The organism is Lonepinella koalarum, from assembly GCF_004565475.1.
GTDB classification, from domain to species: domain Bacteria; phylum Pseudomonadota; class Gammaproteobacteria; order Enterobacterales; family Pasteurellaceae; genus Lonepinella; species Lonepinella koalarum.
This window is the reverse complement of the sequence record NZ_SRHX01000005.1, coordinates 115343-173013: the sequence shown is the minus strand read 5'-3', so window position 1 is coordinate 173013 and position 57671 is coordinate 115343. Positions and strand designations below refer to the sequence as shown.

Genomic DNA, 57671 nt, shown 5'->3' with positions numbered 1-57671 from the left:
TAATTAATTGTATTTGCCATTTATTTAAATCATCTTTTAAGAATATTGAAAAATCCAACTCTTCATCGTTAGATAAATCTGCAAATAAATGACGATTAATTTGTTGTAATTGCTTACGTGTTTGATTGATCACAAATTTAATAAAGCGATTTTCGGCATTATCTACACTTAAATATTTCTGATTAACTGCATAACGATGATTATATTCACCAGCTTTTAAATGCTCCATACATTTTTCTACGATGCGTGGAGATATTTTGCTTTTAATTCGTTCTGCTTTCAGTTGTTTCGGATTATCACGTAAGCGATTATGAGGCTGTTGAATAATGAGTTTTAAATTACGGTGAAGTTGTTCTCGCAGCTCACGAAAATGAGCTAACCAAAAAATCGGGAAATTGCCCCGTTTTTTACTTTCTGATGTGTCTTGTTCGGTTTTACCTAGAAAATTAAAACGTAATAAAGGGAATTCACTATCTATAGTGCGATAAATTTCGGGTAAATCTGCTTTTAAATCAATTTTAGTCGGTAATATTTCAAATTTTAGCTCAATTTTCTTAACACATTCATTTTCAAGCTGATATTCAATTGGCAAAATAAACCAACCAAGTTCATTTTTCGTTTGAATATTGCCAAAAAACAGATTTTTCTTTAAATGAAATTTTTCATTGATAATTTTGTGATAATGGCAAGAACGAGCAAAAACAACCTTTTTCTTAAATATTAAACATAATGCATATTCGCTATTTTCAAAAAAGATCGGCTGTGTAGCGGTAAATTGATTATTTTTAATTTCACAATCGGTTGGAATATTAACAGCAAAGTTTTCCACACCATTTAAATAGATGGTTGATTTAGGCAAGTCAATACCACGTTTATACGCCATATCTCGTAAAACGTTTAAACGTTTTTCATTTGAGCTTGTCTCAATGCTCAGCTCAAAATCATCACATTGAATTTCAACACAGGTTGTCATATTTATTGCCAAAAAGAAGTAAAGCCAACACGTTCAAGTTTATTAATCATATAGCCTAATTTTAATTCAGTGCGGCATTTTATTCTATTTTCTTTTGTTTCACGCCATAAATCAGGTCGGTTGTTTTCTTCTCCCCAAATTTCGCCCAAATGTGCGGTCAAAATTTCACTTAATTCTGCAAGAATACTTTTTTCATCATCACTTTTACTTGCCAGTTTATCCATATCCCCTTCAATACGTGGCAAGACTTTCATCATTAAAAAATCGTCCCATACCGCTTGCAAGGTTTCATCATTTTCAGGATTAAAACTATGCACCTCAAGCAATAATTCATTTAAAGCTCGGTAGGCTAATTTAAACGGTGTATGCCCTAAAACTTCATTAACTGCGGTTAAAAATGTAATACTTTTTTGAATATTTTCTTGGTTTTGATCTACACAATGTTGAGCGTGCGAATAAATTGGGTAAGTCAGTGCTTTATTTTGTGTGCTTTGTGTAAAATAATCACCGAAATCATTTGGATAAAACTCGCTAAAATCAAAACTTAACGCACGATCAAGCACTTTACGAGAAAATCCGTGCGTAGTTTCGTCCATATTCACTGTTCCTGCCACAATTAAATTAAACGGCAATGGAATACCATTTTGGCTAAAATAACGATAGAGTGCAGAATCTTTTTCTAAGCCAAGATCGTTCGCTAATTTTTCAAATTGAGTAAATAGATCTTGATGTAAGATTGCATCACAAGCATAAACAAAATTATTTCCTTGTGTTTTCCATTCTCTCGTTTCTAAGATCGCCAAATAATCCGCAAAATATTGTTCAACAGGTGCTAAATTCATTTCATCTAAACAGAGCCAAAACGGACGAATCTTTTGCAAGGTTTCTAAACTAAATTCCGCATTTAAATCGGCTTGATATTTAGCAATTTCCTGCCAAGCCTGCACCATAAATTTCAGAAATGGTGTAATGATATATTCATCTTTGCCCGATAATCTTGAGCTATACCCCAATAAATCAGACGGCTCGTGCCAATCTGGGCGCACTGGAACAAGTAAATAATTGTTATTTTCTCCGCGACTGCTTAATTTCGCCTGTTCACGCACAAAACGTGTTTTACCCGTGCCTGAAATGCCCGCTAGGATTAGGAAGGGTTTGGGGATTCTTGTTGCTGAAATGTGAATTGTATTCATTGTTTCGTCAGGGAAAAGATCATTATTTTTAGGTGTGAAACTGATTTGATCTAATTGCAAAATATCCTGTTTCATTCGTTGATAAATCTCTAATAAGAAATAAAGATCTTGTTTAAGTTCTTCATCACTAGGTATATTTTCTGCAGGATAATATTTAGATGCAATTGTTGTATCTTCGTACGATTTGCCTAAATCTGTTTTAGACTGTAAATCAATAGAATGAGTATTCCAAGATTTTAATTCAGGGTATTTGGAAAGTAATAAGTTTTTTCTGCGTTGGCCTTCATCAAGATAATTTTTCTTTGGTTTATAATTTTCTTTTAATGCCGTACTACCTTGAATTAAACAAAGATAAATTCCACTTGAATCCGCTTTAAATAAATAGACCGGATAAATTCCAGATTGTGTCGTCGCCGTAATTTGCGTATTTAAAATGGATAGCCAAGGAACATCAGCCCAGTTCCCATTACCGATACTTGCATTCACTTTATAAAGCAATGAGACATCATATTCTTTAACTAACCTTTCAATTTCAGGCTTTAACTCTCTTTGAAAAACAGTATGCATTGGATTGTTTTTAAATTCTTTCTGCTTCTGTTTATTTAGATTAGTTAAAATATTTTCAAAACAATTTTTAATGCTCATAACCTTCACTCCCTAAGTCATTTACGAGTTTTTTTCATTTCATCATACAACTCAATCAACTTCGGAATATCACCATCATTTGAATCAGTATTTAAATCAAAACATTTTGCAGTAGCAACAAACATAATATCAAAATTATATTTATCTATTTTCTTTTCTGTGCCATCAGCTTGTTTATGGTAACGTTCAGGATAAGTCGTTCGTTCATAGCGAACAATATTGGTTGCAATATCTGTAATATTTTTATCTATATTGATTATTTCCAATAGGGAAAGTAATTGCATTGCCCTTTGGCATTTTTCACTATCTTCGGCATTATGGCTATAAAATCGTAATGCTTCGTGTCGAATTAATGGCGTGGTAAAATAGTGGTTACCTGAATTGATAATCTCTTGTAGCCCCAATTTATAGCTATCTTGATCTTTCACCATTGTGATGATTTTATTAGTATCTAATAATACTTTCATCTTAACCACCTAATGATAAAAGCAATTCATTCAATTTTTTCTTCTGGCTGTTAAAACGCTCATCAGAAATATCATCAACTCGAATTTTATTTAAATTAACATTAAATGCTTCATCTAATAAATCAATCAAGGCTTCGTTACTTGGGTTTTCAATTTCTTTATTTACAACACAATCGCCTTTGCGTACTAATTGATAGGCTTTGCCTGTGTATAATTGTGATAAAACTAAAGATGAATGCGTAGTGATAATAAACGTTGTTTTTGGAAAAGACCTTTTCAGCATTTCTAAAATCTTTGTTTGCCAACTAATATGAAGATGGCTTTCAATCTCATCAATTAATACAATCCCTTCCGTATTCTCAATGTCATTGCTGTTATTAAAATAGGCATAGCCTGAAATAATTTCTTGTACTATTTTAAGTAGTGATGAAAATCCGCTACTTAATTCATTTAGTTTCCGTCTTTCGCCATCAACGACGATTGAAACCGCTGTGCCCCCGTGAATAATTAGGCTACTTTTTTCCGCGCTAATTCGTTCATCAATTTTATGCAGAATATTTAGTACTGCTAAAATTTCAATTTCACGATTATCTGCATCCGCTTCATATTGATTTGATGATTGCGCGCGTTGAATAAACCATTCATCAATAGAGATGTTTTCTTCATTATTAGAAAAGTTAGAATCTAATCTGTTTCTTTCATATTCAAAATATTGATTTTTTCTAGCCTCATATGTACCTAAAGGTCGAATATATTCTGAACGGAATTTATCTATTTTCCCCCGCTTGTAAACTGGTATGTAAATGACAGGGGTTGAATGTAGTTTATTAAAATGGTTAATAATAACAAAATCTGAATCAGATATATAAATCTCGCTATTATCAAATAATATTTTTTTTAAAATATCATTATTAAATCCATATTTAGACTCAAAGTTAATGTTTGTTAAAAGCAACGCTGTATATAATGCTTCTAAACTTTTTGTTTTTCCCGCACCATTATTACCAATTAACACAAACATTTCACTATCTTTAGGGAAGGTAAAATCAATATTGTGGATCCCTTGTATCCCCGATATTTTAATATTTTCAAATGGAAGCATAATTCATCCTATTATTTGATTATTCTAGGGCGGACTCCAGCGTCCACCCCAAATTCAACGCTATATTACAACGCTTCAATCTCTTTCCGTTGCAATTCCAGCTTCTCAATCCCTTCCCGATACCCCTGCATTTTCTCACGCTCTTTCGCAATCACCTGCTCAGGCGCTTTAGCCACAAACGCTTCGTTAGAAAGTTTAGCTTCAATGCGTGCGACTTCACCATTGAGTTTTTCAATCTCTTTGGCAAGTCTTGCAAGTTCGGCTTCTTTGTTGATAAAGCCTGCCATCGGCACGAGCAATTCGGTTTTACCGACTAGTTTTGCTACCGATAATGGGGCTTTTTCACCGTCTGCTAACACTTTTACATCGTCCAACTTAGCTAAGGCTTTCAAAGTGCGGTCATTTTTTTGCAAGGTTTTGCAATTTTCAGCAATCACATTTCTGAGCAATAAATCCAACCCTTTACTCGGTGCGATGTTGCTTTCGGCACGGATATTACGCACAGCGACGATGATTTCTTTTAAGAACTCAATCTCTTTTTCGGCTTGTGTATCAAGTTTAGCATCATCTACTTTCGGGAACGGTTGCAACATAATGGTTTCACCTTTCACTGCCGCAAAGCCTTTCACTTTTTGCCAAATTTCTTCGGTGATAAATGGCATAATTGGGTGAGCTAAGCGGAGTAATTGCTCAAGCACATTCACCAAGGTTTGGCTTGCCCCACGTTTTTGAGCGTCTGTGCCGTTAGCAAACACAGGTTTGGTGAGTTCCAAATACCAGTCGCAGAACTGATTCCAAGTGAAATCGTAAATGGCGTTGGCTGCCAAGTCAAAGCGGTATTGACTTAATGCGGTGCGGAATTCGTTTACGGTGCGGTTGAAGGTGGAAATAATCCAGCGATCCGCCACGCTTAATTCGGTTTCACCAGCGGATAAATCGAGTTTATCGTTGGTGAGAACAAAACGGCTGCCGTTCCACAATTTATTGCAGAAATTGCGGTAGCCTTCAAGGCGTTTCATATCCCAGTTGATGTCGCGTCCGTTGCTCGCCAAGGCTGCCAGTGTGAAACGCAATGCGTCCGTGCCGTGTGGGGCGATGCCGTCTGCGAACTCTTTTTTGGTCGCTTTGGCGATTTTTTCCGCCAGTTGTGGCTGCATCATATTGCCTGTACGTTTTTCAAGCAAATCTTCCAGCGAAATGCCGTCAATCATATCAATCGGGTCAAGCACGTTGCCTTTAGATTTGGACATTTTTTGCCCTTGTTCATCACGAATCAAGCCCGTAACGTACACGGTTTTGAACGGCACTTGCGGTTTGCCATTTTCGTCTTTGATAAAGTGCATCGTGAACATAATCATTCGTGCAACCCAGAAGAAAATGATGTCAAAGCCCGTAATCAACACGTCTGTTGGGTGATACATACGCAACTCTTTAGTTTGTTCTGGCCAGCCAAGGGTTGAGAACGTCCACAAGCCCGATGAGAACCACGTATCTAATACGTCCTCATCTTGTTTTAAGGCAAGATCCGCAGGCAAATTATGTTTCGCCCGCACTTCTTCTTCGTTGCGAGCCACATACACATTGCCCGCTTCGTCATACCACGCAGGAATACGGTGTCCCCACCAAAGTTGGCGAGAAATACACCAGTCCTGAATATCACGCATCCACGAGAAGTACAGGTTTTCATACTGTTTTGGCACAAATTGAATTTCGCCGTCTTCCACGGCTTTGGTTGCCACTTCCGCCAGCGGTTTCACACTCACATACCACTGATCGGTCAGCATCGGCTCAATCGGCACGCCACCACGGTCGCCATAAGGCACTTTGAGATCGTGCGGTTTGATCTCTTCTAAAAGACCGAGTGCTTCAAAATCAGCGACCACTTTTTTGCGTGCAACAAAACGCTCTAAGCCTTGATAATCCGCCGGAATAAGTGCGGTGTAATTTTCCAAAATTTTGCCGTCTGAACCGACAATTTCCGCGATCTCTCGAATATCGGCATTCAAGGTCATCACATTGACCATCGGCAAATTATGGCGTTTGCCCACTTCGTAGTCGTTGAAATCGTGGGCGGGCGTAATCTTCACGCAACCTGTCCCGAACTCACGATCCACATAATCGTCCGCCACAATCGGAATTTCACGGTTCGCTAACGGCAAAATCACCGACTTACCGATAAGCGATTGATAACGCTCATCTTCAGGGTGAACCGCCACCGCCGTATCGCCGAGTACGGTTTCAGGGCGAGTAGTCGCCACCACCAAATAGTCCTTGCCTTCAGCGGTTTTCGCCCCATTTGCTAACGGATAGCGGAAATGCCACAGCGAACCTTTGCTCTCTTTGTTTTCCACTTCCAAATCAGAAATGGCGGTGTGTAATTTCGGATCCCAGTTTACAAGGCGTTTGCCACGATAAATCAAGCCTTCTTCGTGTAGCCGAACAAAGACTTCTTTCACCGCATTAGAAAGACCATCGTCCATGGTAAAACGCTCACGATCCCAGTCGCTCGAGTTGCCTAAACGGCGCATTTGCTGGCTAATTGTACCGCCTGAATAGGCTTTCCAGTCCCAAATTTTGTTGATAAAGGCTTCACGCCCGTAATCGTGGCGAGTTTTGCCCTCTTCCGCCGCAATCTTGCGTTCCACCACCATTTGAGTCGCAATGCCTGCGTGGTCAGTCCCTGTCTGCCACAGCGTATTATTGCCTTCCATACGGTTAAAACGGATCAGCGTATCCATTAAGGTTTGCTGGAAAGCGTGCCCCATATGGAGTGAACCCGTTACATTCGGTGGTGGAATAGCGATACAGTAGCCTTTTTGGCTCTCATCTTCGCTTGGTTTAAAATACCCTTGCTCTTCCCAGTGGCGATACAAGGCTTGTTCTACCGCAGACGGCTCAAAGCGGTCTGCCATTTGAAGGTTTTGTGTCATTTGGTTTTCTCTTTAATTAAATTCTTCTATTACTCATTATTTTGAAATTCATTCCAAAAATCATTATCTATTTTCTTGATACTAAAACTTTTTTCTGTTTGAACACCTAACTCATATTCATAAATATATTTTGCCAGTTGCTTTCCATCAATTAATATAATTCTAGATTTTTGAATTTTCTGTGCGAATTCTTTGGCATCATTTGAAAATTGAGCGGTCGTAATAAAAACACCTTTAGTTGCATTTCCTTCAATACCGGATAATGCCCCGATAAAACTTTGAATATCTTGTCGGCTAATTGTTTTATCTCTTTGATAACGTTTTGCTTGAACGTATATTTGCTCAAAACCTAGTACATCACCTTTAATTCGAGCATCAATGCCACCGTCACGACTAATTTGAGTTACTTCACCATCACCATACCCCATTTTTTGAAGTAATTGAGTAACGATATGTTCAAATGCAATAGGCGATTTAGACAAGACAACATCTAAAATATCATCATAAATTTGATTTCGTAATATTTTATACGAATTTTCCAACTGTTCTAATGGAGCAATTTGCGCCATTTCCAATGAAATCTCAATAGGATGTTCTGGCTTATCTAATTCTTCTACATTTTTAATTTTTTTCTTATAATTATCACTAATATATTTGGCTATCTCATCATTTGATTTATTTAAAAACGATATTCCCTTTTTGCTAACAATATAAGCTCTCTTATTATTTGTTTTTATAAAATCAATTAGTCCTGATTTGCTTAAATCATTTAATTTCCATAGAACAGTATTTTCAAAAATTTTTGCATTACTTACTTCATAGCGTTGAGATAGGAAATTCTCATCTAGTTTAAAATATAATGCAAGTTCATTTACTATGTCGTTAAGAAATAGATGAGTATTTCTATTTAGTACATTTAGAATAGGATTAAGTAACTCTTTTGTTTTTTGGTAACTCATATTAAATTCCTAGCTTATTGATTTCAAAATTTTTTCTAGATTATTTTAACTCTTTTAACGTTAACAATAACAATCTGCACAGGATCTTGATTAAATCCACGCAAAGTAGATTTGCCAGCACCATTCGTGCCACAGTAAAAAATTGCTAGATTATTTTGCATATTCAATCACAACTTCTTTACCGTCAGGATAATGTCGCACAATCTCACCCTTTTCATTTTCAAAAGTCAGGATTTCGTGCTTTTTCTTCTCGTCCTTCCACGCTTTCCATAAAATCAGCATCTCGTTGTGTTTTTTGAGTAGTTCTTCTTTGTTCATTTTACTCCACCATCTCCATCTGCCACCCCATTTGTCGATATTGTTTATACCGTTCTCGGGCAATGACTTTCTGTTGTTCGTCCACAGGCACAAAATCAATCACTTGATTAAACGCAGACACATAATCAGGAATAGTTTGTTGTAAATTAATCAATACATCTCGCCGTTGGGCGTTGCGTTTGCCACGCCATGAAATTTCGATCGGGGTAGCGAAATTGGTCACTTCGCCTGATAAATTGTGCGGTACAAATTGTTCGGGATCTCTTGCCCATAGTGCTTCGTCTAAATCTAAGGCTTGTTGTTCGGTTTCGCACGCAATCAACACTTTCAAGCCCGCACGCCATAATTGAGCGGATAAATCGCACGCCAATAATTCCGCTCCCGACAAGTCCTGTTGGGAAAGGCTGGATTTGATTAAATAAAATTTGGCGATTTTCGGCATTTTCAGGTTAATTTTGTCGTTGAATTAAGCGGTTAATTCTAACGAAAAAATACTTATAAATAAAGGTTTTTGCTTGTGCTAGAAAGAAAATCACAATAGACTATCGCACATTTAAAATTAAGACTGATGTTAATTTATGCTGGTATCCGATTTTTATTTTGATTTACCCGATGAGCTGATTGCTCGTTATCCGAAACCTGACCGTACTTCAAGCCGTTTATTGCAATTAAATGGTCAAAACGGTGAAATTTTTCACCGCACTTTTGCCGATGTGTTGGATTTAGTCAATGCGGGCGATTTGTTGGTATTTAACAATACTCGTGTCATTCCTGCCCGTATGTTTGGGCGGAAAGTCAGTGGGGGCAAGGTTGAAGTGCTAGTTGAGCGTGTGTTGAGCGAAAGCACATTTTTAGCCCATATTCGTTCTAGTAAAGCCCCAAAAAACGGGGCGATTTTAGTGCTGGGTGAAGATAAACTCGGCGAAAATAACGGCATTGCGGTTACGATGCTTGGTCGTCAAGGGGCGTTGTTTGAATTAGAAATTGCCGATAAAAACACCGCAGTTTTAGATGTATTGAATAAAATTGGACATATTCCGTTACCGCCTTATATTGATCGTCCCGATGAAGAAGCGGATCAAGAGCGTTATCAAACGGTATATAATAAAATCCCTGGGGCAGTGGCAGCTCCGACCGCTGGTTTGCATTTTGATGATGAATTGTTGGCAAAATTAAAAGCCAAAGGGGTGAATTTTGCTTTTGTTACCTTGCATGTTGGAGCAGGAACATTCCAACCTGTACGCGTGGAAAAAATCGAAGATCACCAGATGCACGCAGAATATGTGGAAGTGTCGCAAGATGTGGTCGATGCGGTATTAGCCACAAAATCGGCAGGTAAGCGTGTAATTGCGGTGGGGACAACCTCGGTGCGTTCGCTGGAAAGTGCGGCGTTATTTGCGGAAGAAAAAGGCAGTTCGCAGATTATTGAGCCATATTTTTCTGATACTTCAATTTTTATTTACCCAGGGAAAAAATTTCGGGTAGTGGATTGTTTGATTACCAATTTTCATTTGCCAGAAAGTACGTTGATTATGTTGGTATCGGCGTTTGCAGGGTATGAGAATGTGATGGCTGCGTATAAAAGTGCGGTGGAAAATCGGTATCGGTTTTTTAGTTATGGGGATGCGATGTTTATCAGTAAAAAAGTTGACGTTTAAATACTAAATAACATTTTTTAGATCGGGTTTCGCCCGATGGGCGACCGTACTTTTCTTTGCTCGTGCAAAGAAAAGTAGGCAAAAGAAAGCACGCCCCGACTTCACCGCTTTTCTGAGCTTATTTGGTATTTTCTTAACGCTAAATTTTGAACTCGCTTCGCTCAGACAGGCAAAATTTAGCTAAAAATACCAAAACGCTCAGGCGACTCAGACGGGGACCCCAAGTTTTGACCGAGCATAAATAAGAGTGCGGTTAAAAAATGAAAAGATTTTAAAATTTACAAATGAAATAAAATAATGTTTTGACAAAATGGGGTCCCCATGTTTGCCGCCTGAAAACGCTTTAATTTGTAGGAAAATGGCGTCTGTCTGAGCGTAGCGAGTTCAGCCATTTTCCGTTAAGCAAATTAAAGCATTTTCAGGAAACAAGGCAAAGCTGGGGTGTGTTTCTTTTGTTACTTTTCTTTTGCACAAGCAAAGAAAAGTAAAGAACGTGGCGAAACCCGATTGTAATAAAAAACACAAATTTATAAAAAACAATTTTAAACAAAAAAACACCATCGAACTGTTTATTCGAAAAGGAAAACTATGAAATTTAATTTAAAAAAAACTAACGGAACTGCCCGCCGTGGCGAAATGATCTTCACCCGTCCACAAGGCGACTTTACCGTCCAAACCCCCGCCTTTATGCCAGTGGGAACTTACGGTACCGTCAAAGGCATGACCCCCGAAGAAGTACGTGCCACGGGGGCGGAAATTTTACTCGGTAATACCTTTCATCTATGGCTACGTCCAGGGCAGGAAGTGATGCGTAAACATGGTGATTTACACGATTTTATGCAATGGCATAGACCGATCTTGACCGATTCTGGCGGTTTTCAGGTGTTCAGCTTAGGTAAATTACGCAAAATCAAAGAAGAAGGCGTACATTTCCAAAATCCGATCAGCGGTGAAAAGATCTTTTTATCCCCTGAAAAATCTATGGAAATTCAATACGATCTCGGGTCGGATATTGTGATGATTTTTGATGAATGTACACCTTATCCAGCGACCTTTGATTATGCTAAAAACTCCATGGAAATGTCGTTACGTTGGGCGAAACGCAGCCGTCAGCGGTTTGATGAGTTGGAAAATCAAAATGCGTTATTTGGTATTGTGCAAGGTGGTACTTTTGAAGAATTACGCAAAATTTCCATTGAAGGTTTAGTGAATATTGGCTTTGACGGTTATGCGGTAGGCGGTCTGGCGGTGGGTGAACCGAAACAAGAAATGCACCGCATTTTGGAATTTGTAAATCCATTATTGCCACAAGATAAACCGCGTTATTTAATGGGCGTAGGAAAACCTGAAGATTTAGTCGAGGGCGTTCGCCGTGGGATTGATATGTTTGATTGCGTGATGCCGACTCGTAACGCACGTAATGGACATTTGTTTGTATCAGACGGCATTGTGAAAATTCGTAATGCGAAATATCGTGATGATACTAGCACGCTAGATCCTGAATGTGATTGTTACACCTGTAAACATTACACCAAATCTTATTTATATCATTTGGATAAGTGCGGTGAAATTTTGGGGGCAAGACTGAATACCATCCATAATTTGCGTTATTATCAACGCTTGATGGAACAGATTCGTACTGCTATTGAACAAGATCGTTTTGAGGATTTTGTGATAGAATTTTATGCCAAAATTGGCAAACCTGTACCACCATTGCAACAAAAAGAGGAAAAGCATGATTAATTTGGAACCGCAACAATTTGTCAGCTGGGATCAACCTATTGAGATGTTATATGCTTGCCATGGGCGAGTAAAAAATTTCTGTCGTCAATTAAGCCTATTACCTGATTATTTGGCTAAAAATGGGGTCAATCAAGCGGTCAAAAATGATGTTCAGCAAATTTTAAATTATTTCAATATTGCCGCACCTTTGCATCATGATGATGAAGAAAAAGATTTCTTTCCTGTGGTGGCAAAATATGATGCAAAAACGCAACAAACCATTGATGAGTTAGAACGTCAGCATTTTATTCTACATGATAACTGGCATAAACTTTCTACCCAACTTAGTGAATTAATTCAAGATCAACGAGATAATATTGATGCGGAACTTATCACTAATTTCATTGCCGGCTATGATGTGCATATTGCATTGGAAGAACCATTATTTGCCTTAGGCAAAGACTGTATTTCTGATGCTGAATTGGAAAGTATGGGAAAAGTGATGGCGGCACGCCGTCAGCTGTAAATGGATTATCAATTAGATTTACGTCAATATGCTTGCCCTTTACCTTTATTAATGGCGAAAAAAGCCCTTAATAATTTACCTCACAACAGTATATTGACGATTCAACTAAACGAACAAAGTGCGGTGCAAGATTTTGAACTTTTATGCCAGCAACAGGGCTATCAATTTATTTCTTGGCAAAAGTTCACCGCACTTGATACGCAAATCGTCATTAGGAAAGGTTAGCATACTAGCTTTTCCGTTGATCTTGTGCTATTTTATGCACCTAATTTTTTATTCTATTTATCAACAAAAAAGGAAAACAACATGGACGCACAACAAGGCAGCCCAATGTCAATGATTATTATCTTTGCTATTTTCGGTTTAATCTTCTATTTTATGATTTACCGTCCACAAGCTAAACGTAATAAAGAACACAAAGCCTTAATGGAATCTTTAGCCAAAGGTTCTGAAATCTTAACCTCAGGCGGTTTAATTGGTAAAATCACTAAATTATCTGAAAATAGTGATGAAGTCGTGATTGCGTTAAATCCAACCAACGAAGTCACCATTAAACGTAACTTTATCGTCGCTGTGTTACCGAAAGGTTCAATCAAATCTCTTTAATTTCATAAAAGGTTATTATACCTATGTTAAACCGTTTCCCTTTATGGAAGAATCTAATGGTGATCTTTATGATCGCCATTGGTGCTTTATATGCACTTCCAAATATTTACGGCGAAGATCCTGCCGTGCAAATCTCGGGTACGCGTGGTCAGCAAGCAAGTGAAACCACATTAAGTGAAGTTCAAAGCCTACTTACCAGTAACAATCTTCAACCCAAATCTATCCTGTTAGAAAATGGCTCTATTTTAGCACGTTTTAACAATACCAATGATCAGCTATTAGCCAAAGACAAAATTGCTGAAAAATTAGGTAATCAATACTCTACTGCGTTAAACCTTGCACCCTCAACACCTGCTTGGTTAAGCAGTATCGGTGGTAATCCGATGAAATGGGGTTTAGATCTACGTGGTGGGGTGCGTTTCCTGATGGAAATAGATATGAACACTGCTTTAGGCAAACGCCAAGAACAATTGCAAGATAGTTTACGCGGTGAATTGCGTAAAGAAAAAATTCAATATAGCGCAGTGAAAAATGGTGAAAATTTCAGCACATTACTTACCATTACTAAACCTGAACAGCTTTTTGACGCCAAACAACTTATTCGTAAACAACATCCTAATCTAAATATTAATGAAGTGGCTGATAATACCCTTGCATTAGCGTTATCAGATAAAGCCTTAATTGAAGCTCGTGATCATGCGATTGAACAAAACTTAAGTATCCTGCGTAAACGTGTGGAAGAATTAGGCGTAGCAGAAGCGGTGATCCAGCGTCAAGGTGCTGAACGTATTGTGGTGGAATTACCGGGTATTCAAGATACCGCTCGTGCGAAAGAATTATTAGGTGCCACCGCTACCCTTGAGTTCCGTATGGTTAATACTAATGTCAGTCCGGAAGCTCTCGCTCGCGGTATTGTGCCATCGGATACGGAAATTCAATTAGATCGTACAGGTCGCCCCGTTGCGTTATATCGTAAAGCTGTACTCGGTGGTGAGCATATTACCAATGCCACATCAGGTTTAGACCATAATACCTCAACACCACAGGTGAGCGTTAGCTTGGATAGTGAGGGTGGTGAAATTATGGCAAACACCACGCGCCAGAATCTGAAAAAACCAATGGCAACGTTGTATGTAGAATATAAAGACAACGGCAAAAAAGATGAAAATGGTAAACCCATTTTAGAAAAGAATGCCGAAGTCATTAATGTGGCAACTATTCAAGGTCGTTTTGGTAGTCAATTCCAAATTACCGGTATTGATAGCCCTGCGGAAGCACAAAATCTTTCTGTGTTACTCCGTTCTGGTGCTTTAATCGCACCGATTCAAATTGTGGAAGAACGTACCGTTGGACCATCATTAGGGGCGCAAAACGTCGAACAAGGCTTAACCGCCGGACTTTGGGGCTTGGTTATCGTGATTTTCTTCTGTTTAGTGTTCTATAAATTATTCGGTTTAATTGCAAGCCTTGCCCTTTGTGCCAATATGATTTTAGTAGTCGGTTTAATGTCGTTACTTCCGGGTGTTACCTTAACCATGCCCGGGATTGCCGGGATTATTCTTTCGGTGGGGATGTCGGTGGATGCGAACGTACTGATCTTTGAACGGATTAAAGAAGAAATGCGCAACGGTCGCCCGATTCAACAAGCTATTCACGAAGGATATAATGGTGCATGGTCATCTATTTTTGATGCTAACTTAACCACTATTTTAACCTCTATCGTGTTATATGCGGTGGGTACGGGACCAGTGAAAGGCTTTGCGATTACCCTTGCTTTAGGGGTAGCTATTTCTATGTTTACCGCCATTACCGGTACACGAATGCTGGTCAACTGGATTTATGGTGGCAAACGTGTTGAAAAATTATCTATTTAAGTGCGGAGAAATATTGTGAGTTTACTTAAACAAAAGCACGAATATCAAGGAATAGGCTTACCTTTTAGCCTAATCCGCTTTATGAATTATCGCAAATTCGGTTATCTTTTCTCTTTATTACTCACTGGATTCTGCATTTTCTGTATGTTTACCAAAGGGTTTAACTGGGGCTTAGATTTTACTGGCGGCGTGGTGATTGATACGCATTTTTCACAACCAGCCAATCTGGATCAAGTTCGTTCAACCTTAAACAATCAAGGGATCACCAGTGCGTTAGTACAAACAACAGGCTCTACCAGTGATGTTATCATTCGTTTACCCGCAACAGCCAGTGATGCCAAAATCGGTACTGAAATTAAAGACATGATGACCACACTTGATGCCAATATTGAAGTGAAATCAGTCGAGTTTGTGGGACCAAACGTAGGTGAAGAATTAACCCAAGGAGCTATTTATGCCACCTTAGCCACGTTAATCCTGTTATTAGCTTATGTGGGAATGCGATTTGAATGGCGTTTAGGGGTAGGTGGGATATTCGCTTTAGCCCATGATGTTATTGTAACGCTAGGGATTTTTTCCTTTTTACAAATTGAGATTGATTTGACCTTTGTGGCAGCGATTTTAACTGTGGTAGGTTACTCGCTAAACGATAGTATCGTGGTATTCGATCGTGTACGTGAAAACTTCCGTAAAATCCGCCGCATGAGTAGCCAAGAAATTATTGATATTTCCTTGACCCAAACACTAGCGAGAACCATGATTACATCACTAACTACCTTATTTGTTGTATTTACCTTACTCTATTTTGGTGGTAGCAGTATTCATAGTTTCTCTCTTGCTTTGTTAATCGGTATCGGATTTGGTACCTATTCTTCTATTTTCGTCGCAATTGCCATTGCCTTTGAGCTAGGTTTAGATCGTGAACATATGCAAATTAAATTAGCAACCAAAGAGGAATTTGAGGAAGGGTTTTAGTTTGTAGCCCTGCACTGACGTACAGGACTAAGCATGATACAGCTACTCCGTAGCTGAAAAATACAAATAAGATGCGGAGCATCATCACTACGCTTAACCCCGTACACCAGTACAGGAAACTTAACATACAGACTAAACATATTACTACTCAGATGCGGAGCATCGTCACCATACTTAACCCCGTACACCAGTACGGGGTATTTTCATCATTAAAAATTATCCAATATTGCTAACGCATCGGCTAATTTCTTCACGGTAAAAACTTGCATATTTTGCACCGCACTTTTCGGCTTATTAGCAAACGGCACAATAGCCCGTTTGAAACCATGTTTAGTGGCTTCATAAATACGTTCTTGTCCACTTGGTACAGGACGGATTTCACCCGCTAACCCCACTTCACCAAATACCACCAGATCTTGCGGTAAAGGACGATTACGAAAACTGGAAATTAAGGCTAATAATAAAGCAAGATCTGCACTGGTTTCGGTTACTTTAACACCCCCTACCACGTTCACAAACACATCTTGATCAGACATTTGTAACCCACCGTGGCGGTGCAATACTGCCAACAATAACGCCAGTCGATTTTGTTCTAACCCCACCGCAACACGGCGTGGATTGGCGAGCATAGAATGATCCACTAAGGCTTGAATTTCCACTAGCAATGGACGTGTGCCTTCCCATAACACCATTACCGAACTGCCTGATGTCAATTCATCACCACGGCTTAAAAAAATCGCTGATGGATTTTTCACTTCTTTTAAGCCCTGTTCGGTCATGGCAAACACCCCGAGTTCATTCACGGCACCAAAACGGTTTTTATGGCTACGTAAGGTGCGATAACGGTTATCGGATTCTCCCTCTAATAAAATCGAACAATCAATACAGTGTTCAAGCACTTTCGGACCAGCAAGCGTGCCGTCTTTGGTCACATGTCCCACCATAATAATGGCAACTTGGCGAGTTTTGGCATAACGAGTTAAGAAAGATGCACATTCACGTACTTGAGCCACGGAACCTGGACTGGATTGAATATCAGCAAGGTGCATCACTTGGATAGAATCTATCACAATAATCTGTGGCTTAAGTTGATCAGCGAGATTACAAATTTGTTCGACCGAGGTTTCCGACAGCATTTGTAACCGATCCGGCGGTAAACCCAAACGATTAGCGCGCATGGCGACTTGTTGTAAACTTTCTTCACCAGTGACATAAAGTGCGGTCATATTTTGCGCTAAACCACACATCACTTGTAATAATAAAGTAGATTTTCCCGCCCCCGGATGTCCGCCGATTAAAATAGCGGATCCCGGCACAATACCGCCACCCAGTACGCGATCTAATTCATGAAAGCCACTGGAAAACCTTGGTGTTTGTTGTAAACTAATATCGGCTAAGGTTTGAATTTTCGCTTGGGTTTCGCCCGCATAACCGCTAAAACGATCCCCTTTTGGCACTGATTTAGCGGAAACCAAACGAACTTCACTGATAGTATTCCATGATTTACACGCAGAACATTGCCCTTGCCAACGAGCAAATTCCGCACCACAATCATTACACACATAAGCGGTTTTCGGGGCTTTTGCCATATTAATTCACCATTCTCATCAAATTAAGCATACGTTTAACATATTGCCCTTGTTGTAATAAATTCTGCAATCTTCTCATTGCCTGTTGACTATCCTTACTTTCACTGTGCAAACGAATGATATGACGAATTTGCTCAAATAAATATTGATTACTTTCTACTATATCTAACACCATGTTTTCATCTAAATTATGATTTCGTTCAAGCTGTTGTTCAAAAACCTGTTGTATCAAGTGACCATTATCCACATAATAATGATATAAATTAAAGAATGCCCCAATACGTTCAACGGTTTGAATAAATTGTTGAGCAAAAAAATCTATGCCAAATTGCATGGTTTCTTCTATCAGTTGTTGTTCGTAGTTCAATAGTGCGGTTAAAACTTGCTGAGAATTGACCGCACTTTTCTCGACATCTAAAAAAACACGCCATTGCTCAAGCCAATCTTTTGCGGTTGATAATCCCCCTTGAGTCAATTGATAACCCCGTTTCGCTTTGCTCCATGAACTTAATCGCACACCATCGACAAAACTTAAATTTGCCACAAAGGTAAATAAATCCGCTAATTCACCGCTTTTTAATTCAAATTCAATTTCACAAATCGGCTTAATTTTATCCTTTACTTTAATCTCACCACGATCTAACGCAATTTCAATTTCAGTATTTTTACCGCACTCAATTAACCACCATTGACGCATAAAATCCGTACTAAAAATAGGTGCTAATTTGAGATCGGTTGGGAGCGTAATATTCTCTATTTGTTGCAAAACAGCGACATCAGGTTGCGCCGAGTTCAACAGAAAATTATATTCAGGGCGAATATGCAATCCCCCTGTCACATTGCCATTGGTTTTTAAAGTCATGGTAAACTGCTGATTTTCCGACCGCACTCTGAGTCCCATTTTATGTTGGGCAAAATAGCGATCTGCTGTATCGTAATAGATATTACCTAAAAATAGCTTATCTTGTTTTAAAATATGAAAATCACTTAATATTTGTGAAAACTGATCGGCAATTTCTGGCGTTACCGCTAATTTCAATTCGATTTCATTTGACATTCTTACGTCCTTAATAAGTAAAAATCTTGCCCTATTATAGAGCTTTTTTCATTTAGATCGTGAATTTTTCGTGTATATAAGGTAATATGCACGCAAATTTATTTCATCTATTTGGAGTTTTCTATGGCAATTAACAATATCCTAGGATTATTTGCCCATTCCCCTTTAAAACCATTACAACAACATTCCGATAAAGTAACGGAAGCCTGTAGCCTATTGGTTCCTTTTTTTGAAGCCACCTTTAGCAGCGAATGGGATCAATCAGAGCAAGTCCGTTTACAAATCGCGGAAACTGAACGCCAAGCGGATAGCTTGAAACGTGAAATTCGCTTGAAATTACCACGCGGTTTATTTTTACCCATTGACCGTACGGATTTATTAGAATTAGTTACTCAACAGGATAAATTAGCTAATTATGCGAAAGATATTGCCGGTCGCATGGTAGGGCGTCAATTTGGTATTCCTGATGAGTTACAAGAAGACTTTATGAATTTTCTTTGTCGTAGTTTAGATGCTACAGTGCAAGCACATAATGTGATCAGAGAAATGGATCAATTATTAGAAACGGGTTTTAAAGGGCGCGAACTCAAATTTGTCAATGACATGATCAACGAATTAGATATTATTGAAGATGATACAGATCAAATGCAGATTAAATTGCGCCGTATGTTACGTCAAATTGAAGCACAATATAATCCAATTGATGTGATGTTCTTATACAAAATTTTTGAATGGGTTGGCGTATTAGCTGATCAGGCACAGCGTGTTGGTTCTCGTATTGAACTGATGTTAGCACGTTCGTAATGATAACATAGGAGATAGACTATGGATGTATTACAAAATTACGGTACCATCCTGATTTTTATTACTGCCGCCTTTGCTTTTTTTATGGCATTTGGCGTAGGTGCAAACGATGTTTCTAATGCCATGGGAACCTCCGTGGGATCAGGCACAATTAATGCCAAACAAGCGATTATTATTGCCTTAATATTTGAATCTGCGGGTGCCTACTTAGCCGGTGGAGAAGTCACCGAAACCATTAAAAGTGGCATTATCTACCCAACCAACTTTATCAATGCACCAGATACTTTAGTATTAGGCATGATGGCGGCGTTATTTGCTTCGGGCTCTTGGTTATTAATTGCCTCACGTTGGGGCTGGCCAGTCTCCACCACCCATTCGATTATCGGTGCTGTAATCGGTTTTGCTTGTATTACGGCTGGAACCCATGCAGTAAGATGGGGGGCGATAAGTGGTATTGTCGGGAGTTGGTTTATTACGCCTGTTATCGCTGGTGTATTAGCCTATGGTATTTTCTTGGTTATCCAAAAATTAATTTTTGATACCGATAAACCATTACATAATGCCCAAAAATTTGGTCCCCACTTTATGGGATTAACCGTATTTATTGTGGTAATTGTCACCATTGCGAAAGGCTTAAAACATATTGGATTAAATCTCACCACGGGGGAAACAATCCTGATTTCACTAGGAATTAGTCTAATATCCGTATTAATCAGTTATTTTTATTTCCGTAGTAAAAGATTTATCAAAAAAGCTCGCAATGGTGTTTTTGGTGGCGTTGAACGCATATTTAGTATTCTAATGTTAATGACAGCTTGTGCTATGGCATTTGCGCATGGTTCAAATGATGTGGCCAATGCTATCGGACCATTAGCGGCAGTCGTAACCATTGTTGAAAATGGGGGCAACATTATGGCAAATGCACCGATAGCTTGGTGGGTGTTACCACTTGGTGCTGCTGGCATTGCCACTGGATTAATTATTCTTGGTTATAAAGTGATGGCAACTATCGGCACTGGCATTACGGATTTAACGCCTAGCCGCGGTTTTGCCGCTCAATTTGCCACTGCCGCCACAGTAGTGGTGGCATCTGGTACCGGTTTACCGATTTCTACCACCCAAACACTGGTTGGGGCTGTGTTAGGTATTGGTTTAGCGCGTGGTATTGCCGCGTTAAATTTAAATGTGATTCGTAATATTATTGCCTCTTGGATTGTCACATTACCTGCTGGTGCATTTTTCGCTATTATTATTTATTTTATTTTGGATCTTATTTTCCGCTAAAACAGGTTAAAAAGTGCGGTCAAAATCACCGCACTTTTCCATTATTTGTTAAGGAGGTTTATGTCATGCCGACATTATTAAAACTACTGCTCTCTGCCCTATTATTGGGTGCCACAATTCAAGTTGCACAAGCTGAAACCCAATATGTGACTGAAAACTTGCATACTTTTTTACGTAAAGGCGCGGGTGATAACTTTAAAATTGCCGGTGCTATTCAAGCGGGTGAACCAGTGACAATATTAGATCGTAAAGATCGTTATACCTTAATTCGTGATAATAAAAACCGTGAAGCATGGATTTTAACGAGCGAATTGAGTTCGTCACCCAGTGCTAAAAATGAAAACCCACAGTTAAGAGCCAAAGTTCAGGATTTAACCTTAAAACTAAATAATATTGATAAAGACTGGCAACAACGTACTGTTGAAATGCAACGTCGTGCTACTGACAGCGATCAGCGTAGTAGTCAATTATTAGAAGAAAATTCACAATTAAAACGTGAATTAGAAATCACTAAAAATAAAAATCGTGACTTAGAAGCTTTGCTTGATGCTGGTAAACGTGAAATTGCGATTCAATGGTTTATTTATGGCGGTTCCGTGCTTGGTGTGGGATTATTACTTGGTTTGATTATTCCAGTGATTATGCCAAAACGTCGTCGCCGTGACGGGTGGGCTTAATCAGGTATCAGATGACAGGTGTCAGGCATCAGAAAATGCAAACATTCTTAGTTGGTGGTGCTGTCCGTGATCAATTATTGAATCTCCCTATTAAAGATCGAGATTGGTTGGTTGTGGGTGGCACACCTGAACAACTTATTCAACAGGGCTATCAACAAGTGGGCAGTGATTTTCCTGTTTTTTTGCATCCTAAAACTAAACAAGAATATGCGCTTGCCCGCACCGAACGAAAATCGGGTTCAGGCTATATGGGGTTTGTGTGCGACTTTTCTCCAGATATTACCCTTGAGCAAGATCTGATTCGGCGAGATTTAACCATTAATGCTATCGCCCAAGATGAACAAGGCACGCTGTACGATCCTTTTGGTGGTATTAACGATTTAAATCACCGCATTTTACGTCATATTTCCCCAGCGTTTGCCGAAGATCCTTTGCGTGTTTTGCGTGTCGCTCGCTTTGCTGCTCGTTTTCATTATTTAGGTTTTACGATTGCAGATGAAACGATTAAATTAATGAAAACTCTCACTGCTCAGGGAGAACTTGCTCATTTAACCGCTGAACGCGTTTGGTTAGAAACTGAAAAAGCCCTTAATGAAAAAAATCCTGAAACCTATTTTTTCGTGTTACGTCAAGTTGGTGCATTAGCTGTATTATTCCCTGAATTAGATGCCCTTTATGGCGTGCCAAATCCAGCCCAACATCACCCCGAAATTGATAGTTTTATTCATACTATGTTGGTGTTACAACAGGCTACCCTACTCACCGAACAAACCGAACTGAATAAAACTGCGGTGCGTTTTGCCGCACTTTGTCATGATTTAGGCAAAGCCTTAACGCCCAAAGCCATTTTACCCCATCACTATGGACACGAAAAAAACGGCGTTCAACCTACCCGAAATCTCAGCAATCGGTTAAAAGTGCCGAGTTATGACAAAGCATTAGCGGAACTGACTTGTGCATATCATAGCCATGTTCACAAAGCCTTTGAATTGCGCGCAAATACGATGATTAAATTGTTCAATCAATTTGATGTATGGCGTAAACCGCAACGCTTTTTAGAATTTCTCACCGTTTGTGTCGCAGATAGTCGTGGACGTACTGGTTGTGAACGACGAGAATACCCACAAAAAGACTATTTATGGCAACTGTATCAAACTGCTTTACAAGTGGATGTGCAACAGGTGATCAATGACGGATTTGAAAAACAAAGGATTCGAGATGAGCTGACCGCTCGGAGGATTTTAGCGGTAAAACAAAAAATTGCTGAAATCAGACCGCACTTTGATATTTTGACTTCATAAAAATAACCAGTTAGAATACTCTCCAACTTTTTAAGAACGCATTTAAAAATGAAACTCAAACATTTATCCCTAATTTTATTATCTGCGATATTATTTACTGGCTGTTCAAGTTTAGACATCAGTGAACAGCGTCCAACCGATATTAAAACGATTAGCAAGAATGACCGCACTTGGCAACAACATTTAAGCCAACTTAAACAAATCCAAAACTATCAAGCCCAAGGGCAGTTAGGTTATATTAGCGAGAAAGAACGCTTTTCCAGCCGTTTTGAATGGCAATATAGCAATGCGAAAAACTATACCTTAAAACTTTACTCTACCATTAGTGCAAGCAGTTTAACCTTGCAGATGCACAATGCTGGCATGACGATTTCAGATAATAAAGGTCATCAACGTTCTGAACAAGATGCCAAATATCTGGTGCGAGAAATCGTTGGTATGGATGTGCCGTTAGAACAATTAGCCACTTGGTTAAAAGGTCAGCCAGACGAAAAAGCGGATTATCAAGTAGGCGAAAATCATTATTTGTCGAGCTTTAACTATGCTGTGGATGGTATGCTGTGGACAGCAGATTATTTAGTTTATCATCAAGATCGCATACCAGCATTACCCAAAGATATTTTGCTAAAGAATTCGACGCAAACCTTAAAAATACGAGTGGATAACTGGGTTTTATAATGAAAAATTATCATTTTTCTACCGCACTTTCCGATCTGTCAACCATTCAACAGGGAAACCATATCCGTTTCCCTAGCCCCGCAAAACTGAATTTATTTTTATATATTAACAATAAACGTCCTGACGGCTATCACGAATTACAAACCTTATTTCAATTTTTAGATTATGGCGACTGGTTAAATATCAGTTTACGTGATGATGATCAAATTCAATTAACCCCCGATATTCCGAACTTAAACAAACAAGATAATTTGATTTATCGTGCCGCCACGGCATTGCAACAATATACTGACTGTCAATGCGGTGCGAATATTCATTTAGATAAAATTCTCCCGCTGGGCGGTGGTGTTGGTGGGGGGTCATCAAATGCGGCAACGACTTTAGTCGCGCTCAACTATTTGTGGAAAACTGGATTAACTGAACAACAATTAATCGAAATTGGTGTAAAATTAGGTGCAGATGTACCTATTTTTATTGATGGACGAGCCGCGGTGGCAGAAGGTATTGGCGAAAAAATTACCCATTGCCAACCGCAACAAAAATGGTATTTGGTGTTAAAGCCTGAATTAGCGATCTCGACAGCAAAAATATTTGCTGATGTCAATCTAACACGAAATACGCCGAAAAAACCAATTTCACAGCTATTAACAGATGAATATCGCAATGATTGCGAAAAAATTGTGCGAAATCACTACCCAATCATTGATGAATTACTCTCTTGGTTGTTACAATATGCACCAGCAAGATTAACTGGAACTGGAGCATGTGTATTCGCTGAATTTGATAGTGAACAAGACGCACAGGCCATTTATCAGCTCAAACCAACAAATTTTAGTGGTTTTGTAGCAAAAGGCTGTAATACTTCGCCATTAGCAATATTACTTAATCAACTTAAACGACAGAATTAAACTTTCTTCTATTATTAAACCTGAGGTCAAATTAAAATGCCTGATATTAAACTCTTCGCGGGTAACGCAACACCAGAACTTGCACAACGCATTTCTGAACGTCTTTATACGTCGCTAGGTGACGCCACGGTTGGACGTTTTAGTGACGGTGAAATCCAAGTGCAAATCAATGAAAACGTACGTGGTAGCGATGTATTTATCATTCAATCTACCTGTGCGCCAACCAATGATAACCTAATGGAATTAATCGTTATGGTAGATGCTTTACGCCGTGCGTCTGCTGGTCGTATTACAGCGGTGATTCCTTACTTTGGTTATGCTCGACAAGATCGCCGTGTGCGTTCTGCTCGTGTACCGATTACCGCTAAAGTTATCGCAGATTTCCTTTCAAACGTTGGGGTTGACCGTGTACTCACCTGTGATTTACACGCTGAACAAATTCAAGGTTTCTTTGATGTACCCGTGGATAACGTATTCGGTTCACCAGTCTTAATTCACGATATTTTGAAAAAAACCGATCTTAAAAAACCGATGGTGGTTTCGCCTGATATTGGTGGCGTAGTGCGTGCTCGTGCCATTGCTAAATTATTAAATGATGCCGACATGGCAATTATTGATAAACGCCGTCCCAAAGCCAACGTCTCTCAAGTGATGCACATTATCGGAGATGTGGCTGATCGTGATTGTATTTTAGTAGATGATATGATCGACACTGGTGGTACTTTATGTAAAGCCGCAGAAGCCTTAAAAAAAAATGGAGCGAAACGTGTCTTTGCTTATGCCACACATGCGGTGTTCTCGGGTAATGCCGTACAAAACTTAGCCAGCAGCGTGATTGATGAAGTGGTAGTCACAGATACTATTCCATTAACAGCTGAAATCAAAGCCCTAGGTATCGTGCGTGTATTAACGCTTTCTGGCATGTTATCTGAAGCCATTCGCCGTATTAGCAACGAAGAATCTATTTCAGCCATGTTTAATTAGAGCTAACTTCCGTTTAAAAAGCTACTTTCGGGTAGCTTTTTATCTTTATATACCCATCTTACCACTGAAAAATTACTGCAATTTACTCTAAAAAAGCATACAATAGAGAGCAAATTTGCATACCCATAAATAAACTGATAAAGTGCGGTGTGTTTTGTGCTAATTTCAATACTTAGGAAAGGAAAATGAGCCAAGAATATTTAGATTTTGAATTACCGATTGCAGAACTTGAAGCAAAAATTGAGTCACTTCGTGCGGTATCAAGTGATGATAGTAATATCAATCTTGATGACGAAATCAGACGTCTGCAAAAGAAAAGCAAGGAACTCACTAAAAAAACCTTTGCCAATTTAGACTCATGGCAGATTTCTCGTCTATCACGCCATCCAAACCGCCCATATACTCTTGATTATATTGAACATATCTTTACTGATTTTGAAGAACTAGCGGGAGATCGTGCCTTTGCTAACGATAAAGCGATCGTCGGTGGTTTAGCTCGTTTAGATGGTCGTCCAGTGATCGTAATTGGTCATCAAAAAGGACGTTCAACCAAAGAAAAAGTATTACGTAACTTCGGCATGCCAGCTCCAGAGGGGTATCGTAAAGCCTTACGTTTAATGCAAATGGCAGAACGTTTTAAATTACCGATTATTACTTTTATTGACACGCCGGGAGCTTATCCGGGGGTGGGAGCAGAAGAACGTGGTCAAGCGGAAGCAATTGCTCGTAATTTGCGTGAAATGGCAATGTTGAGTGTACCGGTAATTTGTACTGTTATCGGTGAAGGAGGTTCTGGCGGTGCATTGGCCATTGGTGTGGGTGATAAAGTGAATATGTTGCAATACAGTACTTATTCAGTTATTTCGCCGGAAGGCTGTGCCTCTATTTTATGGAAAAGTGCAGAAAAAGCATCTATTGCTGCAGAAGCCATGGGCTTAACTGCTAATCGTTTAAAAGAATTAGCTTTAATTGATAACATTGTGACTGAACCGCTCGGGGGGGCGCATCGTGATTATGTTACAATGGCGAAAAATTTAAAAGCTCGTCTGTTAGAGGATCTCACCGATTTAGATGTATTAGATAAGCAGGATTTACTTGATCGTCGTTATCAACGATTGATGTCTTACGGTTATTGCTGATCAGAGGACAGAAGACTGAGGACAGAAGACTGAAGACTGAGGACTGAAGACTGAGGGCTGAGGGCTGAAAACAGGAAGAAAATTAAAAAGTGCGGTGAAAAATTCCGCACTTTTCTATGATAAATTCAACATAATTTTAAGGATATAAATTCAATGAAAAATGTACTTTCCATTCAATCTCACGTTGTTTTTGGTTATGCTGGAAACAAATCGGCAACCTTTCCAATGCAATTAAATGGGATTGATGTATGGGCGTTAAACACAGTACAATTTTCCAATCATACACAATATGGTAAATGGACTGGTATGGTGATTCCGAAAGAACAAATCGGTGAAATTGTACGTGGTATTGATGAAATCGGTGAATTAGCAAAATGTGATGCGATTTATTCCGGTTATATCGGTTCAGCGGAACAGGTAGATGAAATAATCAAGGCTTATCATAAAATTAAATCCATTAATCCAAATGCCTTATATTTATGCGATCCTGTCATGGGTAGCCCAGAAAAAGGCTGTGTAGTGGCCGCAGGTGTAAAAGAAGGCTTAATGAATATTGCTATTCCACAAGCAGATATTATGACGCCAAATCTACTTGAATTACGTGAACTCAGTGGTTTAGCGGTAGAAAATATCGATCAAGCAATCGCAGCGGTAAAACATTTATTGGCTAAAGGACCCAAAATTGTGGTGGTAAAACATTTAGGTTCTGCCGGACGTGATGAAAATAAATTCGAAATGTTAATGGCAACCCAAGACGGAGTATGGAGCTTAATGCGTCCACTTTATCCATTCACCAAACAACCCGTTGGCGTGGGTGATTTAACCGCCAGTTTATTTTTAGCCAATTTGTTAAATGGTAAATCAGCTCTAGAAGCCTTTGAGCGAATGGGGAACGCGGTTAATGATGTAATGAGTATTACGCATCAGTTAAATTCCTACGAATTGCAATTAATTGAAGCTCGGCATGTAATTATGAATCCGATTTCTGATTATAAAGCAGAAAAAATTGCCTAATTTGATTTATGGGCGTATGTAATACGCCCTACATTGCTATGAAGATTGTAACCCATTTTCTATCTCAACTCCGTCACCAGCAATATTTAATCGCCTTTAGTGGTGGTTTAGACTCCACGGCACTACTTTCACTGATGGCAAAAGCTCGAGAAAATCAACCTCACTTACAGCTGCGTGCAGTACATATTCATCATGGATTAAATCCTAATGCTGATCAATGGGTTAAACATTGTGAACAAGTTTGCCATCAATTTGACATTCCTTTAATCATTAGAAAAGTCAAGGTTAATCAGGGAAATGGCATTGAACATGGGGCAAGACTAGCACGTTATCAAGCCATTGCAGAAATACGTTTAATGGATGAAATCGTCGTCACTGCACATCACTTACAAGATCAAACTGAAACCTTTTTTCTTGCCTTAAAGCGTGGTAGTGGCTTACAAGGTTTAAGTGCGATGCAACCTTATTCTGAACTGTATGGCATGCCGATTTTTCGTCCTTTATTAATCTGGCAACGTGAGCAATTAGTACAATACATTACCTCTGAAAAATTAAGTTGGATTGAAGATGATAGCAATGCGGATAACCGTTATGAACGTAATTTTTTGCGCAATCAAATTTTGCCAGCACTACGTCAACGCTGGCAACATTTCGACCAAATGGTAGTACGTTCTGCTCAACATTGTTACCAGCAGCAACAATTGATCCATCAATTACTGGCTGATGATTTTCAACAAAATTTTGATAAAAATCACCGCACTTTTTCCTTGGTCCAATTTACAAAATATAATGAGCTTACACAAAAAGCTTTGTTACGCATGTGGCTAACTGAGTTAAAGCAACACATGCCATCAATAGTTCAGCTTGAACAAATTATACAGGATGTGATTTTAGCTCGTGCGGATGCTAATCCACAATATCATTTAGTGGATAAGGTAATTCGCCGTTATCAGCAAAAATTATACCTAACCGCTGATTTTGAGAATGTAAATGACTTTACCGCCCTGCTTACCCCTGAACAAAAATGTATCTTGCCAGATAATATCGGCTCACTAGTTATACAAAAAAAAACGTCAGTTTATACCGCAGTTTGGCAAGGTGAACAAGGGTTACAACAGCTTGAATTACCACTGACTGCACAAACTATTTCAGTGAAATTTGCTTATTCGGGATCGGTTTGTCTTAAAGGTGAAAAAATAAATCGAGATATTAAGAAGATTTGGCAACAGCTTAATGTTCCAGTATGGCAACGGCAACGCATCCCCTTGATTTTTTATGATAATAAGCTACAAGGTGCGGTGGGCTTTTTTACCACCGCTTAAACTGGTCGAATAGTATCCATATCTAATTTCGCATCAAAGTTTTTTTGTAACAATTGGATACCTTTATCTTCCACTAAATAGGCTCTCGCCTGCTCGCTGAGTTCTTGATAAATCTGATGATAATATTCCAACGGGGTTAAATGTTGCGGATCATCATTGATTTCAATCAATAATTCTACTGGATGATTTAATACACTAGACAACCTTTCCGTCAGAATATCAAGCGAGCTCTCACGTCGTAAATGTTCTTGTGATGAGCGTAATCCAAGACGAACCTGATGTTGGTCTTGTGATAATAAAATAGAATTAATAGCAATCTGTTTGACTAATTTGACATCATCTAACTGTAATTGCTCAACTAACTTAAACCAAGGATCTCGTTCAATACCAAGCTGAACTAATTTACTGGTTAATTCTGGGGTTCGTTCTTGTAATATAGCTTGTTTAATATCTGATGGACGAACAACATTGGCTTCCAAACCAAGTTCTGGATTCAACCATTCCCAACGATAATTTTCAGCACTTAATTCTGTGCTATCTTCATTGTGCTGATCCTCTGGTTGTTCTTGGTTGTTTTCGGTCTCTGGTTTTGCTTTGGTTGATTGAGATTGTACAGGTGAACTACCTAATTGTGCTAATCGCTCAATTAAATCGACATTCTCTTTTTTAACCAGACGTGGAGAAACCACGGGTAATTCTAGTGGTTTAACTGAATGTTCGCTGGCTAGATTAGGCTTTTTTTTTTCGTTATCTAGCTTGTTACTTTGCTCTAAAGTGGCACGTAATTTTTGAATTTGATCTACTGCACTTGACACATTACCACTTTGCGTTTTTACGGAATCTGGATGATGTTGAATAGCCTGCTTAGTTGGGTAACTGGATTTGATAGTTTGAGACACCACTGGCATATCTACTAAATTTTCCGATTTGCTCGTGGATAATGCTGATTGATGTTGTGGTTGAATTTGGATTAATTTGGGGTGAAAAGCTAATGCTCGTAGCAATGTCATTTCTGCTCCGATACGGCGATTCGGTGCAAAAGCTAACTCTTTCCTACCCACGAGAATGGTTTGGTAGAAAAACTGTACATCTTCAGGTGAAATATGTTTAGCTAAAAAGGCAATTTGGCTTTCTTCATGACCACTGACTGGCAGTAATTGTTGCATGGCAATTTGATGTAATTTTTCGCCTACTTCAAGCAAAAGCTGATCCCAGTCAACCCCTTTTTCTGCGACAGACTGCACCGTTGCCATTAACTTCTCGCCGTTACCTTGTTGTAACGCATACAATATATCAATAGACTGATTATCATCTAACAAACCTAGCATTTTATTCACAATATCAGTGCGAATATCTGCATTAGACATGGCTATCGCCTGATCGGCTAGGCTCAAACTATCACGAATACTGCCCTGTGCAGATTTAGCGATTCTATCCAGGGCAGTTAATTCATAAGGGATTTTTTCCGCATCTAATATATGAGCAAGATGGCGGCTAATTTGTTTGGCATCTAATGCTTTTAAATGAAATTGCATGCAACGAGATAAAATCGTAATCGGTAATTTTTGCGGATCCGTGGTAGCGAGTAGAAATTTAACATACTCTGGCGGTTCTTCCAAGGTTTTGAGTAGAGCATTAAAAGAATGGCGAGACAGCATATGTACTTCGTCAATCAAATAAACTTTATAACGCCCTTGTACCGGTTTGTATTGCACATTATCCAGCAATTCTCGAGTATCTTCTACCTTGGTGCGAGATGCGGCATCAATTTCAATCAGATCAATAAAATTGCCCTGTTCAATGGCTTTACAATGTTCACATTCACCACATGGTTCAGCAGTGACACCATTGATACAATTTAACCCTTTGGCAAACAGTCGTGCAATGGATGTTTTACCCACGCCCCTTGTGCCAGAAAAAAGATAAGCATGATGCAAGCGGTTTTGTTTTAAGCCATTAGCAAGTGCGGTCAAAATATGCTCTTGTCCGACAACTTCAGTAAAGGTTTTTGGGCGCCATTTGCGGGCTAAAACTTGATAACTCACTGCTTATCCTTTATTTAGTAGAAAAATTAATGACCAGCAAAATCCACTAAAGTAAAGGGTTCTACCCCTAATTTACGTAAGCGTTGCTCACCGCCTAATTCAGGCAAACTAATCACAAAAGCCGCGTGTTTCACTTGTCCGCCTAAACGTTGCACTAATTTGACACAGGCTTCTAAGGTGCCTCCTGTAGCTAATAAATCATCAATAATCAACACATTATCACCCGCTTGAATAGAATCAGAATGGATTTCTAAGGTATCTTCGCCATATTCTAATTGATAATTTTGCGAAATCACCGCTCTTGGTAATTTACCCGGTTTACGGACTAAAATAAAAGGCAATCCTAAGGCAATCGCTACCGGAGCCCCAAAAATAAAGCCACGCGATTCGGTACCAATAATTTTAGTAATGCCAGCATGTTTAAATTGCTCTGCAATTAAATTAACGGTTGTACTGAAAGCTTCCGGTACTTCGGTTAAACTGGTAATATCTCGAAAAATAATCCCTTCTTTAGGATAATTAGGAATAGATTTAATAGAAGATTTAATAAGCTGTAATTGTTCGTTCATTTTGCTGCCTAAAGTGCGGTCAAAAACTTGACCTTTTTTATAAAAGTTAACTGGGTGAATGTAAAGAAATTTGTGTTAAATTGCAAGCATTACAAGAAAATATTTACTTAATCCGCATAAACATCTTCGCCATCTTTACGCGTTCTAAATAATTGCAAAATCCATGCATATTGTTCCGGTGTTTGACCCACAAAATATTCTATAACTTCGTTCATGGCACGCGCGGATTGTACTGGATCATCCCTTAAAGTCAGTGATGGCAAAATTTCCATTTGATATTTACCAAGGCTGGCATTATAACGTGGAAACATAGGAATTACCGCCGCTTTGGCTAATTTTGCCATTTTATTTAAGCCCGGTAAAGTGGCTTTATACGTGGCAAAAAAATCCACAAATTCACTGGCTTCCGCACCAAAATCTTCATCTGGCAAGTAATACCCCATATCACCTCTTTTCACCATGGAGAGAAACGGCTTAATGCCATTTTGTCGGGCATGCATTTTGCCGCCAAAACGTTCTCTTGTCCATGTCCAAAGCCAGTCGATCAATAAATTTCGATGTGGATTAAACATTGATGTCATCGGCATCCCATGAGTATGTAAAATAATCCCTGAAGCATCAATCGACCAACTATGTGGCACTAATAAAATAATATTGTGTCCTTTAGCTTTGGCTTGTTGAATATGTTCTATGCCTAAAAATTCACTACGTTGTTGCAAATGTTTTTTTGAACGCACGGCAATTTCGCCGATACCTAACATCACTTGTCCTAAGGTAATAAACATATCATCAATCACTTTTTCACGCTGTTGCATCGTCCATTGTGGGAAACAAAGTGCCAAATTAATACTTGCTCTACGACGTTGTTTTTTGGCTTTTTTCCCTGCGATTAAGCCGATTTTACCAGCTAATTTATCTCGCCAGCGAAATGGTACAAAAGCAAGAATGATTAACAGCAAGATAGCAAACCAAATACCCCAGTAACTCGGCTTTAAATAACTCCACGAAAAATGTGGTTCATAGCCAACCCTTGCCGTAACACGAATATTTTCTTGATTTTCCATTAATTAAACCATCCTTGATCATAGACCATTTTTGCCGTCATAATAAATGACATGGCAACCACCATTGGGCGAATTAGTTTTTTACCTTTAGTTAATACCATTCTTGCGCCTAAATTTGCCCCGATAAACTGTCCTCCCATCATGATTAACCCAACCAGCCAAAGGATTTGACCACCAATTAAAAAGAAAAGCAATGATGCAATATTTGATGTACAGTTTAATACTTTGGCATGTGCAGTGGCTTTAGGTAAATTAAACCCTAATAAAGTAACAAATGCCAAACCTAACAGGGAACCTGTCCCCGGTCCAAAAAAGCCGTCATAAAAACCGATAAACAATCCAGCGGTAAAAGCAAAACCGGCAAAGGATAAACGTTGATGACGATCTTCTTCGCCTAATTTTGGCGTAAACAAAAAATATAAGCCAATCGCCAACACTAAAAAAGGAATTGCTTTCTTAATCAATGAGCTATCGACCTGTTGAATTAACACTGTACCAATCACCGCGCCAATAAAGGTCATCAAAATTAGCAACCAAATCTCTCTGATATTTACAGCTCTTTGACGGATAAAATACAAGCTCGCAGATAATGAACCACCACAAGCCTGTAATTTATTCGTACCCAAAGCAAGCACAGGGGGAATCCCTGCCATCAGCAATGCGGGAATGGTGATTAGCCCGCCACCGCCCGCAATGGCATCAATAAAACCAGCGACAAGCGCCACGGCAAATAATACACTGATAATTTCTAAGCTAATTTCCACCGCACTTTCTCCAAATTATTCTAACCATTCACTACGTTTTGGCGAACTTAATACTTGTTGACATAAAAATGGTTCAGGTGGTATTACTTTAGGTTTTGTTGTACTGGTTGATGGTTTTTTTGGTTCAAACCATGAATACAGTTCAGCACCACAACCATCACCAGCGGGTACGGGAGCCTGATTCTCACAATAAGACGCCCCTTGTGGACAAGCTAAACGTACGTGAAAATGGCTGTCATGACCATACCAAGGGCGTATTTTATGTAACCAACCTCGATCACCTTTTTCAGTTTGACAAAGTTTTACTTTAATGGCTGGATTCACAAAAATACGGGTGACTTGATTATCTTGTGCGGCTAACTTAATTAAATTAAAGTGATTTTGATTCCATACTCTTTCATCCACCACCTGTGTCGTACGATTCACCACCAATAAGCCTTTGCCGTCTGAATTTAATGCTTCCTGATCAGACATGGCACCCATACGCAACCAAATATCCGCATCCAAGCCCATTTGATGACTTGCATGCCCCGTTAAAAAACGCCCACCGCCGGGCATCGCAATATCACCTACTAACATGGTTGGCAAACCTGCATTTTTTACTCGCTGTCCTAAACGTTGTAAATAGCTAATCATATCAGGGTGACCATAATAACGGTTTTTATTCATCCGTATCACCTGATAGCCAACCCCCTTAGCTGGCAAGGCTTTGGCACCGATAATACACCCATTAGCATAAGAACCAATCGGTTGGGCTTGTCCATTTTCACTCGGAATAGGACGTTTGACTTTTTGCCATTCAGCGGGTGAGGCGAATACGGTCGAAGATAACCCTAAAAGTGCGGTTAAAATAAGACCTGTTTTTTTCAACTTCATATTAACATTTTCCGATAAAAATAATCTCAAGTAAAAACTAACTCCCTGTTTGTAGGACTTCATATTGTTGTAAAATAATTCGTTTAAAATCTTCGCTACAACTCGCCCAATCAATTACATCCACAAAAATCGGCAAATCTGATTCGCTAAAGGCTTCTTCAATGTCTGCTTGTAAACGGATAGACATCGGCTGTTGCGTTATCACGGCTAAATCTAAATCCGAATATTTTTTAGCCGTTCCCTTAATCCGTGAACCAAAGACCCAAACAGGTAAATCGGGGACAAATTGTTGTAAAATAGCTTTTACAATAACAAGATTCTCTTCGCTAAGATCAATCATTCATAATATCTCTTCATTGTTGTCGCTGGCGTAATTGTTCTAATAAATATCGGCTAGCATCTAAAAATCCTTCTATTTGCTGGTAAACTAATTGGGCTTTGTTCTGATCATAAGTATGTGAAGTAATATTCCGCATTTTACGGAATTCAACCCATTTATTCGGATTATCAACTAAACCAAATTGAGCCGCCATTCGTAATACATCACGAAAATCTGCACTATTCACATCAATATCATTCGCTACAATCAAAGCTAATTGACGCTTCAGCATTTTAATTGCCAGTTCATAAACGAACTCAAATTTTTGAATTGCTCCTGCAATCAAGGTTTCTTGCACAATTTCTTGTTGTTGTTCAAACCAAACATCATCTTCTAATGTAACAAGTGTTTTATCAAGAGATTCAAACGCTTTTTCCAGTGCAGAAAGATCTAATTTTTTCTTTTCAAGCTCAGTCATATCGTTCTTGTCTTCCTATATTACTTACACTGTGCCTTAAACCGTAATAAATGATCCAATAACACAATCGCCGTCATCGCCTCCGCAATCGGCACGGCTCGAATACCAACGCAAGGATCATGGCGACCTTTGGTAATTAATTGCACAGGCTCATTATTCACATTCACCGTACGTCCCGGGATAGTGATACTTGATGTTGGTTTTAATGCAATTGTTGCAATAATCGGTTGACCGTTACTAATCCCCCCTAAAATACCACCCGCATGATTAGATAAAAAGCCTGCTGGAATCATTTCGTCACGATGTTGTGTGCCTTTTTGATTCACCACGGCAAAACCGTCACCAATTTCCACCGCTTTCACCGCATTAATGCTCATCAAAGCATGAGCTAAATCTGCATCTAAACGATCAAATACAGGTTCGCCTAAACCGACTGGCACATTTTCTGCCACCACGGTCAATTTTGCCCCAATAGAATTGCCTTCTTTTTTCAAATGACGAATTAATTCTTCGAATTTTTCCACCGCACTTTGATCGGGACAAAAGAATGGATTTGAATTGATCTGTTGCCAGTTGATTTTACTAATATCAGCAACAGTTTTCGGATCAATTTGAACATCCCCTATCTGTGATACATAGCCACGCACTTCAATACCAAATTGTTCACGCAAATATTTCTTAGCAATAGCACCCGCTGCCACTCGCATTGCGGTTTCACGTGCAGATGAACGTCCGCCGCCACGATAATCACGAATACCGTATTTTCGTTGATAGGTAAAATCAGCATGACCGGGTCGGAATTGATGTTTAATTTCTCCATAATCTTGCGAACGTTGATCCGTATTTTTAATGATTAAGCCAATACTGGTGCCAGTAGTTTTGCCTTCAAATACACCTGATAAAATCTGTACTTCATCATCTTCACGACGTGCTGTGGTGTAACGTGAGGTACCGGGCTTACGACGATCTAAGTCTGGTTGAATATCCGCTTCGGTTAATGCCATATTTGGTGGCACACCATCCACAATACAACCTAATGCAATACCATGAGATTCACCAAAAGTGGTAACTTTAAAAAGTTGTCCGATTGAATTTCCTGCCATAAAACACCCTATGCTAATTTTTCCGTATGAAGTTTTACATCTTCATCCGTTTGCTGATTTTTAATAAATACATCCAGTTGATTGAATGCAATTTCAATATTATTTTCATTAAATAATTGATTAATACGATTATTTAAGAAATCAATAGTTGGATTACGATCGCCAATTTGATCCACATAAACTCGTAATTCGTGATCTAAAGTACTTGCCCCAAAGGTCAAGAAGAACGCTCGTGGTGCCGGATCTTTTAATACTTTCTCACTTTCAGAGGCTGCTTGTAACAATAATGTTTTAACCAGTTCTAAATCTGAACCATAAGCCACGCCCACACTGATCACAACCCTTGTGATGCTATTACTTAATGCCCAGTTGACTAAACGTTCGGTCACAAAGGCTTTATTTGGTACGATGACCTCTTTACCGTCAAAATCAATTAATGTGGTAGCACGAATACGAATTTTGGAAACCGTGCCACTAAATTCACCAATCGTAATCACATCACCAATCCGCACAGGACGTTCAAATAAAATAATAATACCTGATACGAAGTTAGCAAAGATTTCTTGCATACCAAAACCTAAACCAACGGATAACGCCGCAAATAACCATTGTAATTTAGACCAAGACATTCCTAGCATACCAAAGGCAAGCGCTGCCCCAAGTGCAATAATAACATAAGTCAATAAAGTGGTAATAGTATATGGTGTCCCTTGGGATAATTTAATATTTGAGAACACTAACACTTCAAGTAAACCACTCAAATTACGGATAATAATATAAGTGACCAATAACACTACAAATGCCACTAATAAGTTAAGCAATGTGACGGATTCCATAACTACGCCAACATCTGTGGTAATACTTTGTTGCCACAATGTGACACCATTCAGATAATAGGCGACCGTAATTAAATCTGACCATACAAAATACAGTAAGCCAAATAAAGCAATCCACAACATAAAATCCACCAGACGTAATACTTGATCCTTAACTTGGCTAACAGCTAACACATCATCTTGCTGTTGCACGTCAATGGTAAATTCTTCTTCGTCATTGTTATTATCACTAGCTACTTGTTTAGCAATCGCTTGCTCACGTTTTTCTTTAAGACGACGAGCAGCAAGCCGACGTGCTGATACTTCTAACACCCGATAAATAAAGCCACGTAACATCAGCCATGTGGTTAATGCCATATAAGATGAGATTAAATGATCAATCAGCACTAGAGATGTATAATAATAGCCCAAGCCGATCAAAATAATTAAAGCCACTGGAGCAAATAATGAAAACATGCGTATAAACTGGAGCAAATACGTTTTCATGTCTTGCTGTTGCGCTAAAGTTTGTTGGTAAGAACTGATGGCTAAACGCATTTTAGGACCGATCATCAATAACAAAATAATCAATACTGAAACTGTCATGATTTGACCTAGTACGTCATAAGCTACGCCTCCTTCTAAACTGGTAAAAATAGACGTATTCAGTAATAATGCGACAACCCACATGGAGCGTTTTAAAATTCGCCGAAAATTCCCCGAACTTTGTTGTGGCATTTTAAAATGGCGATGAGCAATACCATTTGGACGTAATAATGCCAACATAAACACAAAATACAACCAATAGCCCGCCATTTTTAAGCCCCAGGTCCAAGCCTGCGTCGGATCTTGTAAACAGAAATAGGTGACTAAAATAAATAAAATTAAAAATACAAAGGTACTTGGCAAGCACAAGATCAATGTCCAAAAAATTGCTGTTGGTGTATGCCATTGATTATCGGTTTGAAAAGTTTTTAATTTATTGTTAATTCCGGTAATTTTTTGCTTAATGGCACTTTTTTTACGTAAAATCAATAACGTTAACACCAATAAAATTGTAATTAAAATACTCGCCGAAAGCACATTATCTTGCCAATTAGAAAAATCAAATCGCTTGGCAATATCACGAAATTGAAAACTGAGATACGTAGGTAAATTTTTGAAAAAGGTCAAATCAATTTGTGCATTACTTTTCACCCAGAAACTTTGCTGTTGTAATTTACTTTGTAAAGTCTCACTAATGGTCTGTACTTGTTGTTGATTTAATTCAATATTAATTGATAAATTTAATTGATTATTCAATTGTTTAAGTAAATCAGAAATAACTTTATTACGTTCTTCAATAATACTTTTTAAACGTGAACGTTCTTTATCGGTAAAGGTTACTTTTTCTTCTTTGGTTAAGTTATCAATATAACTTTCGGTATTATTCATCCGATCGCGAAATTCGCTAATATCAAAAATACGTACACGCAAATCTGCAATTTGTTTGGATAAGCCCGAAATCATTTCATCTTTTGGCAAAGATTGACGTTGTTTATTAATCACGCGAGATAATACCAATGTGCCTTGTAAGGAACTAATCTGCTCATCAATATTACGTTGAGTTTGTTGTAAATTATCTAAAATACTTTTAATTCGTAAATTATCTTGCGACAAGCGATTCAGTTGCGCGGTTTGTTTTAATAACTCTTCACTCACTCGCGTGTTGATTTCTAATTCTCGAGCAATCACCGGATTATCGGTACTATTATTATTTTTTTGTGCTGTTGCTTGTTCTAATTGATTCTGGCTTTCGGCTAAGTTTTTAGTATTAATCGCAGTTTGCAATTCAATTAATTCCATTTGCAATTGCTGTTGCAGCAAGGTTTTTTCATCTAACTGACTACTATAAAGACTGGTTAAAGATTCATTTCCACTCAGTTGAATTTGTCTATAGGTATTACTAGCCTGCAGATAATCTAATTCTACCATCAGTTTTGAGCGCATAGTGCTGGATGTACTAGCGGAAGCTAAAGCATCATTAATGGCTTGAATGCGTGCAGAATTCTCAGTTAATGTAGCCTGTGTCCGCTCTGGCACACTTTTTTGACTTGATAAACTACCATTAAGCGCGGTTAAATCTATTTGAATTTGTTGCAAATTCTGATTAATCTCATCCACATTGTTTTTCATCTGTTGAATAGATAAATTTGCTAAAGATTTTTGAATTTGCTCTGCGCTGCGCTGCTTAGCTTTTAAGTTCGCAATACTTTGCTGGCTTTTTTTCAGCTCTTGTACGGAATGTTGAATTTCTTGAGTTAAATTCTCATTATCTTGTTTTTGTTTTTCAAGTTGCTCTAACAACACCAAAGTATCTTCTAAATTTTTAATATCTACCTTATTATCGTCCGTTTGATTATTTTTCTGCATAATCTCTAACTGAGACTGAATGTCTTTCGCCGACGGCAAAGCTGCAAACACTGACGTATTCAGCATGAATAATAACCCTAAGAAAAGATAGGTTAATTTCTTTCTCATTCTCATAATAAACTTACTCTCCGATTAACTGAGCTAATACCTGTTTCAGGTTGACTCGTGAAATTTTAATATTACCTTGCCATTCCAAATTTAACGGGAAATAACGCACAGGCTGTTTAAACCGTTCAATTTTATTGATTAAAAAATCTTGTATTTTTTGCACCGCAGTTTGGCTAAACTCTTGCTGGAATTTCATCATAGCAACAGGTCGTTGACCAAATTCGGCATCATCAATAGGTAATACAAAAACCTGTTCCACTAAAGGATGTTGCTGAATGATTTGCTCAATTTCTTCGGGCTGAATATTTTCTCCCCCTGAAATAAATTGATTATCCAAACGTCCTAAAATATGTAATTGTTCACCATCCCAATAAGCTTTATCTTTGGTTTGTAACCAACCTTGTGGGTTTGTTAATGGCTGAATTTCACCATTTTGCCAGTAGCCCAATGCTAAACCTGCCCCTTTTAACCAAATCTCATCATTAACGATTTGGAACACACGTCCAAGCAAAGGTTGTCCCACACCGGTTTCACCGTCACATCGTTTGGCAAATACAGTGGATGCCATTTCGGTCATACCATAACCGGCGTAAGCTTTAATACCAAGTGCGGTTAATTTTTGGCTAATTTCTAATGGAATACTCGCACCACCTAACAAAATCTCGCGAGTTTGTAACGCAGTTTGCGGATTTTTTGCCACATATTCAAATAATCGTAACGCCTGTGTAGGAACTAAAGACACATGACTAACCTGCAATACATCTTGATAAAAATGACAACTCGGCAGATGCAATTCAGCCCCTTGCAAGATCCAACGCCATACTATACCTTGCCCCGAAACATGATACAACGGCAAAGATAATAACCATGATTTTTCAGCCGTGAAATCCATTAGTTGACAGACACCTTGAGCATTATCTAAGTGCGCTTGTATGTCATGCACGATCGCTTTTGGCGTGCCTGTTGAGCCGGATGTTAAGGTTAAGGTTAAACCTTTCGCCTTATCATTGCTGGGACTGTTCGTACCAATCCGAAAATCCAGCTCCGTTTTTAATGGGCGGACACATAGGTTCTCCCCTACATCAATCCAACGTTGTATTTGATTTTGTTGACAAAGTTGCTCAATTTTTTCAGTAGTAAAAGCCGGATTAATGCCTAACACTCTCATCTTGCCTTGTAATCCTGCCAAATAACAACATAGCAATTCAAAGCTATTTTTACCTGAAAACGCTACCCCACTCCCCGGCTGTAACCCCAGTGAAAGTAACCAATCCTGTTTTTCTGAAACCAGTTGATTCAGTTCTTGCCAACTAAAAGCAACGCCCTGCGAATGATCTCGCAAGGCGATTTGAGCTTGTTTATACGGACAACTTGCGTATTGTTGCAATAATTGCATAACGATAATTATCCGTGACTTAATTATCTGCTACAAAGGCATTTTTTACATAATCAATGGTTTTCTCATCAAAACCCATCTCACGCATCACGCCCTCTAACATAATCATTTTACGCCCACTATTATTGTTGGTAATCACCCAATGTGGACAATCTGGAATTTGTTTCGGTTTAGTATGATTACCGGCATCTAATAAAGTTTGTTCATCTTGAGCAAAATACACTCGAGTACGCCCTTGTACATTTTCACTGCGAATCGCTTGAGTAAAAACATCATTATTCAATTTATATAACCCACTTAAAATTGTTAAAAAACGGACTACCGCTTTGCTTTCTTGCTTAAATTCTGGCGTATCTAACAGTATCATTAAATCGGCGGCATCACTTTGTTTACTGACATCTAGCTCAGTGTCTGGCTCGGCTCGTTCAACAACTTGAACTTGCTGTGTTACAATTTCTTCTTGTGGCTGTATTGTTTGTTGATTCACTGTTGATTCTGAGTAAATTGATGCGGTTTCTTGCTGTAATGACAATGATCTATCTATATTCTCTGTTTTATCCGATAAATCTAACGCCACAGAACGAATATTTAAAGACGGTAAATGTAATAAACGACGTAAAATATCCGATGCACTTTCGCCAATTGACTGTGTATGACTGGCAATGTACTGATAGAGTTCTTCATCTACTTCAATTATTTTCATTTATTTTACTCTCAAAACTTGATTAACAATCCATTTTTTCGCATTATACCGACTTCTGATCAAATTCTCTATGTAAAAAACGATTAAAAAAACCATGTCAGCTCAACAATTACTCAATTATCAATTTACCGCATGCCAAGCTGCTCCAGCGCAAACCATGGTATTTATCCATGGCTTATTTGGAGACATGAATAACCTTGGCATTATTGCTCGATCATTTAGCCAAAAATATCATATTTTACGCCTTGATTTACGTAATCACGGACAAAGTTTCCATTCTGATGAAATGAATTATGATCTTATGGCACAGGATGTTATTCAGGTGCTAGAGCATCTTCAGTTACATAACGTCATCTTAGTCGGACATTCCATGGGTGGAAAAACCGCGATGCGAGTGGCTGGCTTACGACCTGAACGCCTTGCTAAATTAATCGTGATTGATATTGCCCCTATCAGCTATCAACACAACTGGCATAATGATGTATTTATGGGTTTATTTGCTGTTAAACAGGCCAATGCAGCAAGTCGCCAAAGCGCGAAACCCCTTCTAGCTCAACATATCAAACAAGAAAGCATTCAACAATTTATGTTGAAATCTTTTGATGCTAACGCCACTGAAAAATTTCGCTTTAATACCACCGCACTTTATCAACATTATGCAGATATTATGGACTGGCAGCCACAACCACCTTGTTATCTTCCTACCCTATTTATCAAAGGTGGATTATCAAATTATATATCACCTGAATATAGTGAGATAATATTAGCACAATTCCCACAAGCGACGTCCTTTACCATCAACGGTGCAGGACACTGGGTTCATGCCGAAAAACCCGATTTTGTGATACGTGCCATTGAACGTTTTGTTCAATCAAATTAATATTCATTTAGCCATTTAATTTGTAAGGAATTTATGTTATAGTTGCGCCAATATTCTCACTTAAGCTAATCATTATCAACATACGAATGATTACTAATAAATGACAAAATGATGCTAATATTCAAGGAAATAGGTAAATAAAAATGGCTATTGTTGGTTTATTTTACGGTAGTGACACAGGCAATACAGAAAATATTGCAAAAATGATTCAAAAACAGCTTGGCAGCGATGTGGTAGATATTCGTGATATTGCCAAAAGTACCAAAGAAGATATTGAAAGTTACGATTTTATCATGATCGGTATTCCGACTTGGTATTATGGTGAAGCACAATGTGACTGGGATGATTTCTTCCCTACCTTAGAAAAAATTGATTTTACCGACAAACTTGTGGCGATATTCGGTTGTGGCGATCAGGAAGATTATGCTGATTATTTCTGTGATGCAATGGGAACTGTCCGCAATATTATTGAACCACATGGTGCAATTATTGTCGGAAACTGGTCAACCGAAGGGTATAACTTTGAATCTTCACAAGCCTTAATTGACGATCATACTTTTGTGGGTTTATGTATTGATGAAGATCGTCAACCAGAATTAACTGCTCAACGTGTTGAAACTTGGGTGAAACAGGTTTATGATGAAATGTGTTTAGCGGAACTCGCATAAGGAAAAGAACTATGTCAGAAGAAAATATTAAATTACTCAAAAAAGTTGGGTTAAAAATCACCGAACCACGCTTAACGATTTTAGCCCTTATGCAAGAGCACAAAATGGAGCACTTTTCTGCGGAAGATGTGTACAAATTGTTACTTGAAAAAGGTGAAGAAATCGGTTTAGCCACCGTTTATCGTGTATTGAATCAATTTCACGAAGCAAAAATTTTAACTCGCCATAATTTTGAAGGAAATAAATCTGTTTTTGAGTTAGCACCAACCGTACACCATGACCATATCATCTGTGTGGATTGCGGTAAAGTATTTGAATTCAACGATACTGTAATTGAAGAACGCCAAAAACAAATCAGTAAAGAACATGGCATTCAATTAGAAAATCACAGTTTGTATTTATACGGTAAATGTACAGACATTGAGAAGTGTGAAAAATAACATTCGTTTCGAATGCGAAAAGTGCGGTATCTTTTAGCGCACTTTTTGTTGCGTTTTACTATACCGTTAAAAATTATAATTTATCCCTGAAAAATCATAATTATCTTTAGGCTAAAGATCCCTTTTTATGCTATAATTTCAATAATTTTTGTGTAAGATTAGGAAATTTAGATGTCTGAATTAACTCAAGATATAACCCCTATCAGTATCGAAGAAGAATTGAAATCTTCTTATCTCGATTATGCTATGTCGGTCATTGTTGGGCGTGCTTTGCCTGACGTACGTGACGGTTTAAAACCGGTACATCGCCGAGTGTTGTTTTCTATGGATCAAAGTGGCAATACCTATAATAAGTCCTATGTTAAATCTGCCCGTGTAGTGGGTGACGTCATTGGTAAATATCACCCTCATGGTGACAGTGCGGTGTATGACACCATTGTGCGGATGGCTCAGCCATTCTCATTACGTTATATGTTAGTAGATGGTCAAGGAAACTTTGGTTCGATTGATGGTGATGCACCCGCTGCCATGCGTTATACCGAAGTTCGTATGCAGAAAATTACACAGGAATTACTGACCGATTTAGACAAAGAAACCGTAGATTTTTCGCCTAACTATGACGGTAAGGAAATGATTCCTGATGTATTACCGACTAAAATTCCTGCTCTGTTAGTGAATGGTTCATCTGGTATTGCAGTGGGGATGGCAACCAATATTCCTCCCCATAATTTAGGCGAAGTAATGGACGGATGTCTGGCTTATATTGACAATGAAGATATTAGCATTGATGAGTTAATGCAGTTTATTCCCGGTCCTGACTTCCCTACCGCGGCATTGATTAACGGTCGCCGTGGTATTGAAGAAGCCTATAAAACGGGGCGTGGCAAAGTTTACGTGCGGGCTAAAGCCTCTGTCGAAACCAATGATAAAGGGCGTGAAAAAATCATCATCACGGAAATTCCTTATCAAGTGAATAAAGCCAAATTAGTGGATAAAATTGCTGAACTGATCCGTGAGAAAAAAATTGAAGGCATTGCAGGCATATTAGATCTATCAAACAAAGAGGGGATCTGCCTTGAAATCGACATTAAACGTGATGCCGTTGGCGAAGTGGTGCTAAATCACCTATATGCCTTAACTCAAATGCAGATCACTTTCGGCATAAACATGGTGGCGTTAGATCACGGTCAACCGAAGTTATTCAATTTAAAACAAATTATTGCCGCCTTTGTCAAACACCGCCGTGAAGTCGTTACACGCCGTACAGTGTATGAACTACGTAAAGCACGTGAACGGGCGCATATTTTAGAGGGATTAGCCATTGCCTTGGCGAATATTGATCCTGTGATCAATTTAATTCGTGCCTCCAAAACTGCCGATGAAGCCCGTGAGGGTTTATTAAGTCAACCTTGGGCGTTAGGTAATGTTGCTCCAATGTTAGAAGCGGCGGGGGTTGATGCTTCTCGTCCAGATGATTTAGCCGTTGAATTTGGCGTACATGATGGTCAATATTTCCTTTCTGACACGCAAGCACGTGCTATTTTAGAATTACGTTTACACCGTTTAACGGGTTTAGAACACGAAAAGATCGTCGATGAATACAAAACGATTTTAGTTGAAATCGGTGAATTATTACATATTTTAACCAGTGCAGACCGCTTACGTGAAGTGGTTCGTGAAGAATTAGAATTAGTTAAAACTAACTTTAATGATGCACGTCGCACCGAAATTACTGCGTCATCAGGAGATATTAATTTAGAGGATTTAATTGCTCAAGAAGATGTGGTCGTTACGCTTTCACATGAAGGTTATGTGAAATATCAACCTGTTACTGATTACGAAGCACAAAAACGTGGTGGCAAAGGTAAATCAGCGACCAAAATGAAAGAAGAAGATTTTATTGAGAAGTTATTAGTGGCAAACACCCATGATACTATTCTCTGCTTCTCAAGTCGTGGACGTTTATACTGGCTGAAAGTGTATCAATTACCACAAGCCAGCCGTGGGGCACGTGGTCGTCCAATTGTCAATATTTTACCACTACAAGAAAACGAACGTATTACGGCAATTTTACCTGTGGCAAGTTATGATGAAAATAAATTTGTTCTCATGGCAACGGCTGGCGGTATTGTGAAGAAAACTTCTCTCACCGAATTTAGTCGCCCGCGTACCAACGGAATTATTGCCGTGAACTTGCGTGATGAAGATGAATTAATCGGTGTGGATATTACCGATGGTTCAAATGAAATTATGTTATTCTCATCACAAGGTCGTGTAGTGCGTTTCGCCGAAAGTGCGGTGCGCGCTATGGGACGTACCGCAACCGGTGTACGTGGAATTAAACTTGCTTTAACCAATGAGCTTTCCGATGATGAAAGTGCGGTAGAAATTGACGAAGTTTCTGATGATAACACAGAAGAAACCTTAGATCTTAATATTGATAAAGTAGTTTCTTTAGTGATACCGAAAAATAATGGTGAAATTCTCACCGCCACCCAAAATGGTTACGGTAAACGGACAAAATTAGAAGAATATCCAACCAAATCTCGTAACACCAAAGGCGTTATCTCGATCAAAGTCAGTGAACGTAATGGTAAAGTGGTAGCATCAACACAAGTTGAAGAAACCGACCAAATTATGTTGATTACAGATGCTGGTACATTAGTTCGTACGCGAGTAAGTGAAGTGAGTATTGTGGGACGTAACACTCAAGGTGTACGTTTAATTCGTACCACAGAAACCGAACAAGTGGTCAGTTTGGAACGTTTAGCAGAACCAGAAGATGATGAATTTGACGGGGAAGACATAGAAACGACAAACCAAAGTGCGGTGGAAAATTCACAACAATAATCGTAAATACCACAAAAAGGGGGTAACATCAGTTACCCCCCTTTACATCAATAAATCTATAATATTACTAGATATTATTTAGTTAATTGCTTGATCCATCTTATCGCCGGCATTTTGAATATCTTTCCCCACACCTTTAGTCGTTTCACATGCGGTTAATGACATTACAAATAAAGCGGACAACACAACTGCAATAATTTTTTTCATACCTTTTCTCCATATCATTTTTAATAACTATCTTTACCATACCTTAAATTTCAATTAGATTCAAGCCTAATATTAAAATTATATTTCTATAGTATTGCAAATAATACAAAAAGATGCAGCGCATCGTTACCATATGTAACCCTGTATGCTGGTGCAGGGGATTTTATGATCTACGTCACAAAATCAACATTTCCCTTTTAGCAAAGGTTCCATTACGTGACTTGAGATGTTAAACTCTAAGAGAATTTGATTTTAACTTTTATAAGGTAATTTTTATGACAACGTATCGTATTGAAAAAGACACCATGGGCGAAGTTCAAGTACCAGCAGATAAATATTGGGCTGCACAAACTGAACGCTCTCGTAATAATTTTAAAATCGGACCTGAAGCTTCTATGCCGCATGAAATTATTGAAGCCTTTGGTTATTTGAAAAAAGCCGCCGCCTACGCCAACCATGATTTAGGCGTATTGCCTGTAGAAAAACGTGATTTAATTGCTCAAGCTTGTGATGAAATCTTAGCGCATAAATTAGATGATCAATTTCCATTAGTTATCTGGCAAACGGGTTCTGGTACGCAATCCAATATGAATTTAAACGAAGTGATTGCGAATCGGGCGCATGTGTTACACGGTGGTAAATTAGGCGAAAAATCCTATATTCACCCGAATGATGATGTCAATAAATCCCAATCTTCTAACGATACCTATCCAACCGCAATGCATATTGCAGCTTACAAAAAAGTGGTCGAACATACCATTCCAGCGGTAGAACGTTTACAAAAAACCTTAGCTAAAAAAGCAGAAGAATTTAAAGATGTAGTGAAAATCGGCCGTACGCACTTAATGGATGCCACGCCACTCACTTTAGGACAAGAATTCAGTGGTTATGCGGCTCAACTTTCCTTTGGCTTAAAAGCCCTTAAAAACACCTTGCCACATTTAGGTCAATTAGCTTTAGGTGGTACAGCAGTCGGTACCGGCTTGAACACACCAAAAGGCTATGATGTGATCGTTGCAGAATATATCGCAAAATTCACCGCACTTCCGTTTATTACCGCGGAAAACAAATTTGAAGCCTTGGCAACCCATGATGCGGTGGTAGAAACCCATGGGGCATTAAAACAATTGGCGATGTCTTTATTTAAAATTGCTCAAGATATCCGTTTATTAGCCTCTGGTCCACGTTCAGGGATTGGTGAAATCTTAATTCCTGAAAATGAACCGGGTTCATCCATTATGCCGGGCAAAGTCAATCCAACTCAATGTGAAGCCTTAACCATGGTATGCGCGCAAGTGTTAGGCAACGATACCACTATTTCTTTCGCGGGTAGCCAAGGACATTTTGAGTTAAACGTATTCAAACCGGTGATGGCATATAATTTCTTGCAATCCGCACAATTGCTTGCTGATGCGTGTATTTCTTTTGATGAACACTGTGCCAGCGGTATTGAACCAAATCACCCACGTATTAAACAATTGTTAGAACAATCTTTAATGTTGGTAACTGCCTTAAATACTCACATTGGCTATGAAAATGCAGCGAAAATCGCCAAAACCGCCCATAAGAACGGCACGACATTACGTGAGGAAGCCATTAATCTTGGCTTAGTGGCAGCGGAGGATTTTGATAAATGGGTACGTCCAGAAGACATGGTCGGTTCATTAAAATAATTTATTTGCACTAAACTTGATACGGCTCAATTTTTTGAGCCGTTTTTTATTGCATAAACCAATCAAATACCCTACCATTACGCTCAACTATTATTCTAAAAGGAAATTTACCATGAAAAAGCAACTTATCTGCTACAAACGTATGCCTGTCTGGAACAAAAATAGCTTACCTCAAATGTTCCAAGAAAAGCACAATACCAAAGCAGGCACTTGGGGAAAATTAACCGTTCTCAAAGGGCAACTGAAATTTTATGTGCTTGATGAAGAAGGCAATGAATTAAGTCAACATATTTTCACACCAGAAACCCAAATTCCTCTGGTTGAACCGCAAGTTTGGCATAAAGTCGAAGCTCTTTCTGATGATTTGGAATGTTTCCTTGAGTTCCATTGCAAAAAAGAAGATTATTTTGCCAAAAAATACAATATGACGCCCACTCACTCCGAAGTCAAAGCAGCGATTGAACAAATTAAGCCATGCAAAGTCTTAGACTTAGGTTGTGGACAAGGGCGTAATGCGTTATTTTTAAGTTTATTAGGCTATGATGTGACTGCTTGGGATCATAATGAAATGAGTCTTGCTTTTCTAAATGAAACCAAAGGCAAAGAAAATCTGCCAATTTCCACCGCGGTTTATGATATTAATTCAGCAAATATTCAAGAAAATTACGATTTTATTCTCTCTACTGTGGTATTTATGTTCCTCAATCGTGAAGCCGTGCCTGCGATTATTGAAAATATGCAAGCCCACACAAATACTAGTGGTTATAATTTAATTGTAGCGGCACTGAACACTGCCGACTATCCTTGCCCAATGCCATTTTCTTTTACTTTTAAAGAAAATGAATTGAGAAATTATTATCAGGACTGGGAATTATTAAAATATAACGAAGAACTGGGTGAATTGCATAAAACCGATGAAAATGGTAATCGGATTAAAATGAAATTTGTCACTATGTTGGCGAAGAAAAAATAATGCGAGTTTATGGCTTGTTAGTGGACGATCAAACTCGCTGTGAGCATTATCACAGTGCGGTGGATATTATTGCCATTCAATTCAAATGTTGTAGCAAATTTTATCCTTGTTATCAATGCCATAATGCTTGTGAAGATCATCCCATTGAACGTTGGCAACCTAGCGAATTTAAACAACTTGCTATTTTATGTGGTCATTGTAAAAATACCTTGAGTATTCAACAATATATGGAAGTAAGTCACTGCCCTTATTGCCAAGCAAAATTTAATCCAGGGTGTAAAAAACATTATGGGATTTATTTTGATATAGGCGGATAAAATAGATATTAATCACAAAAACCTTTTATTTTTTATATAAAATTCAAAATAAAAACATTATTTTTATCTAACCCAAACAAAAATATAGACATATTTATAAATACAAGAGAATATCAAAATATTCTCTTTTGTCTATGTGAAGTTATTATGTTTAAGAAATTTTTTGATCTTATTGAATCAGGTATTAACTGGTTTAACCAAACCCTAAGCACACCATTATGGGATATTACCATCGTGTTATTACTCGGTGTTGGCTTATTTTTTACAATTACCACTGGATTAGTTCAACTCCGTCTATTACCACAAAGTTTACGTGAAATGTGGTCTGGGCGTGTTTCTGACGGTGATTCATTAAGCCCGTTCCAAGCCTTTACTACTGGATTAGCTAGCCGTGTTGGAGTAGGTAATATTAGTGGTGTAGCAACGGCGATTGCTATCGGTGGCTCGGGTGCCGTATTTTGGATGTGGATGACCGCTTTACTGGGGATGTCCAGTGCCTTTGCGGAATCTAGCTTGGCTCAATTATTCAAAGTACAAGATAAAGACGGTACGTTCCGTGGTGGTCCAGCTTATTATATTACACAAGGTTTAAAAGCCCCTTGGTTAGCGGTAATTTTCGCCCTATCTTTAATCTTCACCTTTGGTTTTGCCTTTAATGCGGTACAAGCTAACTCTATTGTAGAAGCCACTCATAATGCGTGGAAATGGGATGCTCAGTATGTGGGCGTAGCGTTAGTTGTGTTAAGTGGTTTAATTATTTTTGGTGGCATTAAACGCATCGGTGGGTTCTCTGCTAAAGTCGTGCCAACCATGGCGTTGTTCTATTTAATTATTGCGGTCATTATTTTAGGTATGAATATCAGCAAAGTGCCAGCCATACTATCAGATATTGTTGCCAGTGCCTTTGATTTTTCTGCTATGGCTGGTGGCTTTTTTGGTGCCGTGTTATCAAAATCCATGTTAATGGGCATTAAACGGGGTTTATTCTCCAATGAAGCGGGGATGGGTTCTGCTCCGAATGCTGCCGCCAGTGCAGATGTTAAACACCCTGCTAGTCAAGGTTTAATCCAAATGCTCGGCGTGTTTGTGGATACAATTGTGGTGTGTAGTTGTACGGCGATCATCATTTTATTATCCGATGATTACGCCACATCTGGTTTACAAAGCATTTCGTTAACCCAACATGCGTTACAATTCCATGTGGGCGATTTTGGTTTGCATTTCCTAGCATTTATTTTATTTTTGTTTGCCTTTTCTTCCATTATCGGTAACTATGCTTATGCGGAAAGTAATATTCGTTTTATCAAAAACCGTCCATGGTTAGTGCTAGCTTTCCGTTTAGCAGTATTGTTCTTCGTCTATTTTGGTGCGGTAAATTCTGCCACTATCGTATGGGATTTTGCTGATTCCGTGATGGCCATTATGGCAATGGTGAACTTAGTTGCTATTGTGTTGTTATCGCCGATTGTGTGGATTATTTTAAAAGATTATCAACGTCAATTAAAAGCCAAACAAGAACCAACATTTTATGTTGATGCTCATCCGCAATTAAAAAAATATAATCTTGATCCTAGACTGTGGAAAAAATAAATTAAAGTTTGGCGATTAAAAAGAAAAAGTGCGGTGAAAATGTTTAATTTTTCACCGCACTTGATTTTTTCAAATCACAAAATCTAAAACTAACGTTTTACACCTAACACGATATGAGATGCTTTAATTAATGCCGTTACTTTAGAACCTGTGACTAAACCTAGATTTTTGACGCTCGTTTCGGTAATAATAGTAGTAAGTTCGATGCCACCCTCTGTTTTGACTAAAACTTCTGCATTTACTGCCCCATCCGTTACTTGCTGAACCGTAGCATCAAATTGATTACGAGAAGATAAAATTAAATCATTATCCGTTGATAAGATCACGGCAGGTGCTTTAAAAATAGCAACCACCTCTGATCCCACTTTCAAACCTAAATTTTGGGTACTTTCTGATGTAATAGAAGCGACTAATTTTTCACCACTGGCTAGAACCAGTTCAATAACATCCGTGGTTACACCCGTTTTGATTGTTTGCACAGTTGCTTTAAGTTGGTTTCTTGCACTAATTGCCATAATTTTCCTCCTATAATGTAATAACTAAATAATGAATTTTATTATATCTGAAAAAAGACACTTGAACATTATATAAAATAATATATAATGATTAGTAAAAATAGATAATAATTAGGTAGTAAAAAGTGTTAGCGAGTTTCATCCCACGTTACTCGCTTTTTTTATAGACATTTTTCAATAAGCTACAAGTTTATGATTTCTGTAACAGTTATAATAAAACCCTAGACCGATTGATTTACAATTTCAAGTCTATTTAATGTTCAATAGCAAATCCACTAAATTTTCTATCTCCCAAATAAGGCTGTTCCACAACCCGGCTGACTTTTGCACTCGGCGAGCCTTGTTGTAACCACTCTCGCATCGCATTAAGTTGTTCAGGGCTTCCTTCAATTACGGTGAATACCGAACCATCAGAAAGATTTTTGACATAACCACCGATACCCAACTTTCGGGCTTGTAAGAGGGTATAAAAACGAAATGCTACACCCTGTACACGCCCATAAACAGTAAATTGTCTTTTTTCCATATATCCCCTCCTGTTATTTTATCAAAAAGACCACTTTTTTTGCATTCTACTATTTTCATTTGCGTAAAATTAGCATAGCATATTAACTATCACTTTAGGATAATAAAGTGTAAATCCTATTAATCCAGAAGGAGTAAATATGAAATTTCGTCTTGCTACCCTTGCTACCGTAGCATTATTAGCTAGTTCTGCGAGTTTCGCAGGTGTTGTTACCAGTTCATCAAATATTGATTTTTTAGCTATCGATGGTCAAAAAGCCAGTAAATCTTTATTAAAAGATGTTCGTTCATTTAATATTAACGATACAAACACACACCAAGTGGTCATTCGAGTATCTGAAATCGTGCGTGAAGGCTCTGACCGTAGTCTATTTGAAAGTGATCCTATTGTCGTCACATTCCAAGGTTCCACCGAAGATATTCAAATTTCTGCACCACGTTTGGGGACAGATCGTGACGCACAACAATTTAAACAAAATCCAAACATTACCGTAAAAACCCGTTCAGGTAAAACCATTAGTACGAAACAAGAATACTTGAAACAAGAAGGTTTCTTGCCGGGTGTGAATTTAATTGATAATTTATCTGAATACAATTCATCTGGTGCTGTAGCATCTGTACCTGCTTTAGCCACCGCTACTTTGCCAGCCACCGTTGCAACAGTAGGTACAAATGGTAAAGTACAAAAAGGTAAAGTTACCGTACAAGGTGAAAATGCAGCAGAACAAATGTTACAATATTGGTATCAACAAGCTGATAAAGAAACACAACAACGTTTCTTGAACTGGGTGAAAAATCAAAAATAATTCCGCTTAGTACTTGTGTACCAAACTAAATATATTATGATGTTCTACATCTAGGTAGGTAATAAAGCCACAGCGTGGCGTTACTTAATATAACCCCGTATGCAAGTGCGGGGTTTAGCGTTTTCGTTTATAGGATATTTTTATGGCTTTTATTCTCAACATTCTTAATTTCGTTCTCGGTGGCTTTGCAGTAACATTAGGTTGGTTATTCGCCACGGTAATCAGTGCTGTGTTAATTATCACCTTGCCTTACACTCGTAGCTGTTGGGAAATTACCAAAATGTCGCTAGTACCTTTCGGCAATGATATTGTACATATTAAATATTTAGATCCCAATAATGCAGGAACAGATGTATTAGGCAAAATGCTCAATGTAGTGTGGTTTATTTTCTGCGGTTGGTGGCTTTGTTTAATGCACATTTTTGTGGGCATTGGACAATGCGTAACATTAGTTGGTATTCCAACTGGATTAGCCCATTTTAAACTTGCTCCGATTTCACTCTTTCCCGTAGGGCAACGTGTCGTATCCAAAGAAATGGCTGCTCTCGCTCGTCAACATGCTGCCGAAAAGGAATTTGAATTAAGACGTAACGCTTAATAGGATAATGTTAGACAATGTTGATTAAACTTAACAGCAAAATTATCAGCGTATTACCGATTGCTATTGCCGTCAATATTGCTTGTGTACTCATTTGGTTATTAAATATTACCGATCAAAGTATGCCATTAATATTAGGGGTTATCGCTGCCAGTTTAGTGGATTTAGATCACCGTTTATCTGGACGGTTAAAAAATATTTTTTATACTGTTATTGCCTTTTCCATTTCGTCTTTAGTGACACAATATTTTCTCAATCAAGGCATTTGGTTTGTATTGGCAATGACTGCCATGACGTTTCTTTTCACCATGATTGGAGCAGTCGGACAACGTTACAGCACTATTGCCTTTGGTACCTTGGTTGTTTCGCTTTATACCACGCTCGCCTATTTGCCCGATACCCCTTGGTATATTAATCCGCTGATGATTTTATCAGGCACGCTGTTATATAGCTTCATCACCGTCACCGTGCATTTATGTTTTCCGAACCGTCCGCTCCAAGAAAAAATCAGCCGTGCATTTGTCGCATTGGCGGATTATTTAGATGCCAAATCAGTATTTTTCGATCCTGATGATGTGGAACATCTTTCGCAAAAACAGTTGACCTTGGCAATGAAAAATAGCCAAGTCATCAATGTGTTTAACGAATGTCGTACAGCATTATTTTATCGCATGCAAGATAATAACCGTTATTCTTATACCAGTAAAATGTGCCGTTATTATATGTCAGCACAGGATATTCACGAGAAAGCCAATTCAAGCCATTTTGACTATAAAACATTAGCAACCCAGCTGAAAAATTCCGATCTCATTTTTCGTATTCAACGTTTATTAGAATTACAAGCTCAAGCCTGTCGCGATATTGCTCAACAGTTACAAAAAAATCAGGATTTTCAACCGCACTTTCGTTTAGAACGTGCGATTTCAGGGATCAGTCAATCCTTTGAACTTTACAGCCAACAACATAATGCAAGCCCCGAATTAGTACATATTAAAACCTTGCTAGATAATTTACGCAATATTCATTGCCAGTTGCAATCCTTATCCCAACCAATTCATGAACCTGAACAGCGAACTATTTACAGCGAAAATATTACAGGTTTAAGCAAAATTTTGCAACGTATCGGGCAACATTTTACCTTTCAATCGCCCCTTTTTCGTCATGCTATGCGACTCTCTTTAGTGGTGTTAATTTGCTGTTCTTTAGTCGAATATTTTCATCTGCAAACGGACCGTGGCTACTGGATTTTGCTGACTATTATTTTTGTCTGCCAACCCAATTATTCCGCCACCAAACTACGCTTAAAACAACGGATTATCGGCACCATTTTGGGGGTAATTGTCGGCTCATTACTGCCTTATATGACATCCACCCTTGAAGCCAAACTCGCCGTCGTGGTGATAGCGAGTACGCTGTTTTACTTTTTCCGCAGTAATAATTACAGCTATTCTACCTTTTTTATCACCATTCAAGTATTAGCCAGCTTTGATATTATGGGCTTTGATATTTACGCTGCCCTATTACCACGCTTAATAGATACCTTAATCGGCACCGCATTAGCTTGGTTTGCTGTGAGCTATTTATGGTCTGACTGGAAATATTTGCAATTAAACAACGTTATCAGCCAATTAATGAAAAGTAATGCTAACTATTTATTATATATTATCAGTCACTTACAATTTGGCAAAGGTGATGATCTGAAATACCGCATTGTTCGCCGTCATGCTCATGACAATGCTACCGTATTAAGCACTATCATCAGTAATATGAATAATGAGCCGAAAAAATATACTCAACATTTGCAACAAGGCTTTGAATTATTGAAATTAAACACCGCACTTTTAGGCTATATTTCCGCTTTAGGGGCATATCGTGAGCAAATGCAAAAACTCACGCAAGATGTCTATTTTTTAAGTGAATTTTATCCTATTGCCAAGAAAATTATTGAATTATTAGACAAGATGACGACATTAAGTGCGGTGCAATTTGATGACCTTTTTCAGCCAATTAATATCAGTATTAAAAATAGCCTTGAACAAAATGATCTACTTAGTTCAGTGTTTAATATGCCGATGCAACAGCTTAATTTAATTGCTCAACTTTTGCCGCCACTTTATGCTGCCATACCACAAACGGCAACCCAGACAATACAGGATAATAAACATGAAATCACCTCTACTTAAACTTACTTTATTGAGCCTATTTTTCGCTTTACCTAGTGTTGCGAATACACCAGATTTACAGAAACAACGTGAGATTTACCGCAAAATTAGCGAAATGTTGGCGATCTCACAAAGTCAGCCTACGCAACAGCTAGCCAACCAATTATTGCAACAAATTCCAAATTATCCGCTGGTTTCCTATGCCGAATACCAGCTACTCAACGCCAACAAAAGCCAATTAAGCTTGCAGCAAATTGAAGATTATCAAGCGCATCAGCCTAACCCAAACTTTGCTAATCGACTTAAAATAGAATGGCTAAAACAACGTGTCACTCAGCAAGATTGGGCGACAATCACCACTAATTCAGCGAAATTACCGCAAGATACCGCAACACAATGTATTGTATTACAAGCAGAGCAAGCTCAAACCGAACAGAAAGCCATTGACGAAAAAACACAGCAAAAAAACACCGCAGTTTTGCCACAAGATAAACTAGAGCAACTCTGGCTCACGGGTAAAAGTTTACCAAGCCAATGTGATCCCTTACTTGCTCAATGGCAAGCTCAAGGCGGTTTAACGCCAGATTTAGCTAAACAACGGGCTGTACTGGCATTTGAACAAGCTAATGGCAATTTGCTGAAACATTTACAACAGCAATCAACGGATAATACCAATAAACAATGGATGACAGGTTTATTCGCACTATTTAACAATCCTCTCAATTTAACCAATTACAACACCGATTTTGCAGTGGCAAAATTAACTAAAACTGATTCCCTAAATCGCCGTATTTTATTGGCGATTATGCCGGCTTATATTAAAAAATTAAATGAAAATCAAATCGATCCCATTAAGCATTTTGCCGAATTAGAACAGTGGGCGAAAGATTTTCAACTCACGCAACATCAATTAACCGCATGGAAATTGCTTTATTTAGCCCAATTTTTTGATAGTGAAAATCCTGCCGTTCAACAATGGCGAGATGAACAATTAACTCAATTAAAAGATGATAAACTCACTGAACGCCGTATTCGGTTAGCAATCCGAGAAAAAGCTAAATTCAAAAACTGGCTCGATTTACTTTCTGAACAAACTCAACAAAAAGAAGAATGGCAATACTGGATTGCTCAATCTGCACCGAAAACCAAAAAACAACAGATTTTAACCGCACTTTCTACTCAACGTAGCTTTTATGCCATGTTAGCCGCCAAAGATCTGGGCGTGGTTTATCGGCCTAACATGCTTGACATTAAAACATCCGGCGTAGAAAACGCAGATAAAAAAACGGTAGAACAACGTTTTGCTCAGATTTTAGCTCGTATTACCGAATTACGTTATTTTAATGATGATGCCAATATGAATAGCGAATGGACGAATCTGTTAAAAGGCTTAACACAATCTGAGCAAATTGACCTAGCGGATTATGCGAATAAACAAAGCTGGTATGATCTCAGTATAGAAGCCACCATTCAAGCGAAAGCTTGGAGTTATTTGTCTTTACGTTTACCCAATGCTTACACAGAATGGTTTGATTTACATTTACAAGGCAAGCAAATTCGTCGCACATTTGCCATGGCAATCGCACGCCAAGAAAGTGCTTTCAGACCTAAAGCCAGTTCCAGTGCCAATGCTCGGGGCTTGATGCAGTTATTGCCAAGTACGGCAAAACTTACCGCCCAACAGACCCAACTGCCCTATAACAATGAACAACAACTGTTTGATCCGTTTTACAATATCATGCTAGGCACCGCTCATTTACAACAACTCTATGATAAATATGGAGATAATCGTATTCTGATTGCCGCTGCTTATAATGCAGGGGCAAACCGAGTAGATCGTTGGCTAGCAAAAGCCAACGGCACGCTTACTATGGCAGAGTTTGTGGCATCGATTCCTTTTTATGAAACTAGGGGTTATGTACAAAATGTATTGGCTTACGACAGCTATTACCAGATTTTACAGCAACAACCACAATATTTATTTTCCCTAAAATTATTTACCAAAGCAGAGAAAGATCGTTTATACTAATCTGCACTAGTTTAATAGTATAGGAGTAAAGAATGTATATTAGCCGTAATATGGATCAATGGAACATATTTATCAAAACGC

Annotated in this window: 54 protein-coding genes (2 of these 54 running past the window's edge); 30 read left to right on the top strand and 24 right to left on the bottom strand. The window is 38.5% G+C overall.

The window, feature by feature from the left end:
- The 8 genes from E0709_RS08040 to E0709_RS08010 form a co-directional block, all read right to left on the bottom strand.
- Window positions 1-973, bottom strand: the 5' end (the start) of a protein-coding gene (locus E0709_RS08040) for a DUF2357 domain-containing protein (protein ID WP_132302352.1). 1358 nt of this gene lie to the left of the window's left edge; 973 of the gene's 2331 nt are visible here — the first part of the coding sequence; its start codon is at window positions 971-973; its stop codon lies beyond the left edge, outside the window.
- A 2-nt stretch (window positions 974-975) separates the two neighbouring features.
- On the bottom strand, window positions 976-2811 hold the full coding sequence (locus E0709_RS08035; protein WP_132302351.1) for an MrcB family domain-containing protein: 1836 nt from the start codon (window positions 2809-2811) through the stop codon (window positions 976-978).
- Window positions 2812-2828: 17 nt separating this feature from the next.
- The gene (locus tag E0709_RS08030) at window positions 2829-3278 is read right to left on the bottom strand and encodes a PIN domain-containing protein (protein WP_132302350.1); all 450 of its coding nucleotides are present in this window, start codon (window positions 3276-3278) and stop codon (window positions 2829-2831) included.
- A gap of 1 nt (window position 3279) precedes the next feature.
- Window positions 3280-4380: an AAA family ATPase gene (locus E0709_RS08025; RefSeq protein WP_132302349.1), complete on the bottom strand. Its 1101-nt coding sequence runs from the start codon at window positions 4378-4380 to the stop codon at window positions 3280-3282.
- Between the two features lie 65 nt (window positions 4381-4445).
- Window positions 4446-7310 carry a valine--tRNA ligase gene (locus E0709_RS08020; protein WP_132302348.1) on the bottom strand — a complete coding sequence of 955 codons (2865 nt, stop codon included), beginning with the start codon at window positions 7308-7310 and terminating at the stop codon, window positions 4446-4448.
- A gap of 29 nt (window positions 7311-7339) precedes the next feature.
- Window positions 7340-8269, bottom strand: a complete 930-nt coding sequence (locus tag E0709_RS08015) for a restriction endonuclease (protein WP_132302347.1) — start codon at window positions 8267-8269, stop codon at window positions 7340-7342.
- Between the two features lie 150 nt (window positions 8270-8419).
- Window positions 8420-8587: a hypothetical protein gene (locus E0709_RS12290; protein ID WP_165867231.1), complete on the bottom strand. Its 168-nt coding sequence runs from the start codon at window positions 8585-8587 to the stop codon at window positions 8420-8422.
- Window position 8588: 1 nt separating this feature from the next.
- Window positions 8589-9029, bottom strand: a complete 441-nt coding sequence (locus E0709_RS08010) for a DNA polymerase III subunit chi (RefSeq protein WP_132302346.1) — start codon at window positions 9027-9029, stop codon at window positions 8589-8591.
- Between the two features lie 136 nt (window positions 9030-9165).
- Here E0709_RS08010 and queA point away from each other — a divergent pair, with 136 nt between their 5' ends.
- From queA to secF, 7 genes are all read left to right on the top strand, one after another.
- Window positions 9166-10245 (top strand): tRNA preQ1(34) S-adenosylmethionine ribosyltransferase-isomerase QueA, encoded by a 1080-nt coding sequence (gene queA / locus E0709_RS08005; RefSeq protein ID WP_132302345.1) that lies wholly within the window; start codon window positions 9166-9168, stop codon window positions 10243-10245.
- A 588-nt stretch (window positions 10246-10833) separates the two neighbouring features.
- A complete protein-coding gene (gene tgt, locus E0709_RS07995) occupies window positions 10834-11988 on the top strand; it encodes a tRNA guanosine(34) transglycosylase Tgt (RefSeq protein ID WP_132302344.1) in 1155 nt (384 codons plus the stop codon).
- Entirely contained in the window at window positions 11981-12493 is a 513-nt protein-coding gene (locus tag E0709_RS07990) for a hemerythrin domain-containing protein (protein WP_132302343.1), read from the top strand. Before tgt ends, E0709_RS07990 begins: the two co-directional genes overlap by 8 nt.
- Window positions 12494-12718, top strand: coding sequence for a sulfurtransferase TusA family protein (locus E0709_RS07985; protein WP_132302342.1), 225 nt, complete (start codon window positions 12494-12496; stop codon window positions 12716-12718). It begins immediately after the preceding gene.
- Window positions 12719-12799: 81 nt separating this feature from the next.
- Window positions 12800-13099 (top strand): preprotein translocase subunit YajC, encoded by a 300-nt coding sequence (yajC, locus tag E0709_RS07980; protein WP_132302341.1) that lies wholly within the window; start codon window positions 12800-12802, stop codon window positions 13097-13099.
- 23 nt (window positions 13100-13122) lie between these two features.
- The gene (gene secD / locus E0709_RS07975; protein ID WP_132302340.1) at window positions 13123-14973 is read left to right on the top strand and encodes a protein translocase subunit SecD; all 1851 of its coding nucleotides are present in this window, start codon (window positions 13123-13125) and stop codon (window positions 14971-14973) included.
- A gap of 81 nt (window positions 14974-15054) precedes the next feature.
- Window positions 15055-15948 (top strand): protein translocase subunit SecF, encoded by an 894-nt coding sequence (gene secF / locus E0709_RS07970; protein ID WP_243640869.1) that lies wholly within the window; start codon window positions 15055-15057, stop codon window positions 15946-15948.
- 209 nt (window positions 15949-16157) lie between these two features.
- Here the strand turns inward: secF and radA are convergent, their stop codons facing one another.
- Window positions 16158-17537 carry a DNA repair protein RadA gene (radA, locus tag E0709_RS07965; RefSeq protein ID WP_132302338.1) on the bottom strand — a complete coding sequence of 460 codons (1380 nt, stop codon included), beginning with the start codon at window positions 17535-17537 and terminating at the stop codon, window positions 16158-16160.
- A 1-nt stretch (window position 17538) separates the two neighbouring features.
- Window positions 17539-18594: a CYTH domain-containing protein gene (locus E0709_RS07960; RefSeq protein ID WP_132302337.1), complete on the bottom strand. Its 1056-nt coding sequence runs from the start codon at window positions 18592-18594 to the stop codon at window positions 17539-17541.
- A 123-nt stretch (window positions 18595-18717) separates the two neighbouring features.
- On the opposite strand from E0709_RS07960, the gene E0709_RS07955 reads away from it, so the two are divergent.
- The 10 genes from E0709_RS07955 to tilS all read left to right on the top strand — a co-directional run bounded on the left by E0709_RS07955 (window position 18718) and on the right by tilS (window position 28705).
- Window positions 18718-19398, top strand: a complete 681-nt coding sequence (locus tag E0709_RS07955; RefSeq protein WP_132302336.1) for a TIGR00153 family protein — start codon at window positions 18718-18720, stop codon at window positions 19396-19398.
- 21 nt (window positions 19399-19419) lie between these two features.
- A complete protein-coding gene (locus tag E0709_RS07950) occupies window positions 19420-20682 on the top strand; it encodes an inorganic phosphate transporter (protein WP_132302335.1) in 1263 nt (420 codons plus the stop codon).
- 65 nt (window positions 20683-20747) lie between these two features.
- Window positions 20748-21359, top strand: a complete 612-nt coding sequence (locus E0709_RS07945; protein ID WP_132302334.1) for a TIGR04211 family SH3 domain-containing protein — start codon at window positions 20748-20750, stop codon at window positions 21357-21359.
- Between the two features lie 35 nt (window positions 21360-21394).
- Window positions 21395-22660, top strand: coding sequence for a multifunctional CCA addition/repair protein (locus E0709_RS07940; protein ID WP_132302333.1), 1266 nt, complete (start codon window positions 21395-21397; stop codon window positions 22658-22660).
- A gap of 48 nt (window positions 22661-22708) precedes the next feature.
- On the top strand, window positions 22709-23338 hold the full coding sequence (gene lolB, locus E0709_RS07935; protein ID WP_132302332.1) for a lipoprotein insertase outer membrane protein LolB: 630 nt from the start codon (window positions 22709-22711) through the stop codon (window positions 23336-23338).
- Window positions 23338-24246, top strand: coding sequence for a 4-(cytidine 5'-diphospho)-2-C-methyl-D-erythritol kinase (gene ispE / locus E0709_RS07930; RefSeq protein WP_132302331.1), 909 nt, complete (start codon window positions 23338-23340; stop codon window positions 24244-24246). Before lolB ends, ispE begins: the two co-directional genes overlap by 1 nt.
- A gap of 36 nt (window positions 24247-24282) precedes the next feature.
- Window positions 24283-25230, top strand: coding sequence for a ribose-phosphate pyrophosphokinase (locus E0709_RS07925; protein ID WP_132302330.1), 948 nt, complete (start codon window positions 24283-24285; stop codon window positions 25228-25230).
- Window positions 25231-25415: 185 nt separating this feature from the next.
- Window positions 25416-26369, top strand: coding sequence for an acetyl-CoA carboxylase carboxyl transferase subunit alpha (gene accA, locus E0709_RS07920; protein ID WP_132302329.1), 954 nt, complete (start codon window positions 25416-25418; stop codon window positions 26367-26369).
- A 153-nt stretch (window positions 26370-26522) separates the two neighbouring features.
- Window positions 26523-27383, top strand: coding sequence for a pyridoxal kinase (gene pdxY, locus E0709_RS07915; protein ID WP_132302328.1), 861 nt, complete (start codon window positions 26523-26525; stop codon window positions 27381-27383).
- 38 nt (window positions 27384-27421) lie between these two features.
- A complete protein-coding gene (gene tilS, locus E0709_RS07910) occupies window positions 27422-28705 on the top strand; it encodes a tRNA lysidine(34) synthetase TilS (RefSeq protein ID WP_132302327.1) in 1284 nt (427 codons plus the stop codon).
- Here tilS and dnaX read toward each other — a convergent pair.
- The 11 genes from dnaX to seqA all read right to left on the bottom strand — a co-directional run bounded on the left by dnaX (window position 28702) and on the right by seqA (window position 41357).
- The gene (gene dnaX / locus E0709_RS07905) at window positions 28702-30750 is read right to left on the bottom strand and encodes a DNA polymerase III subunit gamma/tau (RefSeq protein ID WP_132302326.1); all 2049 of its coding nucleotides are present in this window, start codon (window positions 30748-30750) and stop codon (window positions 28702-28704) included. The genes tilS and dnaX overlap by 4 nt on opposite strands.
- Window positions 30751-30776: 26 nt before the next feature.
- Window positions 30777-31319 (bottom strand): adenine phosphoribosyltransferase, encoded by a 543-nt coding sequence (gene apt, locus E0709_RS07900; RefSeq protein WP_132302325.1) that lies wholly within the window; start codon window positions 31317-31319, stop codon window positions 30777-30779.
- A 107-nt stretch (window positions 31320-31426) separates the two neighbouring features.
- Window positions 31427-32383: a lauroyl-Kdo(2)-lipid IV(A) myristoyltransferase gene (lpxM, locus tag E0709_RS07895; RefSeq protein ID WP_132302324.1), complete on the bottom strand. Its 957-nt coding sequence runs from the start codon at window positions 32381-32383 to the stop codon at window positions 31427-31429.
- Window positions 32383-33147: a TSUP family transporter gene (locus tag E0709_RS07890; protein WP_132302323.1), complete on the bottom strand. Its 765-nt coding sequence runs from the start codon at window positions 33145-33147 to the stop codon at window positions 32383-32385. The genes lpxM and E0709_RS07890 overlap by 1 nt, the downstream gene beginning before the upstream one ends.
- A gap of 15 nt (window positions 33148-33162) precedes the next feature.
- Window positions 33163-34023 (bottom strand): penicillin-insensitive murein endopeptidase, encoded by an 861-nt coding sequence (gene mepA, locus E0709_RS07885; protein ID WP_165867230.1) that lies wholly within the window; start codon window positions 34021-34023, stop codon window positions 33163-33165.
- Between the two features lie 37 nt (window positions 34024-34060).
- The gene (locus E0709_RS07880) at window positions 34061-34363 is read right to left on the bottom strand and encodes a nucleotidyltransferase family protein (protein ID WP_132302321.1); all 303 of its coding nucleotides are present in this window, start codon (window positions 34361-34363) and stop codon (window positions 34061-34063) included.
- Between the two features lie 13 nt (window positions 34364-34376).
- Window positions 34377-34820 carry a nucleotidyltransferase substrate binding protein gene (locus E0709_RS07875; RefSeq protein WP_132302320.1) on the bottom strand — a complete coding sequence of 148 codons (444 nt, stop codon included), beginning with the start codon at window positions 34818-34820 and terminating at the stop codon, window positions 34377-34379.
- A gap of 20 nt (window positions 34821-34840) precedes the next feature.
- Complete coding sequence (gene aroC / locus E0709_RS07870; RefSeq protein WP_132302319.1) at window positions 34841-35923, bottom strand: chorismate synthase; 1083 nt, start codon at window positions 35921-35923, stop codon at window positions 34841-34843.
- Window positions 35924-35931: 8 nt separating this feature from the next.
- Window positions 35932-39258: a mechanosensitive channel MscK gene (gene mscK, locus E0709_RS07865; RefSeq protein WP_132302373.1), complete on the bottom strand. Its 3327-nt coding sequence runs from the start codon at window positions 39256-39258 to the stop codon at window positions 35932-35934.
- A 13-nt stretch (window positions 39259-39271) separates the two neighbouring features.
- A complete protein-coding gene (gene menE, locus E0709_RS07860) occupies window positions 39272-40654 on the bottom strand; it encodes an o-succinylbenzoate--CoA ligase (protein ID WP_132302318.1) in 1383 nt (460 codons plus the stop codon).
- Window positions 40655-40673: 19 nt separating this feature from the next.
- Complete coding sequence (seqA, locus tag E0709_RS07855; RefSeq protein WP_132302317.1) at window positions 40674-41357, bottom strand: replication initiation negative regulator SeqA; 684 nt, start codon at window positions 41355-41357, stop codon at window positions 40674-40676.
- Window positions 41358-41451: 94 nt separating this feature from the next.
- Here seqA and E0709_RS07850 point away from each other — a divergent pair, with 94 nt between their 5' ends.
- The 4 genes from E0709_RS07850 to gyrA all read left to right on the top strand — a co-directional run bounded on the left by E0709_RS07850 (window position 41452) and on the right by gyrA (window position 46195).
- Entirely contained in the window at window positions 41452-42237 is a 786-nt protein-coding gene (locus E0709_RS07850) for an alpha/beta fold hydrolase (protein WP_132302316.1), read from the top strand.
- Window positions 42238-42380: 143 nt separating this feature from the next.
- A complete protein-coding gene (gene fldA, locus E0709_RS07845) occupies window positions 42381-42905 on the top strand; it encodes a flavodoxin FldA (RefSeq protein ID WP_132302315.1) in 525 nt (174 codons plus the stop codon).
- 11 nt (window positions 42906-42916) lie between these two features.
- Window positions 42917-43345, top strand: coding sequence for a ferric iron uptake transcriptional regulator (fur, locus tag E0709_RS07840; protein ID WP_132302314.1), 429 nt, complete (start codon window positions 42917-42919; stop codon window positions 43343-43345).
- A gap of 171 nt (window positions 43346-43516) precedes the next feature.
- The gene (gene gyrA / locus E0709_RS07835; protein WP_132302313.1) at window positions 43517-46195 is read left to right on the top strand and encodes a DNA topoisomerase (ATP-hydrolyzing) subunit A; all 2679 of its coding nucleotides are present in this window, start codon (window positions 43517-43519) and stop codon (window positions 46193-46195) included.
- Window positions 46196-46273: 78 nt separating this feature from the next.
- Here gyrA and E0709_RS07830 read toward each other — a convergent pair whose 3' ends face one another.
- Entirely contained in the window at window positions 46274-46402 is a 129-nt protein-coding gene (locus E0709_RS07830) for an entericidin A/B family lipoprotein (RefSeq protein ID WP_132302312.1), read from the bottom strand.
- A gap of 275 nt (window positions 46403-46677) precedes the next feature.
- On the opposite strand from E0709_RS07830, the gene fumC reads away from it, so the two are divergent.
- The 4 genes from fumC (at window position 46678) to E0709_RS07810 (ending at window position 50955) form a co-directional block, all read left to right on the top strand.
- On the top strand, window positions 46678-48075 hold the full coding sequence (gene fumC, locus E0709_RS07825) for a class II fumarate hydratase (protein ID WP_132302311.1): 1398 nt from the start codon (window positions 46678-46680) through the stop codon (window positions 48073-48075).
- Window positions 48076-48187: 112 nt separating this feature from the next.
- The gene (tehB, locus tag E0709_RS07820; protein WP_132302310.1) at window positions 48188-49048 is read left to right on the top strand and encodes an SAM-dependent methyltransferase TehB; all 861 of its coding nucleotides are present in this window, start codon (window positions 48188-48190) and stop codon (window positions 49046-49048) included.
- Complete coding sequence (locus E0709_RS07815) at window positions 49045-49365, top strand: CHY zinc finger protein (protein WP_207905247.1); 321 nt, start codon at window positions 49045-49047, stop codon at window positions 49363-49365. The genes tehB and E0709_RS07815 overlap by 4 nt, the downstream gene beginning before the upstream one ends.
- Window positions 49366-49512: 147 nt before the next feature.
- Window positions 49513-50955, top strand: coding sequence for an alanine/glycine:cation symporter family protein (locus E0709_RS07810; RefSeq protein WP_132302308.1), 1443 nt, complete (start codon window positions 49513-49515; stop codon window positions 50953-50955).
- 89 nt (window positions 50956-51044) lie between these two features.
- Here the strand turns inward: E0709_RS07810 and E0709_RS07805 are convergent, their stop codons facing one another.
- Both E0709_RS07805 and E0709_RS07800 read right to left on the bottom strand, forming a co-directional pair.
- A complete protein-coding gene (locus E0709_RS07805; protein WP_132302307.1) occupies window positions 51045-51470 on the bottom strand; it encodes a TOBE domain-containing protein in 426 nt (141 codons plus the stop codon).
- A gap of 253 nt (window positions 51471-51723) precedes the next feature.
- The gene (locus E0709_RS07800) at window positions 51724-51996 is read right to left on the bottom strand and encodes an acylphosphatase (RefSeq protein ID WP_132302306.1); all 273 of its coding nucleotides are present in this window, start codon (window positions 51994-51996) and stop codon (window positions 51724-51726) included.
- A gap of 139 nt (window positions 51997-52135) precedes the next feature.
- On the opposite strand from E0709_RS07800, the gene E0709_RS07795 reads away from it, so the two are divergent.
- The 5 genes from E0709_RS07795 to trpR form a co-directional block, all read left to right on the top strand.
- A complete protein-coding gene (locus E0709_RS07795) occupies window positions 52136-52801 on the top strand; it encodes a curli polymerization inhibitor CsgI-related protein (RefSeq protein WP_132302305.1) in 666 nt (221 codons plus the stop codon).
- 142 nt (window positions 52802-52943) lie between these two features.
- Window positions 52944-53399 carry a YccF domain-containing protein gene (locus tag E0709_RS07790; RefSeq protein WP_132302304.1) on the top strand — a complete coding sequence of 152 codons (456 nt, stop codon included), beginning with the start codon at window positions 52944-52946 and terminating at the stop codon, window positions 53397-53399.
- A gap of 17 nt (window positions 53400-53416) precedes the next feature.
- Window positions 53417-55582: a YccS family putative transporter gene (gene yccS, locus E0709_RS07785; protein ID WP_132302303.1), complete on the top strand. Its 2166-nt coding sequence runs from the start codon at window positions 53417-53419 to the stop codon at window positions 55580-55582.
- On the top strand, window positions 55563-57590 hold the full coding sequence (locus tag E0709_RS07780; RefSeq protein WP_132302302.1) for a transglycosylase SLT domain-containing protein: 2028 nt from the start codon (window positions 55563-55565) through the stop codon (window positions 57588-57590). Before yccS ends, E0709_RS07780 begins: the two co-directional genes overlap by 20 nt.
- Window positions 57591-57622: 32 nt before the next feature.
- Window positions 57623-57671, top strand: the beginning of a protein-coding gene (gene trpR / locus E0709_RS07775; protein WP_132302301.1) for a trp operon repressor. The gene runs 257 nt beyond the window's last position; the window shows 49 of its 306 coding nt (coding positions 1-49); the start codon lies at window positions 57623-57625; its stop codon lies beyond the right edge, outside the window.

Excerpts from the sequence above, each read along its gene's own strand:
- E0709_RS08035 (WP_132302351.1), bottom strand. The coding sequence starts at position 2,811 with ATGAGCATTAAAAATTGTTTTGAAAATATTTTAACTAATCTAAATAAA.
- E0709_RS08030 (WP_132302350.1), bottom strand. The coding sequence starts at position 3,278 with ATGAAAGTATTATTAGATACTAATAAAATCATCACAATGGTGAAAGAT.
- E0709_RS08025 (WP_132302349.1), bottom strand. The coding sequence starts at position 4,380 with ATGCTTCCATTTGAAAATATTAAAATATCGGGGATACAAGGGATCCAC.
- E0709_RS08020 (WP_132302348.1), bottom strand. The coding sequence starts at position 7,310 with ATGACACAAAACCTTCAAATGGCAGACCGCTTTGAGCCGTCTGCGGTA.
- E0709_RS08015 (WP_132302347.1), bottom strand. The coding sequence starts at position 8,269 with ATGAGTTACCAAAAAACAAAAGAGTTACTTAATCCTATTCTAAATGTA.
- E0709_RS12290 (WP_165867231.1), bottom strand. The coding sequence starts at position 8,587 with ATGAACAAAGAAGAACTACTCAAAAAACACAACGAGATGCTGATTTTA.
- E0709_RS08010 (WP_132302346.1), bottom strand. The coding sequence starts at position 9,029 with ATGCCGAAAATCGCCAAATTTTATTTAATCAAATCCAGCCTTTCCCAA.
- queA (WP_132302345.1), top strand. The coding sequence starts at position 9,166 with ATGCTGGTATCCGATTTTTATTTTGATTTACCCGATGAGCTGATTGCT.
- tgt (WP_132302344.1), top strand. The coding sequence starts at position 10,834 with ATGAAATTTAATTTAAAAAAAACTAACGGAACTGCCCGCCGTGGCGAA.
- E0709_RS07990 (WP_132302343.1), top strand. The coding sequence starts at position 11,981 with ATGATTAATTTGGAACCGCAACAATTTGTCAGCTGGGATCAACCTATT.
- E0709_RS07985 (WP_132302342.1), top strand. The coding sequence starts at position 12,494 with ATGGATTATCAATTAGATTTACGTCAATATGCTTGCCCTTTACCTTTA.
- yajC (WP_132302341.1), top strand. The coding sequence starts at position 12,800 with ATGGACGCACAACAAGGCAGCCCAATGTCAATGATTATTATCTTTGCT.
- secD (WP_132302340.1), top strand. The coding sequence starts at position 13,123 with ATGTTAAACCGTTTCCCTTTATGGAAGAATCTAATGGTGATCTTTATG.
- secF (WP_243640869.1), top strand. The coding sequence starts at position 15,055 with ATGAATTATCGCAAATTCGGTTATCTTTTCTCTTTATTACTCACTGGA.
- radA (WP_132302338.1), bottom strand. The coding sequence starts at position 17,537 with ATGGCAAAAGCCCCGAAAACCGCTTATGTGTGTAATGATTGTGGTGCG.
- E0709_RS07960 (WP_132302337.1), bottom strand. The coding sequence starts at position 18,594 with ATGTCAAATGAAATCGAATTGAAATTAGCGGTAACGCCAGAAATTGCC.
- E0709_RS07955 (WP_132302336.1), top strand. The coding sequence starts at position 18,718 with ATGGCAATTAACAATATCCTAGGATTATTTGCCCATTCCCCTTTAAAA.
- E0709_RS07950 (WP_132302335.1), top strand. The coding sequence starts at position 19,420 with ATGGATGTATTACAAAATTACGGTACCATCCTGATTTTTATTACTGCC.
- E0709_RS07945 (WP_132302334.1), top strand. The coding sequence starts at position 20,748 with ATGCCGACATTATTAAAACTACTGCTCTCTGCCCTATTATTGGGTGCC.
- E0709_RS07940 (WP_132302333.1), top strand. The coding sequence starts at position 21,395 with ATGCAAACATTCTTAGTTGGTGGTGCTGTCCGTGATCAATTATTGAAT.
- lolB (WP_132302332.1), top strand. The coding sequence starts at position 22,709 with ATGAAACTCAAACATTTATCCCTAATTTTATTATCTGCGATATTATTT.
- ispE (WP_132302331.1), top strand. The coding sequence starts at position 23,338 with ATGAAAAATTATCATTTTTCTACCGCACTTTCCGATCTGTCAACCATT.
- E0709_RS07925 (WP_132302330.1), top strand. The coding sequence starts at position 24,283 with ATGCCTGATATTAAACTCTTCGCGGGTAACGCAACACCAGAACTTGCA.
- accA (WP_132302329.1), top strand. The coding sequence starts at position 25,416 with ATGAGCCAAGAATATTTAGATTTTGAATTACCGATTGCAGAACTTGAA.
- pdxY (WP_132302328.1), top strand. The coding sequence starts at position 26,523 with ATGAAAAATGTACTTTCCATTCAATCTCACGTTGTTTTTGGTTATGCT.
- tilS (WP_132302327.1), top strand. The coding sequence starts at position 27,422 with ATGAAGATTGTAACCCATTTTCTATCTCAACTCCGTCACCAGCAATAT.
- apt (WP_132302325.1), bottom strand. The coding sequence starts at position 31,319 with ATGAACGAACAATTACAGCTTATTAAATCTTCTATTAAATCTATTCCT.
- lpxM (WP_132302324.1), bottom strand. The coding sequence starts at position 32,383 with ATGGAAAATCAAGAAAATATTCGTGTTACGGCAAGGGTTGGCTATGAA.
- mepA (WP_165867230.1), bottom strand. The coding sequence starts at position 34,023 with ATGAAGTTGAAAAAAACAGGTCTTATTTTAACCGCACTTTTAGGGTTA.
- E0709_RS07880 (WP_132302321.1), bottom strand. The coding sequence starts at position 34,363 with ATGATTGATCTTAGCGAAGAGAATCTTGTTATTGTAAAAGCTATTTTA.
- E0709_RS07875 (WP_132302320.1), bottom strand. The coding sequence starts at position 34,820 with ATGACTGAGCTTGAAAAGAAAAAATTAGATCTTTCTGCACTGGAAAAA.
- aroC (WP_132302319.1), bottom strand. The coding sequence starts at position 35,923 with ATGGCAGGAAATTCAATCGGACAACTTTTTAAAGTTACCACTTTTGGT.
- mscK (WP_132302373.1), bottom strand. The coding sequence starts at position 39,258 with ATGAGAAAGAAATTAACCTATCTTTTCTTAGGGTTATTATTCATGCTG.
- menE (WP_132302318.1), bottom strand. The coding sequence starts at position 40,654 with ATGCAATTATTGCAACAATACGCAAGTTGTCCGTATAAACAAGCTCAA.
- seqA (WP_132302317.1), bottom strand. The coding sequence starts at position 41,357 with ATGAAAATAATTGAAGTAGATGAAGAACTCTATCAGTACATTGCCAGT.
- E0709_RS07850 (WP_132302316.1), top strand. The coding sequence starts at position 41,452 with ATGTCAGCTCAACAATTACTCAATTATCAATTTACCGCATGCCAAGCT.
- fldA (WP_132302315.1), top strand. The coding sequence starts at position 42,381 with ATGGCTATTGTTGGTTTATTTTACGGTAGTGACACAGGCAATACAGAA.
- fur (WP_132302314.1), top strand. The coding sequence starts at position 42,917 with ATGTCAGAAGAAAATATTAAATTACTCAAAAAAGTTGGGTTAAAAATC.
- gyrA (WP_132302313.1), top strand. The coding sequence starts at position 43,517 with ATGTCTGAATTAACTCAAGATATAACCCCTATCAGTATCGAAGAAGAA.
- E0709_RS07830 (WP_132302312.1), bottom strand. The coding sequence starts at position 46,402 with ATGAAAAAAATTATTGCAGTTGTGTTGTCCGCTTTATTTGTAATGTCA.
- fumC (WP_132302311.1), top strand. The coding sequence starts at position 46,678 with ATGACAACGTATCGTATTGAAAAAGACACCATGGGCGAAGTTCAAGTA.
- tehB (WP_132302310.1), top strand. The coding sequence starts at position 48,188 with ATGAAAAAGCAACTTATCTGCTACAAACGTATGCCTGTCTGGAACAAA.
- E0709_RS07810 (WP_132302308.1), top strand. The coding sequence starts at position 49,513 with ATGTTTAAGAAATTTTTTGATCTTATTGAATCAGGTATTAACTGGTTT.
- E0709_RS07805 (WP_132302307.1), bottom strand. The coding sequence starts at position 51,470 with ATGGCAATTAGTGCAAGAAACCAACTTAAAGCAACTGTGCAAACAATC.
- E0709_RS07800 (WP_132302306.1), bottom strand. The coding sequence starts at position 51,996 with ATGGAAAAAAGACAATTTACTGTTTATGGGCGTGTACAGGGTGTAGCA.
- E0709_RS07795 (WP_132302305.1), top strand. The coding sequence starts at position 52,136 with ATGAAATTTCGTCTTGCTACCCTTGCTACCGTAGCATTATTAGCTAGT.
- E0709_RS07790 (WP_132302304.1), top strand. The coding sequence starts at position 52,944 with ATGGCTTTTATTCTCAACATTCTTAATTTCGTTCTCGGTGGCTTTGCA.
- yccS (WP_132302303.1), top strand. The coding sequence starts at position 53,417 with ATGTTGATTAAACTTAACAGCAAAATTATCAGCGTATTACCGATTGCT.
- E0709_RS07780 (WP_132302302.1), top strand. The coding sequence starts at position 55,563 with ATGAAATCACCTCTACTTAAACTTACTTTATTGAGCCTATTTTTCGCT.